This window comes from Clostridium peptidivorans, assembly GCF_900205925.1.
Taxonomy (GTDB): Bacteria; Bacillota; Clostridia; order Clostridiales; family Clostridiaceae; genus Clostridium_AK; species Clostridium_AK peptidivorans.
In genome coordinates, this window is sequence record NZ_OAOD01000005.1 from 1 (window position 1) to 57,671 (window position 57,671).

Genomic DNA, 57,671 nt, shown 5'->3' on the forward strand with positions numbered 1-57,671 from the left:
GCTTTTCTTAGGTGGGAGATAACGGCTGATACGCCCCTGGATAAGTTCTTCTAAGACTCAGCTGGAGATAAGTATTCTTCATAAGCAAACTCCACCTGAGTCTAAGAATCACTTGATATATTCAGAAAATATTTCATCGTAAATCTTGCCGTTTTCCTTATCTACTCCATACCATCCTTTGGTTGCAGTGTGATCTCCCATGTTTTCAAATACATGTATAACATAAAAACTTCTTCCATCATGAGTGCTGTCATGATCATATTGATAAACCATATTTGAGGCTGTACTTTCAAATTTATTTTTAACTATTTTAATTGCCCCTTCTACAGTAATTCCTTTTTGTGATTCTTGCTGCTTTTTAATTTCCTCTTGTTTTTTCTTTTCAATTTTAGCCTTTAAAGTTTGTCCTTCTTTGCTTTGACTATCCACTTTAAATACTTCTTGCAGATATTTATTTGCATCATCAAGCTTATTTTCCTTTAATGCCTTATCTGCATTTTTGATATTTAATGTGGCATAATCTCTTTTACATTCTGAAATCTTGTCTTGAGCATCCTTATACATTTTTTCATCTTCTTTTGTTATCTTATTAAACTTTTCTATTGCCTCTAAATATTTTTTTTCATTCAAAAGCTTTATACCATCATTATAAATAACTTTTTCTTGCTTTAAAGACTCAGCTACTTTGATGCTTCTTCTTACATTTTCATCATCTTTATAATTTAATGATTGCTGAAAAGCTGCTATAGCATCATCATATTTTCCTTCATCCATATAGCTATTAGCAGTTTTAACTAAATCATTGTAACCTTGATTCTTATTAAATTTATATATCCCAGTTCCTACCCCTGCTAAAATCAATAAAACTATAATTCCTAAAACAACTTTAGACTTTAAACTATTAAATTTCATAAATTGCACCCCCTACATTAACTGTATAATATTTATTATAATTTTATCATACAAGTAGTATTTTGCGAAACAATTTCCTCTTAAGTTAATATTAGCTGAAACTTTTTATCACAAAATTTCTAAATGTAGTAACAAATTATTAAATCCTATCATATAATATAACAACAACATCTTACATAATCCTAAGCATTTTTTGTAAAAGGAGGTAATATGGATAAAATCCTCTATAACCGTTATATAGAAAATTTTTCTGTAAACTTATTAGACTGTAAATTTCTTGGCAAAGGTCATAATGGCATAATTTATATGCTTCCTGAAGATAAAGTTATTAAAATTTGTTTTAATCCTGAAAGTTGTAAAAAAGAATATGATATTTTAGAAAAGGTAAATGGCAACAAATATTTCCCTGCAGTTTACGGCATGTCTGGAAATTATATGATAAGAGACTATATTGATGGAATACCCTTGAATAAATATATAAAGGATTTTGGATTAAGTAAGGAGTTATCATTAAATCTTATAGATTTATTAGAGGAATTTAAAACGCTAGGTTTTTCCAAGCTAGATTTGCGTTGTAAAGACATAATAGTAAAGCCTGATGGAACAGTCATGGTTATAGATCCTAAAAAATTTTATTCAAAGAATAGAGATTTTCCAAGACATTTAACAAAGGGACTTTACAAATTACATGTACTTAAATCCTTTATGAAGGCTGTTAAAGAAGAACGACCAGATCTATACAATCAGTGGAATAAAAAAGTAAATAATTATATTAAAACAATATAAGGAAAGCTTAGAAATAATGCTTTCCTTTTTATTTATGTCTAATCTCTATATAAAGTATTACCTAAAGAGCTATTTCTTCCCCTCTTTTAGCTATTTCTAGAACCCTTGTTTCATAATTTGCTACTTTAGAAGCGAATTTCTTTATAACCTCATAATCTCTTCCAAAGTGCATAGGCATTAATATCTTTGGGCTAAGCTCTTTTATAAAGTATTCTCCTCCCAAGTAATAGCTTTCTATAAGCCTTGGGTCTACTGGAAAAAATGCTATATCTATTTTGTTATCTTTAATCTTTTCAATTTCTTGTTTAAATACTCTTTCTTGGTTCTGATTAAAGTCTTCAGATTCATCAAACCAATGCCACCAATTTAAATCTCCTGCATGAAAAATATTAACATCATCCACTTTAAGCCAAAATGACACTCCTGCATCTGTAGATCCATAAGTTTTAATTGAAATGCCTTCAATATCTAAAGTATCATACGGTGATACTATATTTATACTTTCATCTTTATCTTCCAACTCGATATCACTACTTAATATATACTTTATATCTTGTCTTATCTTTTTCCAACCTAAAATGCCAGAATTAAAGTGATCTTCATGTCCATGAGATGTAAAAACTAATATTTTTTTATTAGTGAACAGCTCTTTTTCTGTAATAACACCATTGGATATATCTCTCTGTCCTTCATCAACACAATCTAAATAATAATCAAATATTAATAAATAATTTTTTGTTTCAATTAAAAATCCACTATTAAACAGATAGTTTACTTTTACATTATATTTTTCCATAAAAACTTCACCTTCCTTAATAAAAATTCATATTCATTGAGATATTTTCTTTTACTTATAATAAAGTTATAATGTTTTATATAAATGCCATACCAAAGGAGTGAATTATAATGAAATTTACATTTGACCATAATAATATTAACGTTTTAGATCTTGAAAAAAGTATTAGTTTTTATAAAGAAGCATTAGGTTTTGAAGTAATGCGTACTAAAGAATCAAGTGATGGAAGCTTTATATTAAAGTTTCTTGGGGATGGAATTACTTCTCACAATTTAGAGCTAACATGGCTTAGAGATAGAACTGAAGCTTATAACTTAGGTGAAAACGAGTTCCATCTTGCTGTTAGAGTTGATGACTTTGATGCAGCCTATGAACATCACAAAAAAATGGGCTGCATTTGCTATGAAAATAAAGCAATGGGCATATATTTTATAATTGATCCAGATGGTTACTGGACAGAAATTCTTCCTAAAAAATAGTAATTATAAAAGGTTGCTGTGCAACCTTTTATATCTCTCTTTCTACAAGCTTTATGATTTCATCCTTACTCATATTATCTACATCCATATTTTTTATAATCTCTAACAACTTGTCCTTTTTGGATAATTTAATTTCATACCCTTCTTCTATTTCTATTACTTGATTAGATGCAACTATTTCTGAATCAATATTTTCATTTTCAATGAGTTCTTTAAAACTAAACATACTTTCTGCATCTCCATGAACTAAAAACACCTTTTTAGGTTTTTTTACAAATCCTGTAATCCATTCGTAAAGACCATTTCTATCCGCATGTCCAGATAATCCATGTAAATTATAAATTTCTGCATTTACTGCTATCTCCTCACCAAATATCCTAACCTTTTTAGCTCCATCAACAATTAATCTACCTAAAGTTCCCTCTGCCTGATATCCTACAAATACAATTGAACATTCTTTTCTCCATAAATTATGTTTCAAGTGATGCTTTATTCTTCCTGCCTCACACATACCACTTGCAGATATTATAACAGCTCCACTTTGAATTTTATTTAATTGATATGAATCCTGTTGAGATTTTGTAAATACTAGCCCCTTAAACTCTAAAGGATTATCTCCGCTTTCTAGGTATTTTTTTGCTTCTTCATCATAATATTTTTCATGCCTTTTAAATATACTAGTAGCCTCTGTGGCAAGTGGGCTATCTACATAAACTGTACAATTTTTTAATTCATTATTTTCTACATATTTATTTAACATATACAGTACTTCTTGAGTTCTTCCAACTGCAAATGATGGTATTATTACATTGCCTCCTCTTTTTAAAGTATCCTTTATAATATATGCAAGGCTTTTCATATCTTCTACCATTTTTGTATGAAATCTATCTCCATATGTTGTTTCCATAATCACATAATCTGCATATTTAATTTTTGATGGATCTTTTAGTATAGGAAGTCCCTTATTTCCTATATCTCCACTATAAACAAGTCGTATTTCCTTATCATCCTCTTTTACAATTAGCTCTACCATTGCAGATCCTAATAGATGTCCAGCATCTCTAAATACTATTTCAAGTCCATCAAATAACTTTATGACATTATCATAAGGATATTCCTTAAAAAAAATTAAAGATTCTATAGCATCTTTACTGGTATAAAGAGGTTCAATAACTTTTAATCCTTGTCTTATTCTCTTTCTATTTTTCCATTCTGCTTCAGCTTCCTGTATATATCCACTGTCAGGAAGCATAACAGAACATAAGTCCTTTGTAGCGTCTGTACATATAACCTGTCCTTTAAATCCACGTTTACAAAGCAATGGTATTCTTCCTGAATGATCTATATGTGCATGAGATAATATTACATAATCTACTTCATCTGCATCAAAGGGAAAGTACTCGTTTTCTTTTTCAATAGCTCCATTACCTTGATATAGCCCTAAGTCTAATAGTATTAACTTATCTTTGATTCTTAAGATATGACAGGAGCCAGTCACAGTTCTGGCTGCTCCGTAAAATTGAACTTTCATCTTGAGCACCTACTTTCTTAGCGAAATAAAAATATTATATATATAATATTAATTCACTAGTAAGTTTGTGTAAATATATTTGTGTGATTTATTCAAATTTTCAATCATTTTTCACGTTGTTATATCTTAATCTCTTAATAATAAAAGGCCTGGTAGTTCACCAGGCCTTAATGTAAATTTACATTGCTCTACCAGGAATTATTGCATCTAATATTCCAATTGCTAATGCTGCAAGTAATGCGCCTATCATAGATACTCTCATGTTAGGAACTAAAAATTGTGTCAAATATATTATCACAGCTGCAATTAAGAATCCTTTTACGCCTTTTCCAAAAGGTGAGGCATCTACACCCATAGCTTTTTCTACTCCCCAGTCTATTAATGTAATAACAACTGCTGCTATTATATAAGACCATAATCCTACGATACTAAATCCTGGAGTAAAGAATGATGCTATAGCTAATATAATAGCAGTAACTATAAGTCTTACTATTATACTCCCTATACCTGAACCTGAATCTGACTCTTCTTTTCTTCTTTCATCATCTGCCATAAATTATTCACTCCCTTTAATTAAATATTAATTTGATACAATATTAATTTGCCCATAAAAATATTTTTTATTATACTTACTTTTCCCTAAAATTTTTATTTTATCCTAAATTTATAAACATCAATAAATTTATTAAGAAGTTTCAATAAAAACTTTGTTAAATAGTTGACAATATAATAGTTTTTTGATATTATAATATCAACAAGACAGAATAGACAAACAAAACAGAATAAACAGATAATTTAAAATTGATATATTATGTTATATTGTAAAACTGAGGAGGACTTAATTATGAAAGAAGTAAGAGTAAGAGATTTAATCGGAACAGAATTAAAAAATGAAGATGCAATAATACTTAAGGAACTAATCGCTGAAAACTTACAAAATAAAATAGTGCTTGATTTTGAAGATACGAAAACTATACCAGGAACATTCTTTGCTAGTCTTTTAACTGACTTAATCAGCACAAAAACTAGAGATTATGTTGCTTCAAACATAGTCGTTAAAAATTTATCAAATGAGGGCGATTTTAAAAAAGTTCTTTTGGGTACATCAGTGTGCTAAAGATTAAACTATCACAAATAATTATAAAAATATGTGCTAGATATAAAAAGTAGCTGTGAAATTTTATAATATAATTTCACAGCTATTTTTTTAATTAATTTTTTATAACTTAAGTGCATTACTTATTGCACTATGACTCTAGAAGCAACTTATCTTCTTTTGCTTTATCTACATCAAACCAAAACATAACCCCATCCTCTTCATTTATTATTCCATAATCATTTTGATGTAGTTCTTGAATCCCCTTAACAATAGAGAGTCCAAGTCCTGATCCTCCATAACTTCTAGTCCTAGCTTTATCTACCTTGTAAAAACTAGTCCAAATTTTATCCAGTAACTCTTCAGGAATGTGCTTGCCTGAATTATATACAAAAACTCGTATCTTATCTTCCATAGATTCTACTGCAACTGAAATAACCTTTTTATCATCTACATGATTTACTGCATTATTAATGTAATTAATAATTACCTGTTCTATCTTCACCATGTCTGCATAAACCAATATATTTTCGCTCTTTAATACTCGTAAATTTACTTCCTTTTGTTCAAAAATAGCTGTAAATTTATTCAATACTGAGGTAATCATAGATGAGATATTAAATACGTTTTTCTCTATTTCATAATATCCAGACTCAATTTGCGACAAATTTAAAAGATCCTTTACTAGTTGATTCATTCTAGCTGATTCATTCATAATTACATCACAATAAAATTTTTTACTTTCCTCATCCTCTATTACATTACTTTTTAACCCTTCTGCATATCCCTGAATTAGTGCGATAGGAGTTTTTAATTCATGTGATACATTAGATACAAATTCCTTTCTCATTTCATCTATTCTTCTTTCTCTTTCTATATCTTCCATTAAATTCTGATTCTTTTCATTTAGTTCTGATATAGTATTATCTAATTTATGGGATAAAAAATTTATATTCTTACTAAGCTCCCCTATTTCATCTTCACTTTTTATATTACTTATTTCGGAAAAATTCAGTTTTGCCATATTTTCAGTAATCTTATTAAGTTCTAAAATAGGACTTGTAAATTTTCTAGAAAATAAATAAGACCATATACTTCCTAAAATAATCACAATGATTCCTGTAAACATCATAAAGCGATTAGCAATAGATGCATTTTCTGCAATAGCTGGCATTGAAGTTCTTACAATCAAAAAATCTCCTGTGTTTAACACAGTTATCATAGTTAAAAAATCAATTTTCAGCTCCGTATCTTTTTGGATTTGAAAATAAGTTTGCTGCTCTGTAGGAGAACCTCCTAAATCATCAGAATTTTCATCTTGATTTTTACCTGGCATGTGCTTTCTACTTTCCTTATAAAAATCTCCTTGCACAAATCTATTTTCATTTATTATCCTAGCAAAGGTACTGTATTTAGGCTTTCCCTTATTATTAACAATTAGTATATTAGCTCCTGTATCATTTTCAAACATTTGCAATTCCAAAGCAATGTCTTCTGGGTCCCCTTTATATATTTGATTTATTTTATTGCTATTTTTTATAAGTTTATCTTTCTTTTCTGACATATAATATTCTTCAAGGAATTGTGTATTAAGCAGCCAAAAGAATAGTACGAAAAATATAACCAATACATTAGTTGCTATAAATAACTTATATCTTATAGACTTTTTCATTTTTTCACCTCGAACTTATAACCAAATCCCCTTACTGTCTGAACGTAATTCTCCTTTCCCAAAAGTTTAATCCTCAATCGATTAATATGCGTGTCTACAGTTCTTAAACCTCCAAAGTAGTCATATCCCCATACTTGATTTAATATTTGCTCTCTGCTAAGAGCCTTTCCCATATTTTCAACAAGATATAGTAGCATTTCATATTCCTTTGGGCTCAAATCTACTTGATTGCCTTCAATAGATACAGTTCTAGCTTCTTCATCAACTATCAGTCCATCAAAGACTTTTACACTATCTTTATTCCCTTCACTTCTCCTTAAAACTGCATTTACTCTTGCAACTAAAATATTAGGACTAAATGGCTTAGCAATATATTCATCTACGCCAAGTTCAAACCCATATAGCTCATCAAATTCTTCGCTTCTTGCTGTAAGCATAATAATAGGAACCTTTGATACCTTTCTAACCTCTCTACATACTGTCCATCCATCATATACAGGCATCATTACATCTAAAATTACAAGACTTATATCCTCATTTTCTAAAATCGTTTCAAGTGCTTGTTTTCCATCCCCTGCTTCCAAGATTGCATATCCTTCTTTTTTTAAAAAATCTTTTACTAATTTTCTTATAAGCATCTCATCATCTACAATTAATATCTTCTTTGCTGCCAAAGCTTTACCCCTCCAATGAAAACATATATATTTATCGTTTTTATTTTTTGAATTTATATATTTTTATATACTTCATTATACACTAATTTTGTTACATCATTGTAACAGTTATCAATACTTTCATTAATTTCTCCCTTTTATAAAAAAGGCCCATGAAATAAATTCATGAGTCTTTTTACATTTATTTATATATAATTTGAAGGGGGATTCAAATTACTTACTAAATACTAGCACTTATATATTAATTTGTAGATTCGTTTATAGTTGTAGCTGTATTTGTAGCTGCACCTGTTTTTTTATCTTTTACTTTTTCCATCTTAGGAAGTGCAGCCTTAATTACATCTACTTCAGTTTGTGTGAGTGTTCCATTATCTACCAACTCTTTAAACATATCATTTTTTTCTACACTCTTTTGACTTTCAAAATATGTCTTTCTCTCATCTTCAGTCATATTTTTAACCTTTTCCATTTCAGCTTTTTTTAGTTCTCTTTTTTCATTCATAAAACTAATTATCTTATCTTCTTGAGACTGTGTTATTTTACCTGACTCTACCAAAGTATCTAAAGTTGTTTTTAAGTTTTCACAGTTGTTTTTTATTCTATAATCTATTCCTTTACCTCGGCCTATTTCTTCTGAAAGTGAAGCTTTTAATTTGTCTGCTTGCTCCTGGCTAATTATTTTATTATCCACTAGTTCTTTAAGCATATCAGTTTTTTTTGCATCATTTTGACTTTTGAAATATGCCATACGTTCTTCTGCATTCATACTATTAACCTTTTCCATTTCAGCTTTTCTTTCTTCATTCTTTTGATTTATAAATTCAGTAATCTTATCTGATTGCTCCTTAGTAATTGTTCCTGATTCAACAAGACTTTCAAGCTGAGCCTTTATATTTCCATCACAGATAACTCTTTTATTGCCTACTTTACCTTGAGTTACAGCTAAACTGTTATTACTTACTGCCGCATCATCACTTTTTGCTGAAGCAGATATTCCTACTGATAAAGTTACCCCTGCTGCAATCAATCCTGTCATTACTTTTACAATTAATTTTTTACTTCTCATGCTCTTATACCCCTTTCGATTTTTAGTTGTTGTTTACCTCGATGTCTTTATTATATGGAAGCAATGACACATTTTTGTTACATCTGTTTGTAAGTTTCGTTAAAATCTATTAATAACTACTCATTTGTATCTTTGAATAAATTTCGAGCAATTCCCACGGCTTCTTGTGCATCCTTTGCATAGTAATCTGCCTTTATCATGTCTGCATATTCTTGATTTAATACTGCTCCTCCTACAAAGATTTTACACTGAACATTATTTTCTCTAAGACTTTTAATTGTATCTTCCATACTCTTAACCGTAGTTGTCATAAGAGCACTTAATCCAACTAATTTTATATTTTCGTTTTTTGCAGTTTCTACTATATTTTCTATAGGCACGTCTTTTCCTAGATCTATAATGTCAAATCCATAGTTTTCAAGAATGACCTTTACAATATTTTTACCAATGTCATGGATATCTCCTTTTACTGTGGCTAAAATTATCTTTCCTTTGGAAATCTGTTTTTCTTCTTCTAAATTCATATTTTCTTTGATAACAACAAAGGAGTTTTTTACAGTTTCAGCAGATTGAATAAGCTGTGGAAGGAATATCTCTCCGTTCTCATACTTCTTTCCTACCACATCTAAGGCTGGAATTAAATACTCATCAACTATGGCTAAGCTATCCTTGCTTCTCAATAACTCCCTTGTCGTTTGTAATGCATCTTCTTTCAATCCTTTTATTATTATTTCTTTCAAATCTCTATCATTGTTCACCCTAGGAGATTCTTTTCCCTCAATATTTGAATATGTATTTATATATTCCTTTGCTTCCTTATCTATATTGGATAATACCTTAAAGGCTTTTATAACATCCATTACTTCTTTATTACCTGGATTTAATATAGGAGCATCTAGTCCTGCAGATAATGTCATTGAAAGAAAAGCTTGATTTAAAATTTCTCTTTTAGGAAGTCCAAAGGATACATTACTCACTCCAAGTACTGTACTTACTCCAAGTTCTTCTTTTACCATTCTTACAGCTTTTATTGTCTCCATAACTTCTTCTTGTTGAGCTGAAGCTGTAAGCACTAGACAGTCAATTAAAATATCTTCTTTTCTTATGCCATATTCCTCAGCAGTATTTATAATTTTTTCTGCAATTTTAACCCTTTCCTCTGCCTTAGATGGTATCCCATTTTCATCAAGAGTAAGTCCTACTATACAAGCACCATACTTCTTAGCAATAGGAAAAATTTCCCTAATAACCTGCTCTTTTCCATTAACTGAATTTATTATAGATTTCCCATTGTAGATTCTTGCAGCAGCTTCTATAACCTTTGAATCTGAACTATCTATTTGAAGAGGCACATTTAGTATAGATTGTACTTCCTTAATCGTTCTTATCATCATTTCTTTTTCGTCTATTTCCGGCAGTCCTACATTTACATCTAATATGTCCGCTCCTGACTCTACTTGATTTATTGCTTCAGTTAATATGTAATCTATATTATTGGATTTTAAAGCCTCCTTAAATTTTTTCTTTCCTGTTGGATTAATTCTCTCCCCTATAACCTTTACTTCTTTTCCTAAAATCACAGTCTTGCTAGATGAGCATATAGCAGTAAACTTCTTATTATTCACTTTAACAGGTTTTAAGCTTTTTAAATTCTCAACAACCTTTTTTATATATTCATCTGTTGTACCACAACAACCACCTAAAATACATGCTCCACTTTGTGCCATTACCTTTACATGTTTTGCAAATTCCTCTGGTGTAATATCATATATAGTTTTCTCATCTTCAACTCTAGGAAGACCTGCATTAGCTTGAATTATAACTGGAATTGATGAATATTCTAATATCTTTTCTACTATAGGTATTAGTTCCTTAGGTCCAAGAGAACAATTTACTCCAAGTGCATCTACTCCTAAACCTTCTAAAAGAGTAATCATAGTAAGAGGATCTGTTCCCGTAAAGGTTCTTCCATCTTCTCCAAAAGTCATAGTACAAAATACTGGTAAGTTACTATTTTCCTTTGCTGCTAATACTGCCGCTTTAGCTTCGTAAAGATCTGAAATTGTCTCTATTAAAATTAAATCACATCCTGCTTTAACTCCAGCTTCCACCTGTCTTTTAAAGATTTCATAAGCTCTTTCAAATTTCAATACTCCCATTGGTTCAAGCATCTGTCCAATAGGTCCAATATCTAATGCTACATATTTTCCATTACTAGTCTTCTTAACTTCTTTAGCAATCTCTACTGCTTTCGTTATTACTTCTTCTACAGAGTAATCTGTATTTTTAAGCTTTAATTCATTAGCTCCAAAGGTATTAGTAGTAATTATGTCTGCTCCAGCTTTTACATACTTTTCATGAACTTCTCTTATTATGTCGGGATACAAAATATTATAGGTTTCTGGAATTTCTCCTACTTTAAGCCCCCTACTTTGAAGCATTGTACCCATTGCGCCATCAAAAAATATAATCTGCTTTGTTAAAGCTTCCCTAATTCCCACAATAACTTCCCCCTTTTCTATATTTACAACTCATGAAACTATTGCACTTTTTACATCCAAAATGTTTGGCTACTATGCTATCATTCTGAAATCCTATTACTGCACTTACTGATTTTCTCGGTATTAAAATATTATTTTCAGTTACTGTAAGCCCTATGTTCTTTTGTGCATCTAAAGCATTTATTATTTCAGGCTGAATATCTATAAAAAAATCTCCGTATCCCGGACTATATCTATAGGTAATGCTTAGCCCCTTACTTTGTGCTTCTTTTCTTATCTCTTTTTGAACTTCATCGCAGGCCCATTCTACCCCTACAGATGCACATGCATCCAATATCAATGCCTTAGTCATGCTAACTTTTTCATAATATCTTATTTTAGTATCTATATTACTTCCAAGGGTTACCGCTATAACAGCACACATAGATGAATTCTTAAGATGTTCTAATATATCCTTCCCCTTAAATATCAAATTGCTTTTTAATAGCTTCACTTGTTCTTCATTTTTATGAATGCTAAATATCTTATATATATACTTCCAGTTTGAAATTTCTTTTATTTCGTTTATACATTCATCTATCAGCAAATCTATATTTTCATCAACAACTCCACTTTTATATTCAAGATATCTTAAAACTTCTTTTTTATCTATATACACTTTTTCCCCCTTAAAGTTACCTATATATCAAATTTAATCTTTATAAAATGTAGTACTAAATCCCTTATCTAAAACATATCTCGCATACTCTTTTGCTCCAAATAAAGATAAATCCCTATAGTTACCACACTGAAGATTATTAGCTGCTGGAACTTTATCTGCTTGTAGTACTTGTTTTAAAGATGCTTCAAGAGCATTCTTTATCATTTCTGGTTCTACCTCTCCCCACAATATAAGATAAAATCCAGTTCTGCATCCCATAGGAGATAAATCGATTACATTATCTAAATGTTCTCTTAAATATCCTGCAAGAAGATGCTCTAAAGCATGTATCGATGCTGTTGGCATTGCCTCTTGATTTGGCTGCAAAAATCTCAAATCAAACTTTGTTACTTTATCACCTTTTTCTCCATTGAGAACTGCTGCTTTTCTTATATACGGTGCAATAACCTTCCTATGATCTAATTGAAAACTTTCTACGTTTGGCATATAAGATTCCTCCATATAATTTATATATTAATTATAATCCATACTTATATCAAATAATGATTTTTTGGTATTAAGTCAAGACTTTTTACCTTTCAATTAAAGTTTTGTACGTTTAATAGAAATAAGACCTAAAGGATATCCCTTAGGTCTTAATACCTTAAAACTTATATATTAACAACCTTTAACAAACCTTTCTATTCTTTTAAGTGCTTCCATAATATTGTCCATTGAAGAAGCATAACACGTTCTTATAAATCCTTCTCCACACTCACCAAATGCGTGTCCCGGAACTGCTAGCACTTTTTCCTTCATTAGAAGGCCTTCACAAAATTCATCTGATGTTAATCCCGTTGATTTTATAGATGGGAATAAATAAAATGCTCCCTTAGGCTCAAAACAATCAAGTCCCATCTTTCTAAATCCATTTACCATTACTCTTCTTCTTCTATTGTACTCTCTAATCATTTCTTCAACATCGCTATCACTATTTTTCAAAGCTTCAATAGCAGCATATTGTCCCGTTGTATTAGAGCACATAATTGCATATTGATGAATTTTTTTCATGGCATCTATTAATACATGATGTCCACAAACATAACCCATTCTCCAACCCGTCATAGCATAAGATTTTGAAAATCCGTTAATCACTATAGTTTTCTCATACATCTCTTGGAAACTTGCAATAGAAACATGCTCTCCTTCATAGGTTAATTCAGAGTATATCTCATCTGATAATACAATTATGTCTTTGTCTTTAAGCACATCTACAATTGCTGCTAATTCTTCTCTTGTCATGATAGCTCCCGTTGGATTATTTGGAAAAGGAACAATTACCACTTTAGTCTTTGGAGTTATAGCTTCAGTAAGCAATTCTGGAGTTAGTTTAAACTCGTCTTCAGGTCTAAGATTAATAACCACTGGTGTAGCACCTGTAAAAACAGTACATCCTTTGTATGCAACAAAGCTTGGTTCCGGAATAATAACTTCGTCCCCTTCTGCAACCAATGCCCTAAGTGCTATATCAATGCCCTCACTTCCCCCAACAGTTACAAGTATTTGATTATCAGCATTATATTTTAAATTATACTTTCTATTTAAATATGATGAAATTTCATCTCTAAGTTCAATAAGTCCTGCATTTGAAGAATAGTGTGTATGACCTTTTTCTAGTGAATAAATACCTGCTTCTCTTATGTTCCATGGAGTTACAAAATCTGGTTCTCCAACCCCAAGGGATATTACATCATCCATTTCATTTATCATATCAAAATACTTTCTTATACCTGAAGGTGGCATATTACTAACCTTAGGTAGAATCATTTCTTCTATTCTCATATAAATATAGCCTCCCTATCATCCCTTATTTTTTCTTCAAATATAACACCTTTATCTTTATACTTTTTAAGTATAAAATGTGTTGCAGTGCTTAAAACTCCCTCTTGCGTAGCCAGTTTTTCTGATACAAAAAGTGCTACCTCTTTTATAGTTTTTCCTTCAACAATGACAGTTAAATCAAATCCCCCTGACATTAAATAACAGGATTTAACCTCCGGAAATCTATATATTCTTTCTGCAACTTTATCAAAGCCTTCCCCTCTTTGTGGAGTTACCTTTACCTCTATTAGTGCTATGACACTGTCTTTACTTGTTTGATCCCAATTAATTAGAGCAGTATACCCTACAATAACATTATCTTTTTCGTATTTCCTTATAGCTTCCCTTACCTCCTGAGCAGTTTTACCTGTCATCACTGCTATTTCTTCTTCGCTATATTTGCTATTTTTCTCTAAAATCTCAAGAATTTCTTCCATAATATTTTGCCTCCAATCTAATAAAATTAAAATAAAAAAATCCTCCATCCCATAAAGGGACGAAAGATTTTTCGCGGTACCACCCTAGTTAGCGCTATAAAGCGCTCTCTCAATTGGAATCGAAAATTCCAATCCTCTATAACGTGAGGAAACGTCTGTCTCTATTGTAGGAATTAAAAAATAATTCCCCTTTCTCGATGAGAAACTCGAGGGCTGCTTTCCATAAGGTTATATTATCGGGCTTTCACCATTCACCGATTCGCTTTGAATTTTCACTTTATGTACTATTCCCTGTCATAATTTTTAATACACTATAATTTATCCATTTTTATATATTATACTAGAATAATTTTAAAATTCAATATATTTTATTGTTTTTTCTTTTAATCTAATTACTATTCTCCTATAATTATGTGGTATATAACTTCAACGTGGCTTTTAATTAATTATTTATTTATTTATTATTTTATCAATTATTTCTATCCTTGAATTTCCTAACACGTTAGATATCTTTAATGACATTACGCCATCCTTATAAATTCTATCTTCATTGGCTTTAATAAGTTTTATTAACTTTTCTTGAAATGCATCATATTCAACCAATCCTTCTAAATATGAATCTATCAAATCCTTTATACATGTTGCTAATTCCTTTGGGTTCTTATAAGTTAGTCTCATAGTTAAACTCCTTTAATTTTATATGTTTTATTAAATATTATAACATTTTTTCAATATTTGAATACTCTAAAATTTATTTATACAAGTTCCAGAATTTCTTGCACAAAAATTGTCATACTCAACTCCTTTATAAATTTAAGAAAAAGCACCAACATCAGTGGCCTCCACTGATGTTGGTGTTTTTTTAACTATGTATTATACTTGCCTTCAATCTGCATTATAGCAATTCTCTTCTTAATTGTTCTCCTGACTTTGGCGATAAATATGAAAATGGAATATCTAATACTGTACGTGCTCCTGTTTGCCCTTCCTTAGACATTCTGTAAACTGCCCTTGCATAAGCTACTAGCACACTAGACGTAAATTCTGGGTTACTACCAAGCTCTAAATTAAGCTCCATTCTTTGCTTAGTATTCTCTCCAGTTACTCCTGTACGAATAACAAATCCACCATGAGGTATACCACTATGATTTTTCTTTAAATCTTCTTCAGTTATAAAATTCACTGTAGTATTATAATCAGAGAAATAATTTGGCATATTCTTAATTTCATTTTTAATTCGCTCTAAATCAGCACCTTCCTCAGGCACTACATAACAAACTCTTTCATGTTTTTCTCTTGTTGAAAATTCAGGATTTTCTCCTGTACGAACTCTTTCAATAGCAGATTCAACAGGTATAGTATATTGAATACCATCCTTAACACCAGCTACTCTTCTTATTGCATCTGAATGACCTTGACTTACTCCCTTGCCCCAGAAAGTATAGTCTTTTCCAACTGGAAGTATTGATTGACCTAAAAGTCGGCTCAATGAAAATACCCCTGGATCCCAGCCAACAGATATAAGTCCAATAGTACCATTTCTTTTTGTTATTTCATCTAACCTATTAAAATATTCCGGTATTCTAGCATGAGTATCAAAGCTATCTACTGTATTAAATGTTGCTGCAATCTCTGGAGCCTGCTCTGGCAAATCTGTTGCAGATCCTCCACAAAGAATCATAACATCGATTTTGTCCTTGTAATTTTCCATTTCGCAAATATGTACCATTTTTGAATTTGACTGCAATTTATCAGGATTTCTTCTTGTGAAAATAGCCTCCAATTCAAAATCTGGATTTTGTTTTAATGATAATTCCACACCTTTTCCAAGATTTCCGTAACCTACAATACCTATTCTAATCTTCTTATCCATCCTTTACCTGGCAATAAAGCCAGTCGCCCCTCCTTTATATATTCAATTCAACCTTTATTAAAAGTTATAACACTTTTAGGTTGTGGTAATTTTACCATAATTATTTTTATTTTTCTATATATTTTTTTGATTTAGGAGATTTGCTATGGGAGTTTTTAATAAATTACCAACTTACAATATTTTCCCATCTTCCATCATCTTCTCTTGTTTAAGTTGTCCACAACCTCCCTTGATATCACTTCCAAAGTTATGAAAAATCTCACAATCTATTTTGTTTTTAAGTTTATTATAAAAGTCTATTACATCATTTTGTTCTGGAGCCATTAATCCTTCTATATTATTATCATTATACGCTGAAATGATAAGTTTTAGGGGTTTGCCTTTTAACAGCCTCTCTAATCTTTCTACATCCTCTTCAGTATCATTTACACCTTTAAATATCATATATCTTATTCTCGTCTTTATCTTGAATATTTCTGCATACTCAACCGCTGCTTCAATTATAGAATCTATATCGTATTTTAAAGTAACTGGCATTATATGCTTACGTGTGTCATTTGATGATGCATGCAACGACAAGTTAAGTCTAATCTTAATATCGCTATTTTTAAAATCATTTATCAGTCTATTAATCCTTGGCGTTAAACCTACCGTTGCAATTTCAAAATTACTTATTTTATATTTATTATATATACTGATTATAGCCTCTCTAACATTTTCATAATTCATAAAAGGTTCACCCATTCCCGCAAAAACAACCGCATCTATTGGTAACAACTTAGTTTCCTTGCAATGATCAGCACAAATGTCTACCTGTCCAATTATTTCAAGTGGAGTAAGATTTCTTACGAAACCTTGTTTCCCTGTTGCACAGAAAAAGCATCCTTGGCTGCAACCCACTTGAGAAGACACGCATACCGTACTGTGGTAAGTAAGCTTTAATTCTTTATCATACATATATAAAGTTTCAATAGTATTTCCGTCCTCCATTTTTAATAGATATTTTACTGCATTGTCGCTACTTACAAGTTTTTTAATAACTTTCACATCTATCACCTCATTAAATATTTTTAGACAAAAAGAAAAAATCCTTGAATACAAATACTTGTACTCAAGAATTTTACCATCATTCTTACTATAGCCCCTTAAATCTAAGACGCAATAATGAAAAAGGCAGGTCTCCTGGCTTACGGACTAACGATACTTTTTCCTTCCCGGTATTATCCAGTGGATTATAAAAGCTCTACCGTTTACAGTGGTGGGACCGCTGAGGCTTCTACCTCATTCCCTATTCTCCCTTTCGGGCACCTTTTTCCATATTTTATATTATTATTTCATACAGATCCATTATTCATGTAAAATTATTATATATTATAATATTTAATTTTGCAACTTGTAATATAAATGGGCGAATCTAAATATTCTATACCAATTAAAAGCTAACTACTTTATGAGCTCTACAGCTTGCTTTGATACATAAGAGTTATCAATACTATAACCATCCTTAGTCTTATTGCATACCGTTACGCCTTCAAGCTTGATTTCTTTTCCATTTAACTTTGCTATATTAGTGTAACCAAGGAGTTCAAGTGTTTTGTTTCCCTTTGTTACCTTAATCACTGGATTATCTGTATCCGAAGCGTCTATTGTTGCCTTTGCTCCAACCTCCTGGAAGGCCTCCTTTGCATTTACAAATAGTCTCTTAGTTGTCTGATCAAGATTAAGTCCTAAAACTCTCGCCATATATTTTCCTACATCAGTGTTCTCGACTACACCTTGAAGCTTTTCAACACCAACTGGAGCATAATTAAATAAAGCTACATCTCCACCTATGTGTTCTCCATAAGCCCAGCATATATTAGATCTATTGCTCACTACCTTATTAACAGAACCTTTCTTGATAAGTTCCATTTCATCATTCGTAAGATTCTCTATACCATAATAATCCTTCAAAACCTTTTCAATTTTTGCATCATCTGCTCCATTTAATAATTCCTTTGCCAAATCTAAAGATGCTTTTGCTGTTTTAAGATTATCGATACTTTCTTTAAAAGTTACACTTGAGTAATTACTATTTATACCCCCTACAGTAGGTCCGCCAGTGCCATGGTCAGCAGAAGACACTACAACCGTATTACCATCTTTCTTAGCAAAATCCAATGCCACCTTTACGGCTTCATCAAAAGCTACAATATCTCCAGCAAGTCCAGCAGGATCATTAGCATGAGCTGCCCAATCTACTTTACTTCCTTCTACCAAAAGAACAAAGCCATCATTATCCTTTGATAATACTTCTATTGCCTTTTTAGTCATTTCTGCAAGACTAGGCTCATCTGAATTAGTGGTTTTACGATCAATATCATATTTTAAATCCTTTGGTGCAAATGCTCCCCAAAGTTTTGAAGAAGTAGATTTCATCATTCCTTCTTTAGTAGTTACATAGTCATAACCAAGACTCTTTATTGTCTGCCTTAAATCCTTTCCATCTTTTCTTTTTCCATAAGCAGCTGGTGAAAAAAATTCATCTCCTCCACCTAGCATTACATCCATACCATTATAAATCTGCTGCTTCATAAGTGAATTATAATTGTTTCTGTCTGGATCATGAGCAGTAAAATCTGCAGGAGTTGCATGCATCATTTCGCAAGTAACAACTGCACCTGTAGCTTTTCCTGCTAATTTAGCAGCCTCAAGCAAGGTTGCTGCTGGCCTATCATCAGGTAATACTCCAACGTGCTTATCATCAGTTTTATAGCCTATTGAATAAGCAGTTCCACCTGGTGCAGAGTCAGTTATAGGTCCATTATCCCAATATGTCCTTGTAAGACCTACTGCTATCTCATCCATTGCAAGCGGTTTACCGCCATTATACCATCTAGCTATAGTTATAGCCTCTATACTAGTACCATCTGGTATAAGCATAATAACATTTTTAGCCGTACCATTATTTTTCGCTTGTACACTATTATTGGAGCTAAAAGACATTTGCCCCAAAATCATTAGCATGGCACATAGAAGTGCAATGACTGATTTCTTCATCTTAACTTGATGAAGCTTGAACATAAGCAGTCCCCCCTTAAATATCTTGTACATTAATTTATATGCCGCCATATTATTAATAATTACGTTGATAAAATCCTAACTTATTAGAGCTAATAAATTGAAAGAAACAAGATATCAGGGCTATAAATTAAAAAGTGTTAATGATTTAAAAACAATCATTAACACTTATGTAAAATCAATTTTATTTTATAGCGATATGTTTAAACCAATCCTTATCCTCTTTTTGTATATATGTATGGTGGAAGTGAAGCACAACCTTTAAAATTCACCAATAATATAGATAAATATTCTAAAAAACAAAATCTTTTAGTACATTATTTAATTTTTTAAAAATTTTTAACACAAACCTTAAGACATATGGTAAAAAGAATGATGATAATAATACTAAAGCAGCCAAAATTAATATATTATAATTTATAGCTTGTCCTGATTTAACCTGATATAAATGTATTGCTCCTACAGATATAGCCCCAACAATTAATAATTTAGATGCTATCCATGAAACTACATTTATAATCTGGCATAATAATATTATTACCGATAGTATCGCTATTAATGGTAAAGCTAATATCTTAAATGGCAACATAAGCAAATCAAATATTTGTTTAGTATCACTTTTTTGACTTTTAACCGATTTTTGTTTTCTAACCTTTTCTTCTTTATTATCATTCAATTTATTTTTCTTATCTTCGTTTTTTGAAACTCCTTTTGAGGTAAAATCATTCTTTTTTGTACTAGCACTTCTCTCTTTGCTTATAGAATTTTTACTTTTATTATTACCCCCTAGTTCTCTTTCTACTTCTTGTGGTTGCATAATTAATGTTTGATTTTTATCCATTAGTGGACTTTCTTCTAAACTGTTTAAAGCTTCATATGCCTGATGAAACAACTTCAAAAATTCATTAAGTCGTTTTTCATTAACTACTTCTTTTTTTATTTTTTCTACTTGCTTTTCATAAGCTTCTTTTATTTCTTCTTTTGATGCACTTTTTTCTACACCTAATATTTTATAACAATCTGTCATTTCTTCTCTCCATTTAAAACCAATTAGTTAATATTCTTATTTTAATTTCACCTTATTACTTCTTAAAATATTATACTGAAATTTAAAACTAATTTAAAGTATTGCCTTCATATAATCTTCTTACAAGTTTACTTTTACACTGCTAAATTATATAAATTCTAGTTACCTAAGTTTCGTACAAACAAAACTTAAGTAGTTCCCATATTGTAGTTCCCAAAAAATAAATAATGATTAATCCCTCCCATAAGGAGCACTATCTTTCATAAATCCAATCATTACATTCTTTAGCCCTATAATTACATTCTTCTGAACTTGAAAAAAAAAATTCCGAAATAAGGACTGTGTAAAAAATGCAGTCCTTATTTTTTCACTGATTGGAATAAACTCAACTTATATACTCATTAGAAGCGCAGGAACTATATGGTATAATTATAGCCGAGGTGAGCTTATGCTAAAAATCGCAATTTGCGATGATGAAGAATGTCAAAGAATCGAACTTATAAATATGGTAAAAAAAGCATTAGAATTTAAAAACATTAAATATTTAATATTTCAATATGAAAATGGCGAAGACTTACTGCAATCAAAATTAGAAATAAATCTATACTTTTTGGATATACGCATGGATAAGCTTAACGGAATAGAAACAGCAAAAAAGATTAGGAAATTAAATAAGGAAGTAATTATTATATTTATTACTGCACTTAAAGAATATGTGTTTGAAGCTTTTGATGTTAAGGCTTTTCATTATATTCTAAAACCTTTATCGGAAAAAAAGTTAAGAAAAGTACTTTACTCTGCTTTACCACAATTTTATGAAGCAGATGATTTTATTCTTGCTAAAACAATCAGTCAATGTACTAAGATTTTCGTTAAAGATATAATGTATATAGAATCTCAGCTTAGAAAAATAAAAATTCATACCACTTATGATGTTATTGAGTATTATCACAAATTATCAGACATAGAAGAAGAATTAAAAAACTTTAATTTTTTCAAATGTCACAGGAGTTATATTGTAAATTTAAATTATGTAAGAAGTTATGATAATGTTTTTATAACCTTAAAAAATGGAGAAAAGGTATATGTGTCCAAATACAAGCTTACTGATTTTTCAAGAGCATTTATGTATTATTTAAAAAGTAAGGGTACCCCATATGGCTAATATACAGATTATTGATTTGTTTGGTTTTTTATCTACTATCCTTGCTCTACCTTTTCATTACACAATACAAATCCATTTTTTTAATAAATTTTTAGGTTTTAAGAGTAAAACATGGAAATGTATTTTTTTTATAATTCCTTTGGTACTTTTAAATATTTTAATTTACAAAGTGCAATCTCCGCTGGGTTTTGTAGTAAATGATCTACTTTGGTTTGCACTTTTGCTATGTTTATGTAATGGTAATTTTGTCTTAAAGCTTTACGCTGCAATTGTTCCAGCTACAATTTCATTACTTATTTACATCATTTTTTTAAGCTTTGATTATCGTGCTTCATCCTATATACTCACTTTAAATACGAGTTCTATATTAGATATTTTTATTCTTTTTCTAATAAATGTTGCTAGAGAATCCATAAATCTAATTTTGTTCTTTCTTTTTCTAAACAAAATAAGCGATTTTTTAAGCTTTAAAGAAAGAACTGTAGATGTATATCAAAGTTTGTATTTGTTTATTCCTTGCTTGGCAACTTATAGTTTAATATTAATCTTTTATTTTGTTCAAGCCATCCATATTGACAATAAAGATTATTACCTTTTTTCTATTTTTCCTAAGGTTTATTATGTTGTACCACTTGTAAGTATCTCCTTATTAATTTCCATAATTCTTAATGCATATATCTTTAAAAAGATGATTCAAGTGAAAGATATTGAGCAAAAAAACTTATTAATGGAACAACAGTTTAAACTTCAAATTAATCACAGCAAAAATCTTGAAAGTCTTTATAGTGGTACTCGTAGTATCAAACATGATATGAATAACCATCTACTTTGCTTAAAAAGTCTAGCTCAAAATGGGAATGTAGAAGAAATAAATAATTATCTTCATACACTTGGACAAACCATAGAAAAGTTAGACTATACTATCAAAACAGGAAATGCGATTTCTGATGCCATTATAAACGAGAAATATAATATTGCTAAAATGGAAAATATTAAATTTAATTGTGATTTTATCTTGCCTAATGAACTTATACTGGATTCTGTAGATTTATGTGTTGTATTAAGTAATTCATTAGATAATGCACTTGAAGCTTGTATAAAGATTCAAGATGAAACTGTAAATAAAGAAATTTCTATTACTTCATATATACAAGACTTATATCTAATAATTGAAGTTTCGAATACTATTGTAGATAAACTTCAATACAATGGTAATAAAATTGCAACTACAAAACAGGATAAAACTAACCATGGTATAGGAATTTCAAGTATAGAAATGATAGCAAAAAAATATAACGGAATTGTGGACATTATAATAGAAAAAAATAAATTTATTTTAAATATCATGCTTAAAGTAAAAGACAATCAGTGATGAATTAAGGGCTAGCTATAAGAAAGGGATGTTTTAGATGCAAATTAATTCAACTACTCCTAATCCAATGGCAAGCCAACCCTTTAATGCCACTAGTAAAAGTTCTCCAAAAAACAACGAAGCAGAAGAAAGACAACTTGATAGCGAGATTCAAAGTCTTGAAAAAGAAAAATCAGATTTAAACAAAGAAATTTATAATATAAAGGGTGATTTTGCACCACCTAAACCTAAAGAAGAGCTGATTAGACCTTTAAAAGATAAAATAAAAGTTATAGAAGCTAAAATACAGCAAAAGCAGGCTGAAAAAGCAGAAAAACAAGCTGAGAATTTAAAGGAACCTTCAAATAGCACAGAGGATAAAAAGTCTAATCCTATTAAAAAGAATGATATTGAAGGTAAGAGCTTTAATTCTGCTGAAGAGAAAAATGAATTTACCTTTGAACAATTAAGTGACTTTACTACTCAAGCTGGTATTATAAATGAAGCAAAAGTAAGAACTTCTTTAAAGGCTTCCTCTAACCTTCTACTTAAAGAAACTCCTTCTTCTGATGCTTCTAATACTTCTGAATACACAAGCTCTATCAATAATAAAAAAATTAATAATCACATAAAAAATGCTATTGATGCATATAACTTAGTAGAAAATAGTGATTCAGTAGATTCTACAACACATGCGTTAGCTTAAATAGACTATATTGCTACAAATACACTTAAACTTTACAACCTGTGTAAGGTAAAACTTGCACAGGTTCTCTTTTTAAGACTTTTTCATCTATATTGATATTGTTCTCTTTTAATTTACCGCTTTTGAGTTCTTTTAATTCAAGCAAAAAGCTTTCACTTTAATATTTATTTATTAAGCCAAAAACACGACCGCCTGTAAGCAGCTGTTTAAGCCACCTACAGGCGGTCGTGGATATGTATGGTGGAGGCGAATCGCGACCTTTAAAATCCACTAATATAAACAAACTTTTCATTTTTCAATAGTGCATTAGTTCTAATAGACTAATGTAACTTCACAAAATTAAAGATTGCAGTTAAAATTGCACATACTCCAGCAATTATTACCCAATCTGTCCATCGTCTTGACTTTCTTTTTTGTTTATTAACAATCATTCCAATAAAGCCTATTAATAATAAAATTATTCCTAGCGCAAACCCTAGAATAATACCAATGAACATCTTACTTCCCCCTTTTCCTTTTATATAGCATCCATTTGATTAATTTTTTTTATTAGCCCCCTCACTGCCAAAACATCTAATACAATGAGAATGCCTAATAATACTAAACCTATTTTCCAACTACTATTCATAATCATATTTCCTACAGTGGCAGCTAAAGCAAATGATATAATAATTGTAGTAGGCATTGATTTTTTTATAAAGCCCGCTGTCATAGAAAGAATTCCTAGAGCACCAACAGTTAAAGCTGTTAATAAAATAGTTTGTAAAGAAGCTAAAAAGAAAAATGGAGTTAACGTGTCCCTAACAATTGGACATATGAATTCGGTTATACTAAAAACAACTAAACAAGCTCCGTTACTACACATAAGAGCTATCACTGTAAATAAGGTAACTAAACATACTTTAGCAAGAAAAATTTTGCTGCGACTTACAGGGTAGTAGAATAGTAGTACTAGTTTCTTTCCTACATAGTCTTCTATTACAAGTCTAGAGTACATAACAGAAGAAAGTACAGTGAAAATAATCATCCCCATGATACCTACAAATTTAAAGATATTGGAGTAATTTTGGAACAAAGGATCCTTTTCAACTCTAGAAATTACAGAAATAAGATAGGTAAATCCTAAAAGAACTATACAAGAAATGATACTTGTTAAGACATAAGTTTTAATTTTAAACTTATCCATTTCTAAAGATATAAGTTTAAGCATATTCTAATTCCTCCTTCATTTTTTGAAAAAAATATTCTTCAAGGCTGTCATTTGAAGTTTTGGATTTAATTTGTGCCATGCTAACTTCATCAATAATTCTGCCATTTGCAATGATACCTATAGTATCTGCAATTTGTTCTATATCAGTAAGAATATGACTAGATATAAGAATGGTCATACCTTTATTTTTTACAAGACTAAGAAACAAATCTCTCATTTCTCGAATTCCCATTGGGTCGAGTCCGTTTAGAGGCTCATCTAATATAAGAAGTTTTGGCTGATGAATAATTGCCCGTGCAATACCTAGTCGTTGTCTCATGCCTAGAGAAAAGGTTGAGACGGGCTTTGTATTCATAGAAGAAAGACCAACCATTTCTAGAGTTTTATCTATATCCACATTCTCCTTATTCATATATGCAAGGTGCACTCTTAGATTCTCAGCTGCAGATAAATGTTCATGAAAAATAGGTGTTTCTATAATACTACCAATGTTTCTTAAAACTTCATTACTGCGGGAAGTTATGTCTATCCCCATTACTTTTGCTGTTCCTGATGTAGGTGTAAGTAAACTTGTCAACATCTTAAAAACAGTTGTTTTGCCAGCACCATTCATACCTAAAAAACCATAAATAGTACCTTGCTTTACATGCATAGAGCAGTCTTTAATCACTTCTACTTCATCAAAGACTTTTCCCAATCCATTGGTTTCTATAATCCATTTACTGTCCATATATTTATATCCTCCTATAAAATAAATTGCATATTTTCGCTCTTTCATACAAACCGTCGGTATGTATACATTCAAAAATAAACTACCTTAATGTAGGCAGATTATTTTGTATTATTACATATCTTTTTCATAGATATTCTCATAATATTGTACACATTGGGATGCAAATTCATCGTTGATCAAAGAAATTCCCATATAGTCTATTAAATCCTTTAGAAAATCTAATTTATTTAAAAATTCTTCCTTGGAAGTTATAAATATAGCAGGATTTATCCAAAAATTAAAAAGTAGCATAATAACTTCAGATGCAGCTTTCGGATTGGTAGCAGTTATTGATTTATCCTCTATACCCTCTTCAATTAATTTAGTTAGCATGGGAGCTGCATGTTGTATAGTATCTTCAAGATGTTTAGCAATCATTCGATGATTTTTGGTAAGAGAAAGTGATAATTTATCATTAATCTGCTTATTTGCATCTGCAATATTGCATATAAGAATTTTTTGAATTTTTTCAAGACCATTTAGAGTAAGGTCTTTATAAATTTCATTTAAATAAGTATTTTCTTCAAAACTCCTTTTACTAATTGCATCCATAATTTCTTCTTTAGATTTAAAATGATGATAGATCGCTCCCTTAGACATTCCTAAATCATTAACAATATCTTGAATGGTCGTTTTCTCATAGCCTTTTTCCATAAAGAGTTTTAAAGAAACATCTAATATTAGTTTTACTGTTTCTTCAGGATATTTATTACGTGCCACAAAACCCCTCCTAACATACATACGGTTGGTATGTATTTAGTATATCATATGTTTTAATCAATATCAATAACAGGAAAAAATCGTTTTTTACAGAACATCTAATCTTATAAGCTTTCCCTTATTTAATATAGCTGGTGAAGTTCACCTCGCTGTTCAAAAAACACAACCGCCTGTAAGCAGCTGTTTAAGCCACCTACAGGCGGTCGTGGATATGTATGGTGGAGGCGAGGGGTGTCGAACCCCTGTCCGAAAGTAGTAACTCCTGAGCATCTCCGAGTGCAGATAGTGTTTTAAATTTCCCTAGATTTAACGCCCACTAACAGGCTTTAAACTTCGGTAGCTTCATAAATTCCGTTCTCTACTCAAAGCTTTGTAGAGCTCGGTTCCCTACTAAATGACGCCCTAGTCCCAAGCCGTAGGCCTCCCGGGTAGGACGAGCTGCGCTAATTAGGCAGCTAACGCTAAATTATCGTTTGCGTTTATATTTTTCCTAGTTTTTTAACGCGGGTCCAGGACCCTCGACTCGCTTCTCAGGGGCAACTTACCCCCGTCGAAACCATGTACGCCCCCATGATTTAACTAATATTTTATTTTTCAAAGAACTTACTGACAACTTCTTTTAGTTATCAGTGACAATTTAGCTTTGAGTTATCTTACAGTTATTATAATACAACAATTTTTATTATTTATCAATAGTAATTATTAGATAAATTGATTAATTAAAGAAAACTTAAGCTTCTTTATCTAATACTTTGATCTTTCCTTTAATTGACGTTCAATGTCTCTCTTTGCTGCCTTTTCAAGCATAGAATCTCTCTTATCATAGTTCTTCTTACCCTTAGCTACAGCTAAGTTAACCTTAACTCTACCATTTTTTAAATACAATGATAATGGAATTAATGTATAGCCCTCTTGAGCAGTAAATTGCTGAAGTTTAAGTATTTCTTTTTTATGAAGTAAAAGCCTTCTATCTCTTAAAGGATCTCTATTAAATATATTTCCTTGCTCATAAGGACTTATATGCATATTACATATAAATATTTCATTATTCCTTATTTCAGCATAACTATCCTTTAAATTAGCCTTTCCCCCTCTTATAGATTTAACTTCTGTTCCTACAAGCTCTATTCCAGCTTCATAAGCTTCTTCTATAAAATAATCATGCCTTGCTTTTCTATTTTCAGCTAATGTTTTATTTCCTGTCTTCTTTGCCATTAGGTATCACCTACTTCGTTTATGGTACTTCTTAAAACAATATTATATTACAAATTTTACTAAAAGTCAAGCTTCACTTGGCTTTTAATGTTGAACCAAATGTATGGAATTTTCATCTAGAAAAGCGTTCGCTTCGCAAAAAATCTCTAATATTTCTTCCTTTTAAAACACCTAACCCTTATAAACTCGCTGCCGCTCAGACAATAGAGGGTTCTTACGATGTTTCAAACTCAGAAATAAAGAGATTTTGATGCTTGCTCAATACTTTCTACGATGCAAATTTCATACATTTCAACATTAAAAATTTCAACAATTTATTATTCATTTTCCTCAGTGTACTCTGTTATTGGAAGTACTACTTCTGTAAGAGTATCTTCTTTTAATTGCTCATGCTGACTATCACTATTATTTTCTGTAACATTGCCATCTAAATTTTCATCATTTTCATCTGACTCTTGATCTAATAATTCAAAGAAAATTTCATGTACATCTATATCAACTTTATCAACTTTAATTCTTACTGCATCTCCAAGTTTATACTTCTTCTTAGTTCTTTCTCCTATAAGACAGAGATGTTTTTCGTCATATATATAGTAATCATCATTTAGTGTACTTATATGAACAAGTCCTTCTATGGTATTAGGAAGTTCTATAAACATACCAAATGCTGTAACAGAAGAAATTATTCCTTCATAAACCTCTCCTATTCTTTCACTCATATATTCTGCTTTCTTTAGATCATCTACTTCTCTTTCAGCTTCATCTGCAAGCCTTTCCATTTCTGAAGATTGTATTGATGCCACAGATACTTCATCGGTAAGCTTATTTATTCTCTTATCATTAATCTTTCCATTTATATATTCTTTAATTATTCTGTGTATTATAAGGTCTGGATATCTCCTTATAGGCGATGTAAAATGGCAATAATATCTTGCTGCAAGTCCAAAGTGGCCCACAGATTCTGGTGCATATCTAGCTTTCTTCAAAGAGCGAAGCAGCAATGTATTTATTACGGTTTCTTCTCTTGTACCTTTGGCTTTTTCTACTATTCCTTGAAGAGATTTAGGATGAATTTCCTGTGTCATCTTTACTACATAACCTAAATTGTGAGCAAACTCATTAAAGTGTGTTAATTTTTCTATGTCTGGATCTTCATGAATTCTATATACAAATGGGACATTTGCCCAGAACATATACTCTGCAATAGTTTCATTACATACGAGCATAAATTCTTCTATAACTCTATTTGCTATAGCTCTTTCATAAGGTTCGATTTTTATAGGCTTGCCATTTTGATCCAAGATTATTTTACATTCTTCAAAATCAAAGTCTATAGCCCCTCTATCAATTCTCTTTTTATAAAGTATTTTACAAAGCTCTTCCATAGTCTTAAATTCTTCTAATAAATAATCATATCTTTTCATGAGTTCTTCATCTTTATCTCTAAGTATCTTAGTAACATCTGTATAAGTCATTCTTTCACTGGTTTTTATTACACTTTCAAAAACTTCATGATCTACAACCTTACCATTTCTGTCTATCTCCATCATACAAGTCAATGTAAGCCTATCAACCTTTGGATTTAAACTGCACATTCCATTTGAAAGCTTTTTAGGGAGCATAGGTATAACTCTATCTATTAGATATACAGAGGTTCCTCTTTTTAAAGCTTCCTTATCCAACGGATTTTTTTCCTTTACATAGTGTGATACATCTGCAATATGAACTCCAAGCTTATAGTTTCCATTAGATAATTTTTCAATAGATATAGCATCATCTAAATCTTTAGCATCTTCGCCGTCTATAGTAACAATTTTTAAATTTCTTAAATCAATACGTCTTTCATACTCTTCTTCTGGAATTTCTTCTGGAATTTTATCTACATAACTTTGAACCTTAGGAGGAAACTCCTCTGGAAGCCTATATTTTTTTATTATAGTTAAAATATCTATTCCACGGTCTCCCTTTTTACCTAATATCTCTACAACTTTGCCCTCAGGACTTCTTCTAGTATCTGGCCATTTTAGTATTTCTACTATAACTATATCTCCAGTCTTTGCTCCTTTAGCCTTTTCCTTTGGCACATAAATGTCTTGGTACATTCTTTTTTCATCTGGTACAACAAATCCAAAATTTTTACTTTCTTCAAATATACCTATAACATTTTTATTTGCTCTTTCTATTATTCTTATTATTTCCCCTTCACATTTCTTGCCTCCATCTTCTTCTTTTAATACTTTTACCATTACTTTATCACCATGCATGGCTCCATTCATATTAGATGAAGGTATAAATACATCTGGTCTATCGATTTCAGGTATTAAAAAACCAAATCCCTTTTGATGTCCTTGAAGCTTTCCAACTATTAACCCCATTCTTTCCGGAACTCCATAATGTTCTGTTCTTGTTTTAACTATGAAACCGTCCTTTTCCATGTAATCTAATGTCTTTAGGAACTCCTCATAGTCACTTTTCTTTATATCAAAAATTCTGGATAGTTCTCTAGCGTCCATAGGCTTATATGCCTGTTCTTTCATAAACTCAACTATAGTTTCTTGTAAGTTCATCTATTTCCCTCCTTAATTATATATCTATGGAAAATACACCTATATGTATATTCTTACTAGTAACCATTAAAGTTATTCTATATTTACTAAAGTATTCTTAAAACTTCTAAATACTATTAGATTTACATTCATGCTATAGGAAATTTATCCATATGTCAACTTAATTAATCTTTATACTTTATAGATTTTATACAAAAAGAGATCTAGCCTTAAGCCAAATCTCTTAAATTACTCATATGAATTTATCTAAATTATTTTTATTATTTGAATATTTCGAGTAGTATGCCACCATATTTTAGAATTACCGGTGCAAATACAAGTGAAACTATTGTCATAAGCTTTATTAATATATTCATAGAAGGCCCTGAAGTATCCTTAAATGGGTCCCCAACGGTATCACCTACCACTGCTGCCTTATGAGCAAAACTTCCTTTTCCGCCATGTTCTCCACTTTCAATATACTTTTTAGCATTATCCCATGCTCCACCAGAGTTTGCCATAAGTATTGCAACTAGCACTCCTGTAGCTACTGCTCCACCTATAAACCCACCTAGGGCTTCTTTTCCAAGAAGTAATCCCATAGCTAAAGGAATTACTATTGCAAGCACTCCTGGAAGAATCATTTCTCTTATAGCTGCTGCTGTAGATATATCTACACATTTCTTATAATCTGGTTTTGCTTTTTCTTCCATGATTCCAGGTATAGTTTTAAATTGTCTTCTTACTTCTTCTATCATTTCATTAGCCGCTTTACCTACAGATTCCATAGTAAGTGCTCCAAATAAGAATGGAAGCATTGCTCCTACTAACATTCCAACTAAAGTAATTGGATTTAATAAATCTATAGTTGTTATTTGTACTGCTTGTGCATAAGCAGCAAACAATGCTAACGCAGTTAATGCTGCTGAACCTATTGCAAATCCCTTACCTATAGCTGCTGTTGTATTCCCTACTGAATCAAGCTTATCTGTTATTTGCCTAACTTCATGTGGAAGATGAGACATTTCTGCAATACCACCTGCATTGTCTGCTATTGGTCCATAAGCATCTACCGCTACAGTAATACCAGTTATAGATAACATACCAACTGCAGATAGTGCTATGCCATATAGCCCCATATTCACATTAGTTGCTCCATCCATTATAAAAAATGATGCAAGTACTCCAATACCTATCAAAACTATAGGCCACATAGTTGAGTGCATTCCTACAGCAAGTCCTGATATTATAGTTGTAGCTGGTCCTGTTTCAGATTGACGGGCAATTTTCTTAACATAGTTGTAATCTCCAGAAGTATATATCTCCGTAATCTTTCCTATAAGCATCCCTACTACAAGTCCTGCAGTTATTGCAGTAAATGCTTTTAAGTTGCCAAAAATCAAATTACTTAGCACTGCTGCTACAACTATTACTATAATACCACTAATATAAGTCCCGCTATTTAACGCCTTTTGAGGATTAGCTGCCTTACTTTGTCTTGCAACCAATATTCCCACTATAGCTGCTATAATACCTACTGCAGATAATAAAAGTGCATATACCACGCCTTCATTATTCTTAAATACTACTGCACCTAAAGTAAGAGCAGATATTATTGACCCTACATAGGACTCAAAAAGATCTGCACCCATTCCCGCAACATCACCTACATTATCTCCCACATTATCAGCTATTACCGCAGGATTTCTTGGGTCATCTTCCGGAATACCTTCTTCTACTTTTCCTACCAAGTCAGCCCCTACATCTGCTGCCTTTGTATATATTCCTCCACCCACACGTGCAAATAAAGCTATTGAGCTTGCACCAAGTCCAAATCCTGTTATAACATTCATATCTCCTGCAAATATGATATATAACAATCCAATTCCTATAAGTCCTAGTCCTACTACAGACATACCCATAACAGATCCACCTGAAAAGGCTATGTTTAGAGCTTTATTTTGACTATGCCTTGCTGCTTCTGCAGTTCTAACATTTGCCTTAGTAGCAACGTTCATCCCAAAATATCCTGCAAGAATTGAAAAAAAAGCTCCAATTATAAAACATACAGCTGTTTGCCAATGTACAAATAAGGCTAACGCTGCTGCAACTATAATTATAAATATTGTAAGATACCTATACTCTGTTCTTAGAAAAGCCATAGCACCTTCATGAATATAACCTGAAATCTCCTGCATTCTTTCATTGCCATCACTTTCCTTTGAAATAAAACTACTTAAAAAGAAAGCAAATATAAGAGCTATAACTCCAGCTCCCACGGTATAAATTAAGTAATTATCCATATTATCATATCCCCCTGACTTTTGTAAATAATTTTACTTAATTATGTTTAAAGATACAGTTATTACAGCAAATAATATAGCGCATATTATTGTAAGCTTTGACATAGTTGATTCAAATGTTTTTGTTTTATTTTTAGCGTAAAAAGTGTCTGATGATCCTGTAAGCAAGCTAAATCCTTGAGTTTTAGCTGGCTGTGCAAGTACAGATATTATTAGTGCTATTGACACTATAACCTGTAAGATTATCAATGCATTTTTCATTCTTCCACCTCCATTTTTTTGTTAAGTTTTAATATTTTTCCCCAGTTTTTTTATATATCTTTTATTAATTGTAGCATAACTTCACTCTTTCAACAACTTGCTATAATTTGTAAATATGCTGAAATACAAAGCCATTCGCGATTATATCCATTTAATCCCATTTTAAACGCATATACATAAACTTTATATAAATAAGAGATTCAAGTTTCCCTGAACCTCCCATTTGTCATACTTTTTTATTTATTATCCTTTTATATTATAAAACGCCTTGAGCCCTCTATATTCTGCCATATCAGCAAGTTCTTCTTCTATTCTTAATAACTGATTGTATTTAGCTACTCTTTCACTTCTTGCTGGAGCACCAGTTTTTATTTGACCTGCATTTACAGCTACAACAAGATCTGCTATAGTTGTATCTTCAGTTTCTCCTGATCTATGAGATATTACCGCAGTATATCCTGCTCTTTCAGCCATTTCTATAGCATTTAATGTTTCAGTTAAAGTTCCTATCTGATTTAATTTTATAAGTATGGAGTTTGCTACTCCTTTTTCTATACCTGTGCTTAATCTATTTGTATTTGTTACGAATAAGTCATCTCCTACTAGCTGAACCTTATCTCCAAGTCTTTCAGTGATAAGTTTCCAACCTTCCCAATCCTCTTCTGCCATACCATCTTCTATGGATATTATAGGATATTTTTCAACTAGTTTAGCATAGTACTCAACCATTTCAGCTGGAGTTAACACTTTTCCTTCTCCTGCTAAATTGTATTTTCCATTTTCATATATTTCTGAGGAAGCTGGGTCAAGTGCTATATAAATCTCTTTTCCTGGAGTATATCCTGATTTTTCTATAGCTTCTACTATTACCTGTATAGCTTCTTCATTAGAGCTTAGATTTGGAGCAAATCCACCTTCATCACCTACCCCAGTATCATATCCCTTTGATTTAAGTATTGATTTTAATGAATGGTAAACCTCTGAACTCATTCTTAAAGCTTCAGCAAATGTTTTAGCACCTACTGGCATAACCATAAATTCCTGAAGATCTACATTATTATCTGCATGCTTTCCTCCATTTATTATGTTCATCATTGGAACAGGAAGAACCTTTGAATTAACTCCTCCTATGTATTGATATAATCCTAAGCCAATGTATTCTGCTGCTGCTTTAGCACAAGCTAAGGATACACCAAGCATAGCATTTGCACCAAGTTTTCCTTTATTTTCAGTTCCATCTAATTCAATCATAGTATTATCTATTGATACTTGATCAAATACATTCATTCCAATAAGTTCTTGAGCTATTAGCGTATTTACATTATCTACAACCTTTAATACACCCTTACCATTATACTTTGCCTTGTCTTCATCTCTTAATTCAACTGCTTCAAACATTCCAGTTGAAGCTCCTGAAGGTACTGCTGCTCTTCCTATAGTACCATCTTCAAGTACTACATCCACTTCTACAGTAGGATTACATCTTGAATCTAATATTTGTCTTGCAACTACATCTACTATCTCTACATAACTTTTCATTTTACAAGCCTCCTAAATTATTAATTATTATCATATTTTAATTATTTTCTAAATTGAACAATACTTTACCTGTCATTTCTTTAGGAATAGAAATTCCCATCTCTGATAACATAGTTGGAGCAATATCTGCTAAAACTCCACCTTCTATAAACTTTTTAGAATTAGCATCCTTACTTATATACATAAATGGAACAGGATTTGTAGTATGAGAAGTAAATGCTGTTCCTGTAGAAAAATCAATCATTTGTTCTGCATTTCCATGATCAGCAGTTACAAATACACTTCCACCCATAGTTAAAACTTTATCTACTATCTTGCCCATACATTCATCTACAACTTCTATCGCCCTTTTAGCTGCATCAATTACTCCTGTATGCCCTACCATATCAGGATTGGCAAAATTTAAAATTATCATATCATATAAATTTGTATCTAATCTTTTTAATAGTTCTTGTGTAACTTCATAAGCACTCATTTCAGGCTGCAAATCATAAGTTGCAACCTTTGGAGATGGAATAAGGGCTCTATCCTCTCCTTCATTTGGCTGCTCAACTCCACCATTGAAGAAAAATGTTACATGTGCGTATTTTTCTGTTTCTGCAATCCTAAGCTGCTTAAGTCCTAAACTACTTACATATTCTCCTAAAGTATTTTTATAACTTTCAGGTTTATAAGCTACTTTAACATTTTCTATAGTTTTATCATAAACAGTCATTGTTAAAAAGTTAAGACTTAATGTTTCTCTAATAAATCCATCAAACACCTTGTCGTTTAATGCACGAGTGATTTCTCTTGCTCTATCTGGCCTAAAATTAAAGAAAATCACAGAATCATTATTTTGAATCATTCCCGTAGGCTTATCACCTTTCATTATAACTGTAGGAAGCACAAACTCGTCTGTTTTATTGTCATGATAGGATTTTTGTACTGCTTCTATTGCAGAATTTGATTCCTCGCCTTTTCCAAGCACCATTGCATTATAAGCAAGATTAACTCTTTCCCACCTTTTATCTCTATCCATAGCATAATATCTTCCAGAAATTGTAGCTATTTTACCTACACCTATTTCAGCCATATAGTCTTCTAAATTCTCAATATACTCTATAGCTGAAGACGGCGGTACATCTCTTCCATCTAAAAATGCATGAACATATACATCTTTTAACCCTTTTTCCTTGGCTAGCTTTATTAATGCTTTAAGATGTTCTATATGGGAATGTACTCCTCCATCTGAAAGTAGTCCTAAAAGATGTAAAGAAGATTTATTTTCAATGGCCTTATCCATTACTCCATTTATTTCTGGATTTTTAAAGAAGTTTCCTTCTTTTATTTCTTTTCCGATTCTTGTTAATTCTTGATATATTATTCTCCCTGCACCTATGTTTAAATGTCCTACTTCAGAATTCCCCATTTGACCTTCTGGAAGTCCTACGCTTAAACCACTTGCTTCAAGTTCTGTATGTGGATAACTATTAAAATATTTTGTAAAATTAGGTTTGTTAGCTTTAGCTATAGCATTACCTTCTATGCCATTTGTTAGTCCAAATCCATCTAAAATCATGAGCATTACTGGTCTTTTATTCATATTTTCCCCCTACTACACCTTAAAAATTTACTATAGCTGCAAAGTCTTCCGCTTTTAAACTTGCTCCTCCAACTAAAGCTCCATCTATATCAGACATAGACATTTGTTCATTAATAGTAGAAGGTTTAACAGAACCACCATACTGTATTCTTACCTTATCTGCCACATCTTTTCCATATAAATTGCGTACTATGCCTCTAATAAATGCTATAGTTTCATTTGCTTCTTCAGATGTAGCTGTCTTACCTGTGCCTATAGCCCAAATAGGCTCATATGCTATAACCATATTTTCTACTAATTTTCCTGAAATAGAAGCTAAATCAAGCTTTACTTGTTTTGCTATAACTTCTTCTGTTATACCATTTTCTCTTTCATCTAAGGTTTCTCCTACACATAATATAGGAATTAAATTATGTCCAAATGCAGCTCTTATTTTTTTGTTTATTGTTTCATCTGTTTCATTGAAATATTGTCTTCTTTCACTATGCCCAATTATTACATAATCTATGCCCATATTCTCAAGCATTACTGGGGAAACTTCTCCTGTGAAAGCACCCTTTTCTTCAAAGTGCATATTTTGTGCTCCTACCTTTATATTTGTTCCTTCTACAGCTGTTTTCACTGCATGTAGACATACAAATGTTGGACATACTACCACTTCACATTTTGCATCTTTAACCATAGGCTTTAATTCTTCCACAAGCTTAACTGCCTCTTCTATGGTGTTATGCATTTTCCAATTACCTGCAATTATAGGTATTCTCATTCATTTCACCGCTTTCCAACTAATTATTGCTCAATGCTGTTATTCCTGGAAGCTCTTTCCCCTCTAAGAATTCAAGAGATGCTCCTCCTCCAGTTGATATATGAGTCATTTGCTCTCCAAAGCCTAACTGATTAACTGCAGCCGCACTATCTCCTCCGCCAATTACAGTAACTGCATTTGAGTTTGCCATAGCCTTTGCAACTTCTAAAGTACCTTTTGCAAAGTTTTCAAACTCAAATACTCCCATAGGACCATTCCAAATTACTGTTCTAGAAGATTTTATTTCATCAGCATACATCTTAGCTGTCTTTGGTCCAATATCTAATCCCATATATCCTTCTTTAATATTCTCATCTTCTGTGATTACAGGTTCTGTTGAAGCATCAAATTTTTCTCCTATTACATGGTCCACAGGAAGCATAAACTTTACTCCCTTTTCCTTTGCCTTTTCAACCATTTCTTTAGAATACTCTAATTTATCTTCCTCTACTAAAGAATTTCCTATTGTATATCCCTGTGCTTTTAAGAAAGTATAAGCCATACCTCCGCCAATTATTAAGGTATCTACCTTATCTAAAAGATTATTAATAACATTTATCTTATCTGAAACCTTTGCACCACCAAGTATTGCTACAAAAGGTCTTTCTGGACTTTCTACTGTATCCCCTAAAAACTTTAACTCTTTTTGAATTAAGTATCCACATACAGATACCTGTACAAATTCAGTAACTCCTACTGTAGAACAGTGTGCTCTATGAGCTGTTCCAAAGGCATCATTTACAAATACATCTGCCAAAGATGCTAATTCCTTTGAAAAACTTTCTTCATTTTTAGTTTCTTCTTTTCTAAATCTAGTATTTTCAAGAAGAACTACTTCTCCATCCTTCATCTCACTTACTGCTTTTTTAGCATTTTCTCCTACTACAATATCATCTGCTGCAAACTTCACTTCTGTATTTAAAAGTTCTGATAATCTTTTAGCTACAGGTTCTAGAGATAATTCCTTTTTAACTTCTCCCTTAGGCTTACCCATATGTGAACAAAGTATTACTTTTGCACCTTTATCTATAAGATATTTAATAGTTGGAAGTGCTCCTAAGAGTCTATTTTCATCAGTTATATTTCCATCCTTTATAGGTACATTAAAATCACATCTTACAAGTACCTTCTTACCCTTAACATCTATATCTTCAATAGTTTTTTTATTAAAAGCCATAGTAATCATCCTTTCTTTACATTAAAAAGGGTTTTGCCTTATAGCCATAACTACAAATCAAAACCCTCCTTTAGTTTATTGTTCAGCTATAATTTCAAATTATAGTCTATCTGCTACATATTTAGTTAAATCAGCAAGTCTATTTGAATATCCCCACTCATTATCATACCATGAAATAACCTTAACCATATTTCCTTCTATAGTCATTGTTGACATAGCATCAATTATTGAGGATCTTTCATCCCCTCTAAAGTCTATAGATACTAATGGTTCCTCACAGAATCCAAGTATTCCTTTCATATCAGTTTCTGATGCTTTCTTAAATGCAGCATTAACTTCATCTACAGTAACTTCCTTTGAAAGTTCTGCAACTAAATCTGTACATGATACTGTTGGAGTTGGAACTCTTAATGAGAATCCATTTAATTTTCCCTTTAATTGTGGTAATACTAGTGCAACAGCCTTAGCAGCTCCAGTTGTTGTTGGTATCATAGATTCTGCAGCAGCTCTTGCTCTTCTTGGATCTCTATGTGGAGCATCTAATAATCTTTGATCTCCAGTGTATGAGTGAATTGTTGTCATTAAACCTTTTACTATTCCAAATTCTCTATCTAAAACCTTAGCAAATGGTGCTAAACAGTTTGTTGTGCATGAAGCATTTGATATTATATTGTGATTTGCTGCATCATACTTTTCTTCATTAACTCCCATAACTATTGTTACATCTTCATTTTTAGCCGGTGCTGAAATAAGTACCTTTTTAGCTCCTGCTTCAATATGAGCCTTAGCTTTTTCTGCATCTGTGAATAATCCTGTGGATTCTATTACTATATCTGCTCCAAGCTGTCCCCATGGTAAGTTTTTAGGATCTCTTTCAGCAAATATTTTTATTTCTTTTCCATTAACTACGATTGAAGATTCTTTAGCTTCAACAGTACCTTCAAATTTTCCATATAATGAATCATATTTTAATAAATGTGCTAATGTTGCTGCATCTGTCAAATCATTTATTCCAACAACTTCTAACTGCCCTTCATAATTTTTAACTAATGCCTTAAATACATTTCTTCCTATTCTTCCAAAACCATTAATACCTATTTTAACCATAATAATATTCCTCCTTGAAATAAATATATGTAAAGTTAATTTTAACCAAATAAACATTCTACCTTCAATTATAAGTAATTGAATTTTATTTTACAACGAAAAATTATTAATTATATTTAAAATTTTTCTTGCTGCACCTTCATCAGTAATCAAAACTCCTTTAGGTTTATTTATAAGGGTCGCAATTATAGCTTCCGCCTTAGATGTACCTCCTGCCACAGCTATAAGATACTTTATACCTTCTATATGCTCATCTTTAAGCCCCATAGTTGGCGTAGAGTATACTTCTTCTCCTCTTTTATTAAAATAATATCCAAAGGCTTCTCCTACAGCTTCCTTTTCCTTAAGTATTTCAATTTCTTTATGGCTTAAGCCTCTTCTCTTTGCCATTTCTTCTGCTTTTCCAATCCCATAAAGAAGTATATCTGCATTATATATAATGTCCAGTACATCTTTTATTCCTTTTTCTTTAAGCATGGCATTTATAGCCTCTACACTTAAATTATCTGAAACATGAAGGAGCTTATAATTTGCATTTATTTTATTAGCAAGATTAGAAACTAATGTGTTTGCTTGAGTTTCTAATGTTCTTCCCATTCCACCTCTTGCAGGAACTACTATCATATTAGTTGGAGCATTAAACTTTGGCATATTATCTACTACCTCTTTTATACTACTCCCACCAGTCAATGCCATTATAGTATCTTCCTTGATAAGGTTCCTTACATAGCCTGTTGCAGATTTTCCCATTTCCCTTAAAATATTTTCATCTTCATCTAAATTTCCAGGAACTATAGTAACGTTAATTAATTTTAGTCTTTCTTTAAGTTTATTTTCCAAATCAGCAAGTCCTTTTATATCATAAATGAAGTATTTTAACTTTTCTATTATATGTTCTCCCTCTTCAGTAATTATCATACCTGGAGTTGTAATTTCTATAAAGTTTTGCTCTTTTAAGAAATTCACTTCCGTCCTAACTATTCTTTCACTCAACTCTAAGTTTTTTGAAAGCATCCTTCTTCCAATAGGCTGATTATAGTATATATCTCGTAATATGGAATATCTCTTTTCCATAATTTCTAGCATCTCAGGCACTATCTTTTGTTGTAACTTTAATATTTCCTCCAAGCACAACACCCCTCTGGTCGTTTATTGTCCCGGGCATGTCATTATTGCCCCACTAATATTATAGCTCATTTGGAACCGCTTTCCAAGAGCTATAAATAATTTTTTTAAAATCTTTTTCTCCCCTTCGAAGACTTTATTCCCATTTCTTCTCTATATTTTGTTACAGTTCTTCTTGAAATATTCACATTACTCTTTTTTAACTCATCTGAAATATATTGATCAGATAATGGACTTTTCTTATCCTCTTTATCTATTAAATTAAAAATTAACTTTTTCACATTAATAGAGGACATATTATCACTGCTGGTTCCTTTTATAGATGTTGTGAATAAGCTCTTTATCTTTATAGTTCCTCTACTTGTGTGAATATACTTATCCCTTATTGCCCTACTTATTGTTGATTCATGCATATTTAAATTATCTGCGATTTCTTTAAGAGTCATAGGTTTTAAATATTTCTCACCATAATCAAAGTATTCCCTTTGCATTTCAAGTATACTTTCAAGAACTCTATATACTGTACTTTTTCTATTTTCTATACTTTTTATTAAAAAAGCAGCACTATCTAATCTGTTTTTAACATATTCCACTGCACTCTTATCTTCATTCTTATTTATTATACCTTTATAAAGATTATTTATCATAAGTTTTGGAACTAAATCATCGTTCATTATGATATAATACTTTTCACCTATTTTTTTTATATAGGCATCAGGAGTAATATAATTTACTTCTTCTCCAGTATAAAATCCGCTAGATGGTTTAGGCTGGAGCTTTTTTATAATATCTCCATATCTCTGTGCTTCCATAGGAGTAATATTTAAGCTTTTTCCTATAATATTATATCTATTTTCAGCAATATCTTCTAGATGATTGTCTATAATCTGAAGTAATTTACAATTTTCTATTCTTTTTTGATAAAGCTGTATTTTTAGGCATTCCTTTAAATCCCTTGCTCCAACACCGTAGGGCTCTAAACTTTGAACTATCATCAAAGCATTTTCCACAAGCTTTAATGGCATATGTATCTCTTTAGATATCTCTTCTGTACTTATTTGTAAATATCCCCTAGAATCAATATTTTCTATTATGTAATTACAAATATACTTCATGCAATCCTTTTCATTAAAATCAGCAATTTGCTCTTTTAAATATTCTTTTAAAGACTTTTTGCTAGAAATAAAATTAAATGGAGAAACTTCTTCGTCATCACTTTTTACATAGTTATTATGAGTATAATCATCAAACTCTAAATATTTTATTATATCTTTATAATCTAGCTTGTCTTCTTTTTTATCATATTTAGCTTCTAGCAATGGATTTTCTTGAATTTCCTTTTCAATATATTCCTGAAGTTCAAAGGAAGATAATTGAAGTATTTTAATAGACATTTGCATTTGTTGTGTCATTATTAGCTTTTGTTCTTGATGCATAGATAAACCAAAATCTAAATTCATATACAACACACCCCTTATAGTTTTCATTATAACATTTATATGAATTCAGTTACAGGCTTATACGCAAAATCCATGCCAAAATTTCAAATTATTTTTAATTTTCAACTATATATTTTAACATTAACTATAAACTTTTAATTAAAAAAGCCCGCACCGCGGACTTTTTTAATTAATATGAAATATTAGTTACTTAGTATTAATTATATTTATCTCTGTCCTTTTTCATAAGGCACCCCATCTGCTGCTGGTGCTTGAGTTTTTCCAACAAATCCAGCAAGAGCTAGCATAGTAAGTATATAAGGGAATGCCGCATACACTTCTCCGGGAATAGTCCATCCAAATCCCTTTGCAAATAACTGAAATGTTTCTGCAAAAGCAAATAACATCGATGCCCACATAGCATTTATAGGCTTCCAGTTACCAAATATCATGGCCGCTAGAGCAATAAAGCCTCTACCACTTACCATATTTTCTCTATATAAATTCATTATGCCTATAGAAAGAGTAGCTCCTCCTAATCCTGCAAGAACTCCTGAAAGTATTACACAAAAATATCTTATTTTATATACGCTTACTCCCAAAGTATCTGCAGCCTTTGGATGTTCTCCTACAGATCTTATTCTAAGTCCTAACGGAGTTTTATATATTACATAATGAGATACAAATACTAATATAAATGCTATAAACACAAACCAATTCAATTCTTTTAATATTGCTCCAATGACAGGAACCTTCCCCATCATTTCTGATGGATATGGAATTGATTCTACAACGCTTGTTTGCGAACCAGTGTTAAAGAACTTAACAATTAAAAAACTTGTTAATGCCCCTGCAAATATATTTATAGCAACACCAGATACAACCTGTTCTGCCTTTAAGTGAATACTTAAATACGCATGTATGGCTGCCATAGCTGCTCCAGCAATCATAGCAAATATAAGTCCCATCCAAGGGTTGCCTGTAACAAAGGACCCATATACTGCAAAGAAAGCACCTGTTGTCATTATACCTTCTAAGGCTATATTTACAACTCCAGCTTTCTCCGAAAAAACTCCACCAAGGGCTGCAAATATAAGAGGTGTTGAGAGTCTTAACGTTGCGGCAATTATTCCTGTTATAGCTATATACGCTCCATTATCCATTTGTCAAAGCCCCCTTTTTTCTTCTTTGTGATATAAGTTTAAATATATATTCTCCAGCAATAAATAGTACTATTATACCTTGAATTAAGTATGAAATTGTTTTTGGTATACCAAATAACATAAGGGTTGCTGAACTGTAATTTAGTGCTGCAAATAATATTGCTGAAAAAAGTACTCCTATAGGGTTACTTTTAGCAACTAAAGCTACTGCAATACCATCAAATCCAAAGTTAGGGAATCCAAATAATTGAACAGATTGATGTTGTACCCCCATTACATGTATTGCTCCACCAATACCTGCTATTGCTCCTGAAATTACCATTGACAGTATTATGTTTTTCTTTATACTTATTCCACCGTATTCTGCAGAAGTTGGACTTAATCCTACTGCTCTTATTTCATATCCTATTGTAGTCTTCCAAAACAATATATAAACTAAAATTGCAAATATTAATCCTATAAATATTCCTATGTTCAATCTATTATTAGGTCCTAAAAATCTAAATAGTTCTGCTGACTTTTGAATAAGTTCTGTGCTTGCGGACCCTTCCTTATGAAAAGGACCCATGGTTAAATAATTTGTAAAGTGCATAGCAATAAAGTTCATCATAATAGTATTTACAACTTCATTTGTTCCTATTTTCGCCTTTAAGTATCCTGGAATTCCTGCCCATAATGCCCCCGCAGCCATTCCTGCTATAAGTATTAATATCACATGTATAACTGCAGGTATCCCTGGGATTAATCCTATTATTGCTGCTGTAATCATTCCCATAATAAACTGCCCTTCAACACCTATATTAAAAAGTCCAGTTTTAAATGCAACAGCATGGGCAAGCCCTGTAAATATTAACGGAGTTGTAAATACAAAGGTTTCTATTAAATTTATTTTCGATCCAAAACTACCCTTCCAAATGGAAGTAAATAGTAACTGTGCCGAATCTAAAAATCCAAATCCTTTAGCCCACATTACAAAGAATACAGATATAACAAGAGCTAGCAATATGGATAAAAAGGATACTGATAAATTTCTTACCGAATTTAAAATCGTTATAGTTTTCGTATTATCTTTAGCCATCTATTTTACCTCCCTGCGTATCCTTTTTTAAAGTTCCGCCGGCCATTAATATGCCAAGTTTTTGATCTGTTGCATCCTTAGCATTTAACGTATCTACTATTTCCCCATCATATATAACCGCGATTCTATCTGAAAGAGACATTACTTCATCTAATTCTAATGATACCAAAAGTACTGCCCTTCCTTTATCTCTTTCCTGTATTAATCTTTTATGTATGTACTCAATGGCACCTACGTCAAGTCCACGGGTTGGTTGGACTGCAATTACAAGTTCTGGGTCCTTTTCAATTTCTCTTGCCACAATTAGCTTTTGTTGATTTCCTCCTGATAAAGATGAAGCTGACACATCTTCATTAGGAGTTCTTACATCAAATTCATCTATAAGCTTTTTTACATGTTCTCTTATTTTATGATAATTCATCATTATGCCATTTGAAAAAGGCTTCTTATGGTGTATACCTAGTACAGAGTTTTCAAGTAGTGAATATTTTAAAACCAATCCCCTTTTGTGTCTGTCCTCTGGTATATGGCCAACTCCTGCATCTGTTATATCCTTAGTTGGTTTTCCTGTTATATCATTACCCTTTAAATACACCTTACCTTCTATTGGCTTTATAAGTCCTACTATGGCCTCTACAAGTTCTTTTTGTCCATTACCATCTACTCCTGCAATCCCTAGTATCTCACCAGATTTAATTTCTAAAGTTATGCCTTTTAATGCAGGGAGTTTTCTATGATCTAATGCCTTTAAATTTTCTATCTTTAATATAGCTTCTCCTGGATTTGATAGTTCTTTATTTACTATAAGATTGACCTTTCTTCCTACCATCATTTCTGCCAGTTCGTCTATATTGGTTTCTCTAGTATTAACAGTATCTATATATTTCCCTCTTCTTATTATTGTTACTCTATTACTCATACTCATAACCTCTTTTAATTTATGAGTTATAAGTATTATAGATTTACCCTCTTTTGTTAAATTTTTAAGTATTGATCCAAGTTCTATTATCTCCTGCGGAGTTAAAACTGCTGTTGGTTCATCAAGTATAAGTATTTCTGCACCTCTATATAGTGACTTTAGTATCTCAACCTTTTGTTGTTGCCCTACAGTCATGTCTTCAATTACAGTTTTAGGGTCGATATTAAATCCATACTTTTCTGCAAGTTCTTTAGTATCCTTTTCCGCCTTTTTAATATCTATGTGATATATTCCTTTTTTAGGCTCTTGCCCTAAAACCATATTTTCAGCTACTGTGAAATTATGCACTAACATAAAATGTTGATGCACCATTCCTATACCCAGCTTAATTGCATCCTTAGGATTTTTAATATTTACCTTATTTCCATTTACATATATTTCACCTGCTTCTGGTTGATACAGTCCATATAAAATATTCATTAAAGTAGTTTTTCCAGCTCCATTTTCACCAAGAAGAACATGTATTTCTCCCTTTTTTAGTTCAAAATCCACATTGTCATTAGCTATAGTTCCTGGAAAAATCTTGGTTATACCTTTCATTTCTACAACTCTTTCCATTTAAATCCTCCCTTCTGCAATGAAGTTTAAGTTCCAAATAATTATGCAAAAGGCTAGGTGCATAAGCACCTAGCCAAACTACTATAGCTGTGGAGCTTTAAAATCCTTAAGCTCTTTTCTTGTACCTGGAACTTTAAACTTTCCTTCTTTTATAGCTTTTTTATATTTATTAGCTAATTCTACATATTCCTTAGGAACCTTTTCATTAATTGTAGGAGCTATTCCAACTCTATCTTCTTTTATTCCAAGAACTTTATGCTGTCCTCCTTGGAATTTTCCATCTTTAAGATCTTTTATAGCATCATAAACTGATTCTCCAACCTTTTTTTCCATTGAAAATGCTATAACATCTTTATAAGCTGGAAGTGCTGCTGCTTGGTCAGAGTCAACACCTATAGCCCATTTGTTCATTTCCTTAGCAGCTTTGAAAAGTCCAAGACCTGCTCCACCTGCTGCATGGAATATTATATCACATCCACTGTTATATAACATTTTAGCTGCTTCCACACCTTTTTGCTGGTCATCAAAAGAATCAACATATTTAGCATTTTTACCTGGAGTTTTAACATCTACAGGCATTAAAAGTTTTCCTGCTTCTGGATTAACAGACATAACACCAGCTATAAATCCAGATTCAAATCTATTTATAACTTCTCCTTCTTTTCCACCTATAAATCCTACTTTATTAGTTTTAGTCATTTTTCCTGCTATTACACCTGCAAGGAAAGAACCTTCTTCTTCTTTAAATGTTATTGATAAAGTATTTGGGCTATTAACTACAGCGTCAACTACTACAAACTTTTTATCTGTTATTTGCTTTGATACCTCTGACATAGCCTGACTCATCATGTACCCACATCCAACTGTTAAATCAGCTACTCCAGACATAGTTTTTAAGTTTGGCTGATACGCATCCTGCTGCTTAGATTCTACAGCTGGAACTTGCTCAATACCAAGATCCTTAGCTGCTTTAGTTATCCCTTCATGGGCAGATTGGTTAAAGGAACCGTCGTTAATACCTCCCTGATCAGTAACTAAACCTACTTTTAATGCAGTTGCTGCCGGCTTTGTGCCACCTTGGTCTGCTGGTTTCTTTTCCCCACCACCGCAGCCTGCAAGTAATGACATTGTCATTATTGTTGCTGCTAATAATGAAACTATTCTTTTTTTGTTCATTTGTAATTCCCTCCTATAATAAATATTTAAATAATGTAATCCTTAACATTATTATTCTACAAATAGCCTAATTATCCTTCATTTATCAAATATGTGAAAAATAATTTTTATATTTGTATAATTTCAACTTAACCTATTCTACTTTATACTCAATAAATCATTAATTAATTATTAATATTCCTCTATAAAAAACATCCCACAAGCCCCTCTGCCTGCATGAACACCAACCACACATCCTACTTCACATTCCATAAAATCATTACCGTTTTCACAAAGATACTCCTTAAGTTGTAACCGCACATCATCATTTTCAACTTGTAGAAGAGACATAGGTTCTCCCTTTTGTACTTCTTTTTCATTCATATAATCTATAATATATCTTGCAGCTTTTCTACTTCCTCTTACTTTATCTATTACGGCCATTTCTCCATTAACTACTCCAAGTATCGGTCTTATTCCAAGAATATTTCCTATAACTCCCGCAGTCTTAGAAAGCCTTCCACCTTTAACCAAGTTATCTAAATGTTCAAATGCCAATACAGCTTTAACATGAGGTACTGTATTTTTAATTTCTATTTCTATTTCATTTATAGAAAAACCTTTTTCTTTTAATATAGCAGCTTTCACCGCTAGTATTCCAAGTCCCGAGGTTACATTTAATGAATCTATTACTACTATGCTTTCAGTATCTAACATATCTCTTGCAATGCATGCAGACTGATAAGTTCCACTCATTTTAGATGATAAATGTATAGAAACTATCTTGTATCCTTCGCTTAAATATTTGTTATAATGCTCTAAAAATCGCTGAGGGTTTATTTGAGATGTAGTAGGGAAAGTTTCACACTTATCCATTTTATCTAATAGTTCCCCTAAAAAGATATCTACACCATCCTTATAAGTTTCTTGTTCAAGGTTAACTAATAGAGGTATAACTTCTATATCATATTTTTCCACTATAGATTTTGGCAAATCTGCAGTACTATCCGTCACTATCTTTATTTTTTCCAATACTTTGCCCCCCTATTTCATCCTTGGAAAATTCATCTGCCTCAATGCCTCATAAGTCATTATAGATACAGTATTGGATAAATTTAAAGATCTAGTTGTGCTCTCTATCATAGGTACTCTTATACATGTTTCACTGTTTTCTTTTCTTATATAATCAGGCAGTCCACTAGATTCTCTTCCAAATACAATAAAATCCCCCTGTTCAAACTTTACATCTGAATAAAATTTGTTTGCATGGGTAGTTGAAAAATAAAACCTGCTATCTTTATACTTTTCTCTAAGTTCTTCATAGGATTCATAAATAGTTAAGTCTAAGTATTTCCAATAATCTAGCCCTGCTCTTTTTAAATGTTTTTCATCTAAGCTAAAGCCTAAAGGTTTTATAAGATGAAGCTTAGAATTTGTAAGCACACAAGTTCTAGCTATGTTCCCAGTATTTTGTGGTATTTCTGGCTGAAATAAAACTATATTTAAATTCAAATTTTTTTCCCCCTTATGTATTTAACTCATCAGTACAAATCCATAATAAATATATTACTCTAATATTACCAATTGTTCAATTACTAGTTTTTTTATTAAGCAGCATAATCCCATATTCTAACGGACTCTTTTCAAAAATTATTCTCATAGATATAAACATAACGTTGCTACTGATCTACAACACAAATTTTTCTATAGCTTTTGCTACTCCATCATTTTCATTAGTATCTGTTATATAATCTGCGCTTTCTTTCACAAAATCCTCTGCATTGCCCATTGCAATTCCAAGACCTGCATATTTTATCATGGATAAATCATTTTCATTATCTCCCATACATATTATCTCACTTTTATTAATGCCATAATAATTTGCAAGCATCTCTACTGCCTTCCCCTTAGATACTCCCTTTGACATTATTTCAAAGTTTTTCTTTAAGGAACTTACCACTTCTACGGTTTCTATTTTATTAATTTCTTCCTTTGCTTTCTTAATCTTCTCTATATCTTTATCTATAACTATGCATTTTAGTATTTCACTTTCATTTTCTTTTAATACCCTTTGCCACTCTTCTACAATATGAATTTTTATTCTTCTATCCTCTGGTAAAGTTTCATTTAATTTAGAATAAAACAATGAGGAATTAATGATCTTTTCTGTAAAAATAGAATCATAGGTATTAAAATGAGGATATAAATTAAAGTTCTTAAGTATTTCAACTATTTTTATGGCATTATCATAACCTAAAAGTGATTTATATATAACCTTATCACTGGATTTTTCTCTTATGTAAGCTCCATTAGATGCTATAACAGGAGTTTTTACTCCTAAAAGATCTGCAAAGTAATTAGCTGATGTGAATAACCTGCCTGTAGTAACAGCTACATTTACTCCATTCCTTGAAGCCATTTTAATAGCTTCTAAATTTTTTTCACTTATTTCTCCAGTATTATTTAACAATGTTCCATCCATATCTATACATATTAATTTATATTTCAATATAAACATTCCTTTCGTTAATTGTTATTTACATACTATTTATTATATAAATAGCAGCTACTTCTGTCCAATTTGCATATCTCTTATATATTCTTCTTTATAACTTAGCTTTATATGTAATTAAAAAGGAACCTTTGCTTAAGGCAAAAGTTCCCTTTTTATGCGGAGGCACTCTAACTTTGATAACTCAAGTTTTACTGGTGCGGATAACAGGACTTGAACCTGCATGAAGTTTCCTTCGCTAGAACCTGAATCTAGTGCGTCTGCCAATTCCGCCACATCCGCATTACCATAATATTCTATATAAATATTATAGCATGTATACTTTAATTTACAATACTACAAAATAAAAGAATATATACTTAATTTTACTTTGCTTATCTCTCAGATATTTTTCTATGGAATTATAATAGCTTATCTTATCTAATCCTTTTAAATTATTGTATTGTCCATAATATTCTTCATAAACTAAAGAACATAAGTCACTCATTATAAATCTAATATAAACATCATCATAGTCCTTCCAAAATTCTAAATCTCCAGTATTACTTGGGATAACTATTCCTTCAGTTTCTAATCTTGCTAATATATATTGATACAAAGGAATTATACTTTGCGATCTTATAATTTTATTTGTTCTATATTTTTTAATTAATATAAATATACATATAATAAAAAATACTCCTAGTGCAATCCACAAGACTTTATTTACGACAAACTCTTTTAAATCTATATTTTTTTCACCTTTTTCTAATTGTTGTTGCGGCCTTTTGTCAACTGTATTAGTATCCTGTAGCTTTTTCTGTATTTGATTATTTTCTTTTTCTTCAGCTTTTTCCTCATCCGTCCTTAAGATCTCCGGTGCACTTGGCACTGCATCAAATACTCCCCACGTATTATATGTAGGGGATACTAGTACCTCCACCCAAGCGTGAGCATTTCTATTTGTAACCACATAAAGTCCATTTTCATTCTTATTATTGGTCATATTAAACCCTTCAACATACCTTGCAGGAATACCTGCAATTCTAAGCATTACTACTGAAGCTGTTGCAAAATAAGTGCAATATCCCTTCTTTTCTTCAAATAAAAAGTAATCTACAAACTCCTTATTTTGAGGAATGTCTGAAACTTGAAGAGAATACTTATAATTTTTGTTAAGATAATTATATATACTTATGAGACTTTCAGAAGCATTTTTATCTTTAGATGTTATTTGTTTTGTTAAATCATATACTCTCTTAGGAATATTTTTAGGCAGCTCTAGATATTTTTTATAATTTTCCATTTCTCCTTCCATGTAAGACCTTTTGTACTCAAAATCTATAGCATCCATTACTTTAGAATTTTTTGCCCCAGGAGTTATTTTACTGTATTTCTCATTATCATCATAAAATCTTATGGTATATGGTGTACTTATCACCTTGGAAGATAGTAAATCTCCTTCTTTATTTATATATAAAGTTTTATTACCAATAGACATTCCCTCTGTATATAAAGTTGAAAAAATAGTACTGGTATACAAGTTAGTTGGATAAATAGTTAATTCATTTTTCACACTTTCCGTTTTAAGAAAAAAGCTTCTACCGCCTTCGACCTTGGGAAGTGGATTTACATCTCCCACTTTTTTAAATGTATCAATACTATTTCTCCAGGAAAATCCATCATAAAAATCCTTAGAACTTCCTCTTAAATAATATGGTCTATTGCTTCTCACCTTAAAAACTTCTCTATCATCTAATGTAATGGGTCCTCCAAGTTTTGATTCTGTGATGGGATAACCTGATGATGATATATTATACATATGACTTGTAGCATTTTTATTAGGCAAAAGTCTATTTGCTATATTATCTCTTAATTCTCTATAATGTCCTTTGTAGTTTTTAGGAAAAAAACTTTGCAAAGATGAAATCATTAGACTTAGAACAAACATATAAAGTGCAGCTTTTAGAATAGGCAACTCTGTTTTTATACTTCTTTGATTTAAAACTCTCTTTTCCTTTAAAAAATTGTTTATTGAAAGAGTAACTATAGTAAGTACAAGATATAAAAACAAATATCTCTTCACTATAGAGGTATATCCGTAATACCAGAAGAAAGTAGTAGATGCAAAACTTATAAGTATTATAAAATTGGGAAATATATTTGAAATAAATATAGATATTACTATGAGGACTGGAAGCAAAGTTATAATTAAGATTTTATATTGAAAAAACTCAGTAGCTTCTCTATTATATATAGCATTATTTAAATACTGCATATAAGAATTGTTTCTTAGCATTAACTTATTTATATATTCCATATTGTTATACGTCAAAAAAGCCAGCATACTTATAATAAGTAATATCAGTAAAGCTTTAACATAAAACTTTTTTATTACGAATTTAAAAACATATACTAACACTATGACCGTTAAAAATAAAGAGGAAAATAGCACATAAGAAAAGTTACTTATTTTAAAGGTAACCTCCATTACTCTAAATATGAATATTAAGTTCAAATAAATTAGTATAATCTTTACTAAAAACTCCCTTATATCTTTCATACTATTCCTCTTCTTTTATAAGTTCTCTATATGATAAAGCTTTAATATCATTTTCCTTAAGTTGTTGTAGGAGACTTAAATCTTTAAAGTCTATATTGACATATATAAGTTCTAAATTGTATCCCATTCTTCTTATACTTATTATTGTCCTTACTTGTTCTTCTGTTAAGACCGCAGTAATTATTACCAAGGTGTCCTTATCTATAAAATTTAAAGAATCATATATAAAAGACTCAAAATTTCCTTCTCCCTTACTTTTATGTAGAAGGAAATATTCCATAAGCTCGCTGACATCTCCTCTTTTTTCTATATAAAAGCTTCTATTTTCCTCATTTCTTATATAAACCTTTGTTTTCATACTCCTATTTTGTAAGTAATTTACAAGTGACATACAAATTTCTACTGCTTTTTCCTCAAGTATGTCTTTCTCTATAATATTTAATTTATTCATGTTTAATAAAATGCTGCATCTTTCTCCAGAGGTATAATCAAAGTTTTTTATATATAGTTCTCCATATTTAGCACTTAATTTCCAGTGTATATTTCTCAAACTATCTCCTACTCTATATTTTCTAATATCTCTTACAGAGGATTCGTCCCCCACATTTTTTCTATTTGAATTTATTATGCTTATTTCATTATATCCATCAAATACTTTAGGAATGAAAGAGTACACTTTAGGATACACGCTTATACATTTATTACTCTTTAATATGAAATTTGTAGTAAAAATATATAAAAAATCCTTTATAATAATTTCTGTAACTCCAAAATTATATATCCCTCTAATATCAAAGCATAACTCTCCCTTTATCCTTCTATTTTTATCTCCCGGAAGAATTAATACATCACTTTTAAAACTTTTTTCAAAACTAGACAATGCTTTATTAAATATTTCCAAATATGGAACGGGAAGTATACTGTAATTTTTAATTATGATTGTAAATTGGCAGGGTTCCTTAGTATATAACTTATCTTTATTAAGTTTTATTTCTATTGCAATTTTTCTTCTAATATATATCAAGTAAATAAAAGAAATTACTAATGATAATAGAGTACTATAAAATAACGAGTATGCAAGGGCACTTCCATCTAAATATGCATAAACTAATGTAACTAAAAGTAGTATTATAAAAAATCCTTTTACCCTTATCATTTTATATCTCTCTTAATTCTAGGTACAGGTATTGTTTTTATAATATCTTTTACAACTTGTTCTTGAGTATAATTATTAGCTCTTCCAAAGGGTGAAAGTATGACTCTATGTGCATATACTTCTACTATATTTTCCTTCACATCTTCAGGAATTACATAAGTTCTACCATTTATAAGAGCTGAAGCTTGTGCTATTTTAAGTAAGGCTAAGGAAGCTCTAGGACTTACTCCTAATGATAAATATTTATTATTTCTTGTAGCCTCTGAAATATTAACTATATAAGTATTTATATCATCTGATACATATATTTCTTTGCATATTTTTTGCAGTTCTAATAGTTCTTCTCTACTTCCAATTACATTTATTTTCTCAATAGGATTTTCATTTCTATAAATTTTAAGCATTTTTTCTTCATAACTTTTTTCTGGATATCCTATGTGAACCTTTATCATAAATCGATCTAATTGTGCTTCAGGCATTATAAAGGTTCCCTCATATTCTATAGGATTTTGAGTCGCAAGTACTATAAATGGCTCTGAAAGCTTATAAGTTTCCCTTCCCTCAGAAACTTGCTTTTCCTCCATTACCTCTAAAAGAGCTGACTGGGTTTTCGGTGAAGTTCTATTTATCTCATCTGCCAGTAGTATATTTGAGAATATAGGTCCTTCTATAAACTCAAATTCCTGAACCTTTTGATTATATATAGAAATTCCTAAGATATCTGACGGCAATAAATCTGGTGTAAATTGAATACGACTATAGTTTAAATTAAAGGACTTTGCTAAGGCCTTTACTAGTGTGGTTTTCCCTACTCCTGGGACATCTTCTATAAGTATATGTCCTCCTGCAATTATCCCTTTTAATATGTTAAAAATCTCATATTCTTTTCCTATTATCACATTGTTAATATTATAAACTATATTCTTTATAAACTTTTCACTTTCCATATTTTACCCTCCACTTATTTATAATTATATCCAATTATAGATCAAAAAAAAACATACACTAAATTAATTTTTAATGTATGTTTTTATATTTAACTTTTCTTAGTACCTACTTTTATTAATCCATTTACAGGGCGATAAAAATCATTTGATATAAGTTCTTTATCTATAAGTTTTCCATTCTCATAATTATTTTTATAAACTCTTACTTTATATCCCGTGTAAGCCTTTTGTACTATCTGCTGCTGACCTTCAGGCAATGAAGCATCCTGTACTGTTTGAGTAGTTGCCGGAATTGTTTCATATGTTTCTGAAGTTATGTCATAGCTTTTGGATGCTAATTGACTACTTGAATATACATTAAATGCCACATTCCCTCCTGCAGTATAGGCCTCAATATATATAGGATAATTTAATGTATTTTTAAACTTATAATCAATAGTTCCCCAATCTACAGTAGCATCTGCTCCTAATGGCACATAACTAGATGGTAAAGTATGATGAGCTCTTTCGGTAGGTTTTAAATTGGCTCTAAGTATAGCATTATATAAAGTAGATGATACCTGACATATTCCTCCACCTAGTCCCGATTCAACTTTATTTCCAACTATAACAGGAGCTGCTTGATATCCTCTTGCCGCAGTTCTTTCTCCTACTGCTCCATTAAAACTAAATGTATCTCCTGGCATTAGCACAGTCCCATTTATACTTTGAACTGCCTTTTGAATATTATTAGCTCTTTGTGGAGATGAAATAGCTCCATAACTAGTTGAAAAAGAAGAAATTCTTGTGTTTACTACTCTAAGCTTATCAGAAGTTACCGTTGATTTTGTTTCTTCTATAGGTGCTTCTACTTCTATATTTACTCCTATTTCTCCATTAATTTTAGATAAAACATCCTTTTGTAACTTATCCGTTGCAAGTTTTCTTCCTGATTGCTGCTCTGAAATATTAAATGCTCCTCCTACTTTATTAAGCTTTGCATTTATAGGTTCCTTATTTACTTCCTTTTCTACATTTGAAATAAAGCTTTTAACTTTGTTATCATTATAGGAAAAATCTAAATTAATATTTTTTTGCACAGGATTTTTTATAAGCTTATATCTTGAAATAAGATTTAAGTTTTTCCCGTAATTTAAAGCTTCATTAGTTGCTTTATCTAAATCAAATTTAGCATTCATTTCAGCAAATTTAATGGTGTGTTTTTTTCCCGGAGTATTTATAGAAAGTTGCTTAGTAACTATTTTATCTAAATACTCGCTTTTAAGTATCTTCTTGGCTTCTTCTGGTGTCTTTTTAGATAAGTCTACCTTGTCCACAACTACTCCTGGATATATTAATCCCTCATAGGTTTTAACTGTGTTATACATGTAACTTACCCCTGCTGATACTATACCTGCAACTGTTATAACCGAGAATAATAGTATTAATATTAGTGCTTTTTTCTTTTTTCTTTTCTTCTTCCTTTTTTCCACATGTATCACCTCTAACTTCCTAGTATATTATACTAATAAAAATGTGCTTGTACAACAATCCTACGCATCCCAAACACTAAAAGTTTTTACCAAAAATCAAAAAGAATCTCATCTAAGTGAAATTCTCTTAATAATTTAAAATTAATTTTCTACATTTTTTTCAAAGACACATTTATAATATTGCATTTTAGAGTAATCTGTTAAAAGTTTTCCGGTTTCATAAGATTTATCATGGAAAATATCTCTTATTTCCTCTAATGAAATTTTACAATTTAAAAAATCTATGACAGCACATATCATCTTACTTGAACTTTTAACTGCCTCCTGATAAATTTCATTAAAGCCATTATAATACACTTCGTTAAGATTACAAGGATGATTCCATTTTCTATGATTTTTATTTAAATAATCTAAAGTTTCGTTTATATATTTAGGATATATACTTGCCTTAATTCTAAATTTTTTAGAGCACATCTCTTCTATTACGCAAAAGATTTTTCTTTTCCATCCATTTTCATCCATCAAATATTTTAATCCTTTCTTCATATCTTTATAGGAGTTTTCTATTAAATTTTCTTCTACCTTTATTTTATGAACCTCCCAAAATCCTTTATAAATTAATTCATTTATACAAGTTGGCATTCCCTTCTCTATTTCTATTTGTTTAAAAATAGGAGTATTATACGCATCTTTTCCCCATCTAGTTTTAATTTCAATTGTCCCAATTATCACTTCTAGTTGTTTATGGTATATGTCATATTTTTTAGTACTCGAATATTTAGGATTATATACTCCTCCAAAATAATAAATAAAAGGATGTCCTAGTGTGTCCAAAGCATAATGAGTTATAAAACCTGATACGTAAGCAAATAATTTCTCAAACTCTTTACTATTGTTTGATTCACTTAAATTTTCTATAAGAAAAATTAAAAACTCTGAAGTTTTAGCAGTGTGAAGCACTTGACTTAACTTTTTCATAAACTGGCGTTTATGAGGATTATAGAACTTACAATATAACAGAGGGTCCGGTCCTTGAGCTCCAAAGTTATAAAGTTCTTTATTATTTATAAGCATGTTTCTATACTTTCCATCTGGTATCTTTCTTATGGCATCTTCAGCACAAAGAATATGAGTCCAAGCATCTGGCATGTATTAAACACTTCCTTTAATAGATTTTAATCTACATTTAAAATTATGTTTCTCATTTCAGGCTCTTCTTATTCAATTAAGCTTTTAATTTAAGTTATTGCAAATTTATCTCAATATTAAAAAGGAGTTTGCAAATGCAAACTCCTTAATTTATTAAATTATTAAAATTTCTTACTGCTACATAATATTTAAGCTGTGCTTGCTTTAATAATATACCTGAATTGTCCATAACTTTCTTAGCTTGTCTAGTTTCTATTTCTGTGCTCATTCCAACCTCTTGTCTTTTTACTGCTGACTCCCATAGCTTTTTATTTTTTTCATAATCAAGCTTTTTAATTTCAATGTCATCCTTTAAATTTAATAAGCTATTGTAGTCACTTCTTAATTTATATTCTATAGAAATTTGCTTGTCTTTTATGTCATAATTTGCTTGAATTATATTATTACCTAAGATCTTTATTTGGTCATCATATAATTCTTCAGCATTATTGTCATTTGTTACTTCCTTTTCTTTTTCTAGGAGTTCCTTATTTTTTTCTAACGATACAACTTCATAACTATCTTGAACCTTTTGCTTTATAGTATCATCTAAATTCTTTAATTTTAATTCAGCTACTGGTATCTCCCCACTTGATAAAACTATATTATCGTTAAAATTCTTTCCCATAATATTTTTTAAATTCATTAACAAATTTTGTTTTTCTCTCTGTAATTTTAATAATTCACTTTTCCCTACTTCAAGATTTAATTCCTCAACCATAGTAGAAGTTTTTTCCATGGTTCCTTGCTCTACTTGCTTATTTTTATTTTCAAGCTGCTTATATAAAGTTTCTACTTTATAATTTTGCAAATTTATAAGTTCATCTTGGATAAGAATACTAAAATATTTTTCTTCTACGTCTACTTCTAAAGATTTCTTTTTTTCACTTATTTCGTTTTCCGAATCTTTGACTGCTTTTTCAGTTTTCATAGGATAAAGGTCTTGTCTCTTTGCAGTTTCTAATTCGCTATCTCCTTCTTTATACTTAACATCTACTGCTTCTTCATAATCCAACTTAGCTGTTTTATTTTTTTCCAATAGCTGACCTAAATCTCTATTGTTATCCAGTGCAAGCTTTATTGCATCAGTCCTACTTACATTATTATTGGATGCAGTAACATTTATTTTTCCCCCATAAAAAACTGCTGCAATTAATACAGTGATACCGATAAGACTTATAATTTTATGTTTTTTTATATAATGTTTTTGCATATTACTTCCCTCCACTTATAGATTCGTAATACGACGGTCCTATCTCAGACGCTGATTTTAATTTATTTATAGATTTATTTAAATCAAGCATACTATTTTGATATTCCATCTCTGAAGATAATATAGCTAAATTAAAACTTAGAACTGTACTCATAGGTATTATCCCTTGCTTATATCTCTGTTCCATAAGTTCCAACTGTTTTTTATTATTTTCTAACTTAGCCTTATTCAAACCTACAATGCTTTCTTTT

Annotated in this window: 52 protein-coding genes, 1 tRNA gene, 1 other RNA gene, 1 riboswitch and 1 other annotated feature (1 of these 56 running past the window's edge); of the genes, 6 read left to right on the forward strand and 48 right to left on the reverse strand. The window is 30.9% G+C overall.

The genetic code is table 11. The annotated features are described in order from the left end of the window. Positions 1 to 108: 108 nt before the first annotated feature. The gene (locus tag CRN98_RS05785) at positions 109 to 912 is read right to left on the reverse strand and encodes a tetratricopeptide repeat protein (protein ID WP_097026483.1); all 804 of its coding nucleotides are present in this window, start codon (positions 910 to 912) and stop codon (positions 109 to 111) included. Positions 913 to 1,122: 210 nt separating this feature from the next. Between CRN98_RS05785 and CRN98_RS05790 the strand changes: the two genes are divergently transcribed. Continuing rightward, the gene (locus CRN98_RS05790) at positions 1,123 to 1,698 is read left to right on the forward strand and encodes an RIO2 family protein (protein WP_097026484.1); all 576 of its coding nucleotides are present in this window, start codon (positions 1,123 to 1,125) and stop codon (positions 1,696 to 1,698) included. Positions 1,699 to 1,759: 61 nt separating this feature from the next. On the opposite strand, the gene CRN98_RS05795 is transcribed toward CRN98_RS05790, so the two are convergent. Next, the gene (locus CRN98_RS05795; protein WP_097026485.1) at positions 1,760 to 2,494 is read right to left on the reverse strand and encodes an MBL fold metallo-hydrolase; all 735 of its coding nucleotides are present in this window, start codon (positions 2,492 to 2,494) and stop codon (positions 1,760 to 1,762) included. A 110-nt stretch (positions 2,495 to 2,604) separates the two neighbouring features. Between CRN98_RS05795 and CRN98_RS05800 the strand changes: the two genes are divergently transcribed. After that, positions 2,605 to 2,973, forward strand: coding sequence for a VOC family protein (locus tag CRN98_RS05800; RefSeq protein WP_179631954.1), 369 nt, complete (start codon positions 2,605 to 2,607; stop codon positions 2,971 to 2,973). Between the two features lie 28 nt (positions 2,974 to 3,001). Here the strand turns inward: CRN98_RS05800 and CRN98_RS05805 are convergent, their stop codons facing one another. Continuing rightward, positions 3,002 to 4,504 (reverse strand): MBL fold metallo-hydrolase RNA specificity domain-containing protein, encoded by a 1,503-nt coding sequence (locus CRN98_RS05805; protein WP_097026487.1) that lies wholly within the window; start codon positions 4,502 to 4,504, stop codon positions 3,002 to 3,004. Between the two features lie 178 nt (positions 4,505 to 4,682). Next, positions 4,683 to 5,057: a phage holin family protein gene (locus CRN98_RS05810; protein ID WP_097026488.1), complete on the reverse strand. Its 375-nt coding sequence runs from the start codon at positions 5,055 to 5,057 to the stop codon at positions 4,683 to 4,685. Between the two features lie 291 nt (positions 5,058 to 5,348). Between CRN98_RS05810 and CRN98_RS05815 the strand changes: the two genes are divergently transcribed. Then, positions 5,349 to 5,621: an STAS-like domain-containing protein gene (locus CRN98_RS05815; RefSeq protein ID WP_179631957.1), complete on the forward strand. Its 273-nt coding sequence runs from the start codon at positions 5,349 to 5,351 to the stop codon at positions 5,619 to 5,621. 130 nt (positions 5,622 to 5,751) lie between these two features. On the opposite strand, the gene CRN98_RS05820 is transcribed toward CRN98_RS05815, so the two are convergent. The 13 genes from CRN98_RS05820 to CRN98_RS05880 form a co-directional block, all read right to left on the reverse strand. Next, complete coding sequence (locus CRN98_RS05820; protein WP_097026490.1) at positions 5,752 to 7,272, reverse strand: histidine kinase dimerization/phospho-acceptor domain-containing protein; 1,521 nt, start codon at positions 7,270 to 7,272, stop codon at positions 5,752 to 5,754. Then, positions 7,269 to 7,946, reverse strand: coding sequence for a response regulator transcription factor (locus CRN98_RS05825; RefSeq protein WP_097026491.1), 678 nt, complete (start codon positions 7,944 to 7,946; stop codon positions 7,269 to 7,271). Before CRN98_RS05825 ends, CRN98_RS05820 begins: the two co-directional genes overlap by 4 nt. Before the next feature lie 241 nt (positions 7,947 to 8,187). Further along, a complete protein-coding gene (locus tag CRN98_RS05830; protein WP_097026492.1) occupies positions 8,188 to 9,012 on the reverse strand; it encodes a hypothetical protein in 825 nt (274 codons plus the stop codon). A gap of 116 nt (positions 9,013 to 9,128) precedes the next feature. Beyond that, the gene (locus CRN98_RS05835; protein WP_179631968.1) at positions 9,129 to 11,513 is read right to left on the reverse strand and encodes a homocysteine S-methyltransferase family protein; all 2,385 of its coding nucleotides are present in this window, start codon (positions 11,511 to 11,513) and stop codon (positions 9,129 to 9,131) included. Then, positions 11,503 to 12,171 carry a vitamin B12 dependent-methionine synthase activation domain-containing protein gene (locus CRN98_RS05840; protein ID WP_097026493.1) on the reverse strand — a complete coding sequence of 223 codons (669 nt, stop codon included), beginning with the start codon at positions 12,169 to 12,171 and terminating at the stop codon, positions 11,503 to 11,505. Before CRN98_RS05840 ends, CRN98_RS05835 begins: the two co-directional genes overlap by 11 nt. A 33-nt stretch (positions 12,172 to 12,204) precedes the next feature. Then, entirely contained in the window at positions 12,205 to 12,660 is a 456-nt protein-coding gene (locus CRN98_RS05845) for an S-ribosylhomocysteine lyase (RefSeq protein WP_097026494.1), read from the reverse strand. A gap of 171 nt (positions 12,661 to 12,831) precedes the next feature. Beyond that, positions 12,832 to 13,995: an aminotransferase class I/II-fold pyridoxal phosphate-dependent enzyme gene (locus CRN98_RS05850; RefSeq protein ID WP_097026495.1), complete on the reverse strand. Its 1,164-nt coding sequence runs from the start codon at positions 13,993 to 13,995 to the stop codon at positions 12,832 to 12,834. Further along, on the reverse strand, positions 13,992 to 14,471 hold the full coding sequence (locus tag CRN98_RS05855; RefSeq protein ID WP_097026496.1) for an Lrp/AsnC family transcriptional regulator: 480 nt from the start codon (positions 14,469 to 14,471) through the stop codon (positions 13,992 to 13,994). Before CRN98_RS05855 ends, CRN98_RS05850 begins: the two co-directional genes overlap by 4 nt. 52 nt (positions 14,472 to 14,523) lie before the next feature. Further along, positions 14,524 to 14,778, reverse strand: a binding site (T-box leader). A 143-nt stretch (positions 14,779 to 14,921) separates the two neighbouring features. Continuing rightward, a complete protein-coding gene (locus CRN98_RS05860) occupies positions 14,922 to 15,149 on the reverse strand; it encodes a TIGR04540 family protein (RefSeq protein WP_097026497.1) in 228 nt (75 codons plus the stop codon). A 217-nt stretch (positions 15,150 to 15,366) separates the two neighbouring features. After that, a complete protein-coding gene (locus CRN98_RS05865; RefSeq protein ID WP_097026498.1) occupies positions 15,367 to 16,344 on the reverse strand; it encodes a diaminopimelate dehydrogenase in 978 nt (325 codons plus the stop codon). Positions 16,345 to 16,515: 171 nt separating this feature from the next. Beyond that, positions 16,516 to 17,391: a radical SAM protein gene (locus tag CRN98_RS05870; RefSeq protein WP_097026673.1), complete on the reverse strand. Its 876-nt coding sequence runs from the start codon at positions 17,389 to 17,391 to the stop codon at positions 16,516 to 16,518. A 108-nt stretch (positions 17,392 to 17,499) separates the two neighbouring features. Beyond that, positions 17,500 to 17,671, reverse strand: a riboswitch (cobalamin riboswitch). A 116-nt stretch (positions 17,672 to 17,787) separates the two neighbouring features. Beyond that, complete coding sequence (locus CRN98_RS05875; RefSeq protein ID WP_207653577.1) at positions 17,788 to 19,407, reverse strand: alkaline phosphatase; 1,620 nt, start codon at positions 19,405 to 19,407, stop codon at positions 17,788 to 17,790. A gap of 289 nt (positions 19,408 to 19,696) precedes the next feature. After that, on the reverse strand, positions 19,697 to 20,431 hold the full coding sequence (locus CRN98_RS05880; RefSeq protein WP_097026499.1) for a J domain-containing protein: 735 nt from the start codon (positions 20,429 to 20,431) through the stop codon (positions 19,697 to 19,699). Between the two features lie 448 nt (positions 20,432 to 20,879). Here CRN98_RS05880 and CRN98_RS05885 point away from each other — a divergent pair, with 448 nt between their 5' ends. Genes CRN98_RS05885 through CRN98_RS05895 form a run of 3 tightly spaced genes read left to right on the forward strand, consistent with a single transcriptional unit; the run spans position 20,880 to position 23,653 of the window. Continuing rightward, the gene (locus CRN98_RS05885; RefSeq protein ID WP_097026500.1) at positions 20,880 to 21,596 is read left to right on the forward strand and encodes a LytR/AlgR family response regulator transcription factor; all 717 of its coding nucleotides are present in this window, start codon (positions 20,880 to 20,882) and stop codon (positions 21,594 to 21,596) included. Beyond that, on the forward strand, positions 21,589 to 22,968 hold the full coding sequence (locus CRN98_RS05890; protein ID WP_097026501.1) for a sensor histidine kinase: 1,380 nt from the start codon (positions 21,589 to 21,591) through the stop codon (positions 22,966 to 22,968). The genes CRN98_RS05885 and CRN98_RS05890 overlap by 8 nt, the downstream gene beginning before the upstream one ends. A gap of 37 nt (positions 22,969 to 23,005) precedes the next feature. Further along, positions 23,006 to 23,653: a FlxA-like family protein gene (locus CRN98_RS05895; RefSeq protein ID WP_097026502.1), complete on the forward strand. Its 648-nt coding sequence runs from the start codon at positions 23,006 to 23,008 to the stop codon at positions 23,651 to 23,653. A gap of 320 nt (positions 23,654 to 23,973) precedes the next feature. Here CRN98_RS05895 and CRN98_RS17690 read toward each other — a convergent pair whose 3' ends face one another. The 31 genes from CRN98_RS17690 to CRN98_RS06045 form a co-directional block, all read right to left on the reverse strand. Then, positions 23,974 to 24,150 (reverse strand): hypothetical protein, encoded by a 177-nt coding sequence (locus tag CRN98_RS17690; protein WP_179631971.1) that lies wholly within the window; start codon positions 24,148 to 24,150, stop codon positions 23,974 to 23,976. A 20-nt stretch (positions 24,151 to 24,170) separates the two neighbouring features. Further along, entirely contained in the window at positions 24,171 to 24,863 is a 693-nt protein-coding gene (locus CRN98_RS05900) for an ABC transporter permease (RefSeq protein WP_097026503.1), read from the reverse strand. Continuing rightward, positions 24,856 to 25,593, reverse strand: a complete 738-nt coding sequence (locus CRN98_RS05905) for an ABC transporter ATP-binding protein (protein ID WP_097026504.1) — start codon at positions 25,591 to 25,593, stop codon at positions 24,856 to 24,858. The genes CRN98_RS05900 and CRN98_RS05905 overlap by 8 nt, the downstream gene beginning before the upstream one ends. Positions 25,594 to 25,707: 114 nt before the next feature. Continuing rightward, a complete protein-coding gene (locus tag CRN98_RS05910) occupies positions 25,708 to 26,355 on the reverse strand; it encodes a TetR/AcrR family transcriptional regulator (protein ID WP_097026505.1) in 648 nt (215 codons plus the stop codon). A 216-nt stretch (positions 26,356 to 26,571) separates the two neighbouring features. Next, positions 26,572 to 26,925, reverse strand: a transfer-messenger RNA (tmRNA) gene (gene ssrA / locus CRN98_RS05915). Positions 26,926 to 27,099: 174 nt separating this feature from the next. After that, positions 27,100 to 27,570 carry an SsrA-binding protein SmpB gene (smpB, locus tag CRN98_RS05920; protein ID WP_097026506.1) on the reverse strand — a complete coding sequence of 157 codons (471 nt, stop codon included), beginning with the start codon at positions 27,568 to 27,570 and terminating at the stop codon, positions 27,100 to 27,102. A gap of 317 nt (positions 27,571 to 27,887) precedes the next feature. After that, positions 27,888 to 30,137 (reverse strand): ribonuclease R, encoded by a 2,250-nt coding sequence (gene rnr / locus CRN98_RS05925; RefSeq protein WP_097026507.1) that lies wholly within the window; start codon positions 30,135 to 30,137, stop codon positions 27,888 to 27,890. A 260-nt stretch (positions 30,138 to 30,397) separates the two neighbouring features. Then, on the reverse strand, positions 30,398 to 32,419 hold the full coding sequence (locus tag CRN98_RS05930) for a sodium-translocating pyrophosphatase (RefSeq protein WP_097026508.1): 2,022 nt from the start codon (positions 32,417 to 32,419) through the stop codon (positions 30,398 to 30,400). A 33-nt stretch (positions 32,420 to 32,452) separates the two neighbouring features. Then, complete coding sequence (gene secG, locus CRN98_RS05935; protein ID WP_097026509.1) at positions 32,453 to 32,680, reverse strand: preprotein translocase subunit SecG; 228 nt, start codon at positions 32,678 to 32,680, stop codon at positions 32,453 to 32,455. Between the two features lie 243 nt (positions 32,681 to 32,923). Continuing rightward, positions 32,924 to 34,219 (reverse strand): phosphopyruvate hydratase, encoded by a 1,296-nt coding sequence (gene eno / locus CRN98_RS05940; RefSeq protein WP_097026510.1) that lies wholly within the window; start codon positions 34,217 to 34,219, stop codon positions 32,924 to 32,926. Between the two features lie 37 nt (positions 34,220 to 34,256). Next, positions 34,257 to 35,804 (reverse strand): 2,3-bisphosphoglycerate-independent phosphoglycerate mutase, encoded by a 1,548-nt coding sequence (gene gpmI, locus CRN98_RS05945; RefSeq protein WP_097026511.1) that lies wholly within the window; start codon positions 35,802 to 35,804, stop codon positions 34,257 to 34,259. Positions 35,805 to 35,823: 19 nt separating this feature from the next. Continuing rightward, complete coding sequence (tpiA, locus tag CRN98_RS05950; RefSeq protein ID WP_097026512.1) at positions 35,824 to 36,570, reverse strand: triose-phosphate isomerase; 747 nt, start codon at positions 36,568 to 36,570, stop codon at positions 35,824 to 35,826. 19 nt (positions 36,571 to 36,589) lie between these two features. Beyond that, on the reverse strand, positions 36,590 to 37,786 hold the full coding sequence (locus tag CRN98_RS05955) for a phosphoglycerate kinase (RefSeq protein WP_097026513.1): 1,197 nt from the start codon (positions 37,784 to 37,786) through the stop codon (positions 36,590 to 36,592). 99 nt (positions 37,787 to 37,885) lie between these two features. After that, complete coding sequence (gene gap, locus CRN98_RS05960) at positions 37,886 to 38,893, reverse strand: type I glyceraldehyde-3-phosphate dehydrogenase (RefSeq protein WP_097026514.1); 1,008 nt, start codon at positions 38,891 to 38,893, stop codon at positions 37,886 to 37,888. A 90-nt stretch (positions 38,894 to 38,983) separates the two neighbouring features. After that, on the reverse strand, positions 38,984 to 40,021 hold the full coding sequence (locus CRN98_RS05965) for a sugar-binding transcriptional regulator (RefSeq protein WP_097026515.1): 1,038 nt from the start codon (positions 40,019 to 40,021) through the stop codon (positions 38,984 to 38,986). A 104-nt stretch (positions 40,022 to 40,125) separates the two neighbouring features. Then, positions 40,126 to 41,478, reverse strand: coding sequence for an RNA polymerase factor sigma-54 (rpoN, locus tag CRN98_RS05970; protein WP_097026516.1), 1,353 nt, complete (start codon positions 41,476 to 41,478; stop codon positions 40,126 to 40,128). A 206-nt stretch (positions 41,479 to 41,684) separates the two neighbouring features. Next, a complete protein-coding gene (locus CRN98_RS05975) occupies positions 41,685 to 42,620 on the reverse strand; it encodes an ABC transporter permease (protein ID WP_097026517.1) in 936 nt (311 codons plus the stop codon). Continuing rightward, the gene (locus CRN98_RS05980; protein ID WP_097026518.1) at positions 42,613 to 43,698 is read right to left on the reverse strand and encodes an ABC transporter permease; all 1,086 of its coding nucleotides are present in this window, start codon (positions 43,696 to 43,698) and stop codon (positions 42,613 to 42,615) included. The genes CRN98_RS05975 and CRN98_RS05980 overlap by 8 nt, the downstream gene beginning before the upstream one ends. Then, on the reverse strand, positions 43,691 to 45,235 hold the full coding sequence (locus tag CRN98_RS05985) for an ABC transporter ATP-binding protein (RefSeq protein WP_097026519.1): 1,545 nt from the start codon (positions 45,233 to 45,235) through the stop codon (positions 43,691 to 43,693). Before CRN98_RS05985 ends, CRN98_RS05980 begins: the two co-directional genes overlap by 8 nt. Positions 45,236 to 45,316: 81 nt before the next feature. Continuing rightward, positions 45,317 to 46,411: a BMP family lipoprotein gene (locus CRN98_RS05990; RefSeq protein WP_097026520.1), complete on the reverse strand. Its 1,095-nt coding sequence runs from the start codon at positions 46,409 to 46,411 to the stop codon at positions 45,317 to 45,319. A 171-nt stretch (positions 46,412 to 46,582) separates the two neighbouring features. Continuing rightward, positions 46,583 to 47,422, reverse strand: coding sequence for a DegV family protein (locus CRN98_RS05995; RefSeq protein WP_097026521.1), 840 nt, complete (start codon positions 47,420 to 47,422; stop codon positions 46,583 to 46,585). Positions 47,423 to 47,434: 12 nt separating this feature from the next. Continuing rightward, complete coding sequence (locus CRN98_RS06000; protein ID WP_097026522.1) at positions 47,435 to 47,902, reverse strand: tRNA (cytidine(34)-2'-O)-methyltransferase; 468 nt, start codon at positions 47,900 to 47,902, stop codon at positions 47,435 to 47,437. A gap of 175 nt (positions 47,903 to 48,077) precedes the next feature. Next, positions 48,078 to 48,899 carry a Cof-type HAD-IIB family hydrolase gene (locus CRN98_RS06005; protein WP_097026523.1) on the reverse strand — a complete coding sequence of 274 codons (822 nt, stop codon included), beginning with the start codon at positions 48,897 to 48,899 and terminating at the stop codon, positions 48,078 to 48,080. Between the two features lie 198 nt (positions 48,900 to 49,097). Next, positions 49,098 to 49,184 (reverse strand) — tRNA-Leu (locus CRN98_RS06010). 46 nt (positions 49,185 to 49,230) lie between these two features. Further along, on the reverse strand, positions 49,231 to 51,201 hold the full coding sequence (locus tag CRN98_RS06015) for a transglutaminase-like domain-containing protein (RefSeq protein WP_179631975.1): 1,971 nt from the start codon (positions 51,199 to 51,201) through the stop codon (positions 49,231 to 49,233). Between the two features lie 244 nt (positions 51,202 to 51,445). Then, the gene (locus tag CRN98_RS06020; RefSeq protein ID WP_097026525.1) at positions 51,446 to 52,600 is read right to left on the reverse strand and encodes a DUF58 domain-containing protein; all 1,155 of its coding nucleotides are present in this window, start codon (positions 52,598 to 52,600) and stop codon (positions 51,446 to 51,448) included. Continuing rightward, positions 52,597 to 53,547 (reverse strand): AAA family ATPase, encoded by a 951-nt coding sequence (locus CRN98_RS06025; RefSeq protein ID WP_097026526.1) that lies wholly within the window; start codon positions 53,545 to 53,547, stop codon positions 52,597 to 52,599. Before CRN98_RS06025 ends, CRN98_RS06020 begins: the two co-directional genes overlap by 4 nt. An 89-nt stretch (positions 53,548 to 53,636) precedes the next feature. Then, positions 53,637 to 55,019: a VanW family protein gene (locus tag CRN98_RS06030; protein WP_143331278.1), complete on the reverse strand. Its 1,383-nt coding sequence runs from the start codon at positions 55,017 to 55,019 to the stop codon at positions 53,637 to 53,639. Positions 55,020 to 55,160: 141 nt separating this feature from the next. Continuing rightward, on the reverse strand, positions 55,161 to 56,168 hold the full coding sequence (locus CRN98_RS06035) for a zinc dependent phospholipase C family protein (protein ID WP_097026528.1): 1,008 nt from the start codon (positions 56,166 to 56,168) through the stop codon (positions 55,161 to 55,163). A gap of 145 nt (positions 56,169 to 56,313) precedes the next feature. Further along, complete coding sequence (locus tag CRN98_RS06040; protein ID WP_097026529.1) at positions 56,314 to 57,420, reverse strand: TolC family protein; 1,107 nt, start codon at positions 57,418 to 57,420, stop codon at positions 56,314 to 56,316. Between the two features lies 1 nt (position 57,421). After that, positions 57,422 to 57,671, reverse strand: partial view of a TolC family protein gene (locus CRN98_RS06045; protein ID WP_179631977.1) — the end only. Its footprint extends 1,181 nt past the window's final position; only the last 250 of its 1,431 coding nucleotides appear in the window; its start codon lies beyond the right edge, outside the window; the stop codon is at positions 57,422 to 57,424.

Coding starts and splice junctions, on each gene's coding strand:
- CRN98_RS05895 (WP_097026502.1), top strand. CDS start 23,006: ATGCAAATTAATTCAACTACTCCTAATCCAATGGCAAGCCAACCCTTT.
- CRN98_RS05880 (WP_097026499.1), bottom strand. CDS start 20,431: ATGACAGATTGTTATAAAATATTAGGTGTAGAAAAAAGTGCATCAAAA.
- gpmI (WP_097026511.1), bottom strand. CDS start 35,804: ATGAATAAAAGACCAGTAATGCTCATGATTTTAGATGGATTTGGACTA.
- CRN98_RS05985 (WP_097026519.1), bottom strand. CDS start 45,235: ATGGAAAGAGTTGTAGAAATGAAAGGTATAACCAAGATTTTTCCAGGA.
- CRN98_RS05890 (WP_097026501.1), top strand. CDS start 21,589: ATGGCTAATATACAGATTATTGATTTGTTTGGTTTTTTATCTACTATC.
- eno (WP_097026510.1), bottom strand. CDS start 34,219: ATGAAAAGTTATGTAGAGATAGTAGATGTAGTTGCAAGACAAATATTA.
- CRN98_RS05860 (WP_097026497.1), bottom strand. CDS start 15,149: ATGAGACTAACTTATAAGAACCCAAAGGAATTAGCAACATGTATAAAG.
- CRN98_RS05785 (WP_097026483.1), bottom strand. CDS start 912: ATGAAATTTAATAGTTTAAAGTCTAAAGTTGTTTTAGGAATTATAGTT.
- CRN98_RS05930 (WP_097026508.1), bottom strand. CDS start 32,419: ATGGATAATTACTTAATTTATACCGTGGGAGCTGGAGTTATAGCTCTT.
- CRN98_RS05900 (WP_097026503.1), bottom strand. CDS start 24,863: ATGCTTAAACTTATATCTTTAGAAATGGATAAGTTTAAAATTAAAACT.
- secG (WP_097026509.1), bottom strand. CDS start 32,680: ATGAAAAATGCATTGATAATCTTACAGGTTATAGTGTCAATAGCACTA.
- CRN98_RS05850 (WP_097026495.1), bottom strand. CDS start 13,995: ATGAGAATAGAAGAAATGATTCTACCTAAGGTTAGTAATATGCCACCT.
- CRN98_RS05845 (WP_097026494.1), bottom strand. CDS start 12,660: ATGCCAAACGTAGAAAGTTTTCAATTAGATCATAGGAAGGTTATTGCA.
- rnr (WP_097026507.1), bottom strand. CDS start 30,137: ATGAACTTACAAGAAACTATAGTTGAGTTTATGAAAGAACAGGCATAT.
- CRN98_RS06015 (WP_179631975.1), bottom strand. CDS start 51,201: ATGGAATATATAAATAAGTTAATGCTAAGAAACAATTCTTATATGCAG.
- CRN98_RS06035 (WP_097026528.1), bottom strand. CDS start 56,168: ATGCCAGATGCTTGGACTCATATTCTTTGTGCTGAAGATGCCATAAGA.
- smpB (WP_097026506.1), bottom strand. CDS start 27,570: ATGGCAAAGAAGACAGGAAATAAAACATTAGCTGAAAATAGAAAAGCA.
- CRN98_RS06025 (WP_097026526.1), bottom strand. CDS start 53,547: ATGGAAAGTGAAAAGTTTATAAAGAATATAGTTTATAATATTAACAAT.
- CRN98_RS05865 (WP_097026498.1), bottom strand. CDS start 16,344: ATGGATAAGAAGATTAGAATAGGTATTGTAGGTTACGGAAATCTTGGA.
- CRN98_RS05885 (WP_097026500.1), top strand. CDS start 20,880: ATGCTAAAAATCGCAATTTGCGATGATGAAGAATGTCAAAGAATCGAA.
- CRN98_RS05815 (WP_179631957.1), top strand. CDS start 5,349: ATGAAAGAAGTAAGAGTAAGAGATTTAATCGGAACAGAATTAAAAAAT.
- CRN98_RS06040 (WP_097026529.1), bottom strand. CDS start 57,420: ATGCAAAAACATTATATAAAAAAACATAAAATTATAAGTCTTATCGGT.
- CRN98_RS05800 (WP_179631954.1), top strand. CDS start 2,605: ATGAAATTTACATTTGACCATAATAATATTAACGTTTTAGATCTTGAA.
- CRN98_RS05790 (WP_097026484.1), top strand. CDS start 1,123: ATGGATAAAATCCTCTATAACCGTTATATAGAAAATTTTTCTGTAAAC.
- CRN98_RS05795 (WP_097026485.1), bottom strand. CDS start 2,494: ATGGAAAAATATAATGTAAAAGTAAACTATCTGTTTAATAGTGGATTT.
- CRN98_RS05990 (WP_097026520.1), bottom strand. CDS start 46,411: ATGAACAAAAAAAGAATAGTTTCATTATTAGCAGCAACAATAATGACA.
- CRN98_RS06020 (WP_097026525.1), bottom strand. CDS start 52,600: ATGATAAGGGTAAAAGGATTTTTTATAATACTACTTTTAGTTACATTA.
- CRN98_RS05875 (WP_207653577.1), bottom strand. CDS start 19,407: ATGTTCAAGCTTCATCAAGTTAAGATGAAGAAATCAGTCATTGCACTT.
- rpoN (WP_097026516.1), bottom strand. CDS start 41,478: ATGAATTTAGATTTTGGTTTATCTATGCATCAAGAACAAAAGCTAATA.
- CRN98_RS05830 (WP_097026492.1), bottom strand. CDS start 9,012: ATGAGAAGTAAAAAATTAATTGTAAAAGTAATGACAGGATTGATTGCA.
- gap (WP_097026514.1), bottom strand. CDS start 38,893: ATGGTTAAAATAGGTATTAATGGTTTTGGAAGAATAGGAAGAAATGTA.
- CRN98_RS05905 (WP_097026504.1), bottom strand. CDS start 25,593: ATGGACAGTAAATGGATTATAGAAACCAATGGATTGGGAAAAGTCTTT.
- CRN98_RS05980 (WP_097026518.1), bottom strand. CDS start 43,698: ATGGCTAAAGATAATACGAAAACTATAACGATTTTAAATTCGGTAAGA.
- CRN98_RS05810 (WP_097026488.1), bottom strand. CDS start 5,057: ATGGCAGATGATGAAAGAAGAAAAGAAGAGTCAGATTCAGGTTCAGGT.
- tpiA (WP_097026512.1), bottom strand. CDS start 36,570: ATGAGAATACCTATAATTGCAGGTAATTGGAAAATGCATAACACCATA.
- CRN98_RS05805 (WP_097026487.1), bottom strand. CDS start 4,504: ATGAAAGTTCAATTTTACGGAGCAGCCAGAACTGTGACTGGCTCCTGT.
- CRN98_RS05975 (WP_097026517.1), bottom strand. CDS start 42,620: ATGGATAATGGAGCGTATATAGCTATAACAGGAATAATTGCCGCAACG.
- CRN98_RS17690 (WP_179631971.1), bottom strand. CDS start 24,150: ATGTTCATTGGTATTATTCTAGGGTTTGCGCTAGGAATAATTTTATTA.
- CRN98_RS05955 (WP_097026513.1), bottom strand. CDS start 37,786: ATGGCTTTTAATAAAAAAACTATTGAAGATATAGATGTTAAGGGTAAG.
- CRN98_RS05820 (WP_097026490.1), bottom strand. CDS start 7,272: ATGAAAAAGTCTATAAGATATAAGTTATTTATAGCAACTAATGTATTG.
- CRN98_RS05855 (WP_097026496.1), bottom strand. CDS start 14,471: ATGGAAGAAATTCTTGAGATTTTAGAGAAAAATAGCAAATATAGCGAA.